At 41.5% G+C, this 57,671-nt stretch carries 53 protein-coding genes and 1 tRNA gene (2 of these 54 cut by a window edge); 37 read left to right on the forward strand and 17 right to left on the reverse strand.

The annotated features are described in order from the left end of the window. From JKG61_RS02515 to JKG61_RS02555, 9 genes are all read left to right on the forward strand, one after another. Nucleotides 1-226, forward strand: the 3' end of a protein-coding gene (locus tag JKG61_RS02515; RefSeq protein WP_202101408.1) for a hypothetical protein. The gene continues 314 nt to the left of window position 1, outside the view; the window shows 226 of its 540 coding nt (coding positions 315-540); its start codon lies beyond the left edge, outside the window; its stop codon occupies nt 224-226. A gap of 478 nt (nt 227-704) precedes the next feature. After that, nucleotides 705-1,736 (forward strand): LacI family DNA-binding transcriptional regulator, encoded by a 1,032-nt coding sequence (locus tag JKG61_RS02520; RefSeq protein WP_202101409.1) that lies wholly within the window; start codon nt 705-707, stop codon nt 1,734-1,736. Nucleotides 1,737-1,875: 139 nt separating this feature from the next. After that, complete coding sequence (gene rbsK, locus JKG61_RS02525) at nt 1,876-2,796, forward strand: ribokinase (protein WP_202101410.1); 921 nt, start codon at nt 1,876-1,878, stop codon at nt 2,794-2,796. 20 nt (nt 2,797-2,816) lie between these two features. Next, the gene (locus JKG61_RS02530; protein ID WP_202101411.1) at nt 2,817-3,824 is read left to right on the forward strand and encodes a GRP family sugar transporter; all 1,008 of its coding nucleotides are present in this window, start codon (nt 2,817-2,819) and stop codon (nt 3,822-3,824) included. Between the two features lie 25 nt (nt 3,825-3,849). After that, nucleotides 3,850-4,881, forward strand: a complete 1,032-nt coding sequence (locus tag JKG61_RS02535; protein ID WP_202101412.1) for a nucleoside hydrolase — start codon at nt 3,850-3,852, stop codon at nt 4,879-4,881. A gap of 115 nt (nt 4,882-4,996) precedes the next feature. Continuing rightward, entirely contained in the window at nt 4,997-8,284 is a 3,288-nt protein-coding gene (locus JKG61_RS02540) for a SusC/RagA family TonB-linked outer membrane protein (protein WP_202101413.1), read from the forward strand. Nucleotides 8,285-8,294: 10 nt separating this feature from the next. Then, nucleotides 8,295-10,088 (forward strand): RagB/SusD family nutrient uptake outer membrane protein, encoded by a 1,794-nt coding sequence (locus JKG61_RS02545; protein ID WP_202101414.1) that lies wholly within the window; start codon nt 8,295-8,297, stop codon nt 10,086-10,088. Nucleotides 10,089-10,179: 91 nt separating this feature from the next. Continuing rightward, entirely contained in the window at nt 10,180-11,955 is a 1,776-nt protein-coding gene (locus JKG61_RS02550) for a BACON domain-containing protein (RefSeq protein ID WP_202101415.1), read from the forward strand. Nucleotides 11,956-11,958: 3 nt separating this feature from the next. Beyond that, nucleotides 11,959-13,125, forward strand: a complete 1,167-nt coding sequence (locus JKG61_RS02555; RefSeq protein WP_202101416.1) for a hypothetical protein — start codon at nt 11,959-11,961, stop codon at nt 13,123-13,125. A 115-nt stretch (nt 13,126-13,240) separates the two neighbouring features. Here the strand turns inward: JKG61_RS02555 and bioB are convergent, their stop codons facing one another. Continuing rightward, complete coding sequence (gene bioB / locus JKG61_RS02560; protein ID WP_202101417.1) at nt 13,241-14,317, reverse strand: biotin synthase BioB; 1,077 nt, start codon at nt 14,315-14,317, stop codon at nt 13,241-13,243. A 334-nt stretch (nt 14,318-14,651) separates the two neighbouring features. On the opposite strand from bioB, the gene JKG61_RS02565 reads away from it, so the two are divergent. The 4 genes from JKG61_RS02565 (at nt 14,652) to arsB (ending at nt 17,166) form a co-directional block, all read left to right on the forward strand. Further along, nucleotides 14,652-14,978 carry an ArsR/SmtB family transcription factor gene (locus tag JKG61_RS02565; protein ID WP_202101418.1) on the forward strand — a complete coding sequence of 109 codons (327 nt, stop codon included), beginning with the start codon at nt 14,652-14,654 and terminating at the stop codon, nt 14,976-14,978. A 72-nt stretch (nt 14,979-15,050) separates the two neighbouring features. Then, nucleotides 15,051-15,506, forward strand: coding sequence for a DUF6428 family protein (locus JKG61_RS02570; protein ID WP_202101419.1), 456 nt, complete (start codon nt 15,051-15,053; stop codon nt 15,504-15,506). 12 nt (nt 15,507-15,518) lie between these two features. After that, complete coding sequence (locus tag JKG61_RS02575; RefSeq protein ID WP_202101420.1) at nt 15,519-16,127, forward strand: arsenate-mycothiol transferase ArsC; 609 nt, start codon at nt 15,519-15,521, stop codon at nt 16,125-16,127. A gap of 7 nt (nt 16,128-16,134) precedes the next feature. Beyond that, a complete protein-coding gene (gene arsB / locus JKG61_RS02580; protein WP_202101421.1) occupies nt 16,135-17,166 on the forward strand; it encodes an ACR3 family arsenite efflux transporter in 1,032 nt (343 codons plus the stop codon). Nucleotides 17,167-17,452: 286 nt separating this feature from the next. On the opposite strand, the gene JKG61_RS02585 is transcribed toward arsB, so the two are convergent. Both JKG61_RS02585 and JKG61_RS02590 read right to left on the reverse strand, forming a co-directional pair. Then, nucleotides 17,453-18,463 (reverse strand): PDDEXK nuclease domain-containing protein, encoded by a 1,011-nt coding sequence (locus JKG61_RS02585; RefSeq protein ID WP_202101422.1) that lies wholly within the window; start codon nt 18,461-18,463, stop codon nt 17,453-17,455. Between the two features lie 166 nt (nt 18,464-18,629). Then, entirely contained in the window at nt 18,630-18,980 is a 351-nt protein-coding gene (locus JKG61_RS02590; protein ID WP_202101423.1) for a hypothetical protein, read from the reverse strand. Between JKG61_RS02590 and JKG61_RS02595 the strand changes: the two genes are divergently transcribed. Then, nucleotides 18,955-19,113, forward strand: coding sequence for a hypothetical protein (locus JKG61_RS02595; protein ID WP_202101424.1), 159 nt, complete (start codon nt 18,955-18,957; stop codon nt 19,111-19,113). The genes JKG61_RS02590 and JKG61_RS02595 overlap by 26 nt on opposite strands. After that, entirely contained in the window at nt 19,106-19,357 is a 252-nt protein-coding gene (locus JKG61_RS23245) for a helix-turn-helix domain-containing protein (RefSeq protein WP_202101425.1), read from the forward strand. Before JKG61_RS02595 ends, JKG61_RS23245 begins: the two co-directional genes overlap by 8 nt. Before the next feature lie 20 nt (nt 19,358-19,377). Here the strand turns inward: JKG61_RS23245 and JKG61_RS02605 are convergent, their stop codons facing one another. The 5 genes from JKG61_RS02605 to JKG61_RS02625 form a co-directional block, all read right to left on the reverse strand. Further along, on the reverse strand, nt 19,378-19,944 hold the full coding sequence (locus JKG61_RS02605; protein WP_202101426.1) for a DUF6624 domain-containing protein: 567 nt from the start codon (nt 19,942-19,944) through the stop codon (nt 19,378-19,380). A 270-nt stretch (nt 19,945-20,214) separates the two neighbouring features. Beyond that, the gene (locus tag JKG61_RS02610; RefSeq protein ID WP_202101427.1) at nt 20,215-21,081 is read right to left on the reverse strand and encodes a transglutaminase-like domain-containing protein; all 867 of its coding nucleotides are present in this window, start codon (nt 21,079-21,081) and stop codon (nt 20,215-20,217) included. A gap of 21 nt (nt 21,082-21,102) precedes the next feature. Then, nucleotides 21,103-21,546: a GNAT family N-acetyltransferase gene (locus tag JKG61_RS02615; RefSeq protein ID WP_202101428.1), complete on the reverse strand. Its 444-nt coding sequence runs from the start codon at nt 21,544-21,546 to the stop codon at nt 21,103-21,105. 39 nt (nt 21,547-21,585) lie between these two features. After that, on the reverse strand, nt 21,586-22,173 hold the full coding sequence (locus JKG61_RS02620; protein WP_237249347.1) for an ORF6N domain-containing protein: 588 nt from the start codon (nt 22,171-22,173) through the stop codon (nt 21,586-21,588). A gap of 83 nt (nt 22,174-22,256) precedes the next feature. Beyond that, nucleotides 22,257-22,517 (reverse strand): helix-turn-helix domain-containing protein, encoded by a 261-nt coding sequence (locus JKG61_RS02625; protein ID WP_202101429.1) that lies wholly within the window; start codon nt 22,515-22,517, stop codon nt 22,257-22,259. A 1,022-nt stretch (nt 22,518-23,539) separates the two neighbouring features. Here JKG61_RS02625 and JKG61_RS02630 point away from each other — a divergent pair. Genes JKG61_RS02630 through JKG61_RS02640 form a run of 3 tightly spaced genes read left to right on the forward strand, consistent with a single transcriptional unit; the run spans nt 23,540 to nt 28,846 of the window. Beyond that, nucleotides 23,540-24,280, forward strand: coding sequence for a TlpA family protein disulfide reductase (locus tag JKG61_RS02630; protein WP_202101430.1), 741 nt, complete (start codon nt 23,540-23,542; stop codon nt 24,278-24,280). 8 nt (nt 24,281-24,288) lie between these two features. Further along, nucleotides 24,289-27,477 (forward strand): SusC/RagA family TonB-linked outer membrane protein, encoded by a 3,189-nt coding sequence (locus JKG61_RS02635; RefSeq protein ID WP_202101431.1) that lies wholly within the window; start codon nt 24,289-24,291, stop codon nt 27,475-27,477. A 10-nt stretch (nt 27,478-27,487) separates the two neighbouring features. Continuing rightward, nucleotides 27,488-28,846, forward strand: a complete 1,359-nt coding sequence (locus JKG61_RS02640; RefSeq protein WP_202101432.1) for a RagB/SusD family nutrient uptake outer membrane protein — start codon at nt 27,488-27,490, stop codon at nt 28,844-28,846. 34 nt (nt 28,847-28,880) lie between these two features. On the opposite strand, the gene JKG61_RS02645 is transcribed toward JKG61_RS02640, so the two are convergent. Further along, nucleotides 28,881-29,285, reverse strand: a complete 405-nt coding sequence (locus JKG61_RS02645; protein ID WP_202101433.1) for a hypothetical protein — start codon at nt 29,283-29,285, stop codon at nt 28,881-28,883. Nucleotides 29,286-29,554: 269 nt separating this feature from the next. Further along, nucleotides 29,555-30,556: a helix-turn-helix domain-containing protein gene (locus JKG61_RS02650; protein WP_202101434.1), complete on the reverse strand. Its 1,002-nt coding sequence runs from the start codon at nt 30,554-30,556 to the stop codon at nt 29,555-29,557. A 308-nt stretch (nt 30,557-30,864) separates the two neighbouring features. On the opposite strand from JKG61_RS02650, the gene JKG61_RS23045 reads away from it, so the two are divergent. The 5 genes from JKG61_RS23045 to JKG61_RS02670 all read left to right on the forward strand — a co-directional run bounded on the left by JKG61_RS23045 (nt 30,865) and on the right by JKG61_RS02670 (nt 34,287). After that, nucleotides 30,865-30,993 carry a hypothetical protein gene (locus JKG61_RS23045; protein WP_262896187.1) on the forward strand — a complete coding sequence of 43 codons (129 nt, stop codon included), beginning with the start codon at nt 30,865-30,867 and terminating at the stop codon, nt 30,991-30,993. 73 nt (nt 30,994-31,066) lie between these two features. After that, a complete protein-coding gene (locus tag JKG61_RS02655) occupies nt 31,067-32,026 on the forward strand; it encodes a hypothetical protein (RefSeq protein WP_202101435.1) in 960 nt (319 codons plus the stop codon). Nucleotides 32,027-32,067: 41 nt separating this feature from the next. Next, the gene (locus JKG61_RS02660) at nt 32,068-33,126 is read left to right on the forward strand and encodes a sensor histidine kinase (protein ID WP_202101436.1); all 1,059 of its coding nucleotides are present in this window, start codon (nt 32,068-32,070) and stop codon (nt 33,124-33,126) included. 15 nt (nt 33,127-33,141) lie between these two features. Continuing rightward, entirely contained in the window at nt 33,142-33,927 is a 786-nt protein-coding gene (locus tag JKG61_RS02665) for a LytR/AlgR family response regulator transcription factor (RefSeq protein ID WP_202101437.1), read from the forward strand. A gap of 42 nt (nt 33,928-33,969) precedes the next feature. Beyond that, complete coding sequence (locus JKG61_RS02670; protein ID WP_202101438.1) at nt 33,970-34,287, forward strand: MerR family transcriptional regulator; 318 nt, start codon at nt 33,970-33,972, stop codon at nt 34,285-34,287. A 170-nt stretch (nt 34,288-34,457) separates the two neighbouring features. On the opposite strand, the gene JKG61_RS02675 is transcribed toward JKG61_RS02670, so the two are convergent. Then, a complete protein-coding gene (locus JKG61_RS02675; RefSeq protein WP_202101439.1) occupies nt 34,458-34,661 on the reverse strand; it encodes a hypothetical protein in 204 nt (67 codons plus the stop codon). Between the two features lie 16 nt (nt 34,662-34,677). Here JKG61_RS02675 and JKG61_RS02680 point away from each other — a divergent pair, with 16 nt between their 5' ends. From JKG61_RS02680 to JKG61_RS02695, 4 genes are all read left to right on the forward strand, one after another. Next, the gene (locus JKG61_RS02680; protein WP_202101440.1) at nt 34,678-35,328 is read left to right on the forward strand and encodes a DUF6266 family protein; all 651 of its coding nucleotides are present in this window, start codon (nt 34,678-34,680) and stop codon (nt 35,326-35,328) included. A 74-nt stretch (nt 35,329-35,402) separates the two neighbouring features. Beyond that, a complete protein-coding gene (locus tag JKG61_RS02685; protein WP_202101441.1) occupies nt 35,403-35,948 on the forward strand; it encodes a DUF6266 family protein in 546 nt (181 codons plus the stop codon). 5 nt (nt 35,949-35,953) lie between these two features. Then, nucleotides 35,954-36,358, forward strand: coding sequence for a DUF5675 family protein (locus JKG61_RS02690; RefSeq protein WP_202101442.1), 405 nt, complete (start codon nt 35,954-35,956; stop codon nt 36,356-36,358). Between the two features lie 60 nt (nt 36,359-36,418). After that, nucleotides 36,419-36,607, forward strand: a complete 189-nt coding sequence (locus JKG61_RS02695; RefSeq protein WP_202101443.1) for a hypothetical protein — start codon at nt 36,419-36,421, stop codon at nt 36,605-36,607. A 236-nt stretch (nt 36,608-36,843) separates the two neighbouring features. Here JKG61_RS02695 and JKG61_RS02700 read toward each other — a convergent pair whose 3' ends face one another. Both JKG61_RS02700 and JKG61_RS02705 read right to left on the reverse strand, forming a co-directional pair. Then, a complete protein-coding gene (locus JKG61_RS02700) occupies nt 36,844-37,230 on the reverse strand; it encodes a hypothetical protein (RefSeq protein WP_202101444.1) in 387 nt (128 codons plus the stop codon). Nucleotides 37,231-37,313: 83 nt separating this feature from the next. Continuing rightward, nucleotides 37,314-38,456, reverse strand: coding sequence for a cytochrome-c peroxidase (locus JKG61_RS02705; RefSeq protein WP_202101445.1), 1,143 nt, complete (start codon nt 38,454-38,456; stop codon nt 37,314-37,316). A 131-nt stretch (nt 38,457-38,587) separates the two neighbouring features. On the opposite strand from JKG61_RS02705, the gene JKG61_RS02710 reads away from it, so the two are divergent. The 3 genes from JKG61_RS02710 to JKG61_RS02720 all read left to right on the forward strand — a co-directional run bounded on the left by JKG61_RS02710 (nt 38,588) and on the right by JKG61_RS02720 (nt 44,378). Beyond that, nucleotides 38,588-41,374, forward strand: a complete 2,787-nt coding sequence (locus JKG61_RS02710; protein ID WP_202101446.1) for a TonB-dependent receptor — start codon at nt 38,588-38,590, stop codon at nt 41,372-41,374. A gap of 104 nt (nt 41,375-41,478) precedes the next feature. Beyond that, nucleotides 41,479-42,792: a DUF4876 domain-containing protein gene (locus JKG61_RS02715; RefSeq protein ID WP_202101447.1), complete on the forward strand. Its 1,314-nt coding sequence runs from the start codon at nt 41,479-41,481 to the stop codon at nt 42,790-42,792. A gap of 17 nt (nt 42,793-42,809) precedes the next feature. Next, a complete protein-coding gene (locus JKG61_RS02720; protein WP_202101448.1) occupies nt 42,810-44,378 on the forward strand; it encodes a DUF6850 family outer membrane beta-barrel protein in 1,569 nt (522 codons plus the stop codon). A 19-nt stretch (nt 44,379-44,397) separates the two neighbouring features. Here JKG61_RS02720 and JKG61_RS02725 read toward each other — a convergent pair whose 3' ends face one another. Next, nucleotides 44,398-45,468: an endonuclease/exonuclease/phosphatase family protein gene (locus tag JKG61_RS02725; RefSeq protein WP_202101449.1), complete on the reverse strand. Its 1,071-nt coding sequence runs from the start codon at nt 45,466-45,468 to the stop codon at nt 44,398-44,400. Nucleotides 45,469-45,682: 214 nt separating this feature from the next. Between JKG61_RS02725 and JKG61_RS02730 the strand changes: the two genes are divergently transcribed. The 5 genes from JKG61_RS02730 (at nt 45,683) to JKG61_RS02750 (ending at nt 53,639) form a co-directional block, all read left to right on the forward strand. Next, nucleotides 45,683-46,270 carry a sigma-70 family RNA polymerase sigma factor gene (locus tag JKG61_RS02730; protein WP_202101450.1) on the forward strand — a complete coding sequence of 196 codons (588 nt, stop codon included), beginning with the start codon at nt 45,683-45,685 and terminating at the stop codon, nt 46,268-46,270. Between the two features lie 70 nt (nt 46,271-46,340). After that, the gene (locus JKG61_RS02735) at nt 46,341-47,348 is read left to right on the forward strand and encodes a FecR family protein (RefSeq protein WP_202101451.1); all 1,008 of its coding nucleotides are present in this window, start codon (nt 46,341-46,343) and stop codon (nt 47,346-47,348) included. A gap of 123 nt (nt 47,349-47,471) precedes the next feature. After that, nucleotides 47,472-50,876 (forward strand): TonB-dependent receptor, encoded by a 3,405-nt coding sequence (locus JKG61_RS02740; protein WP_202101452.1) that lies wholly within the window; start codon nt 47,472-47,474, stop codon nt 50,874-50,876. A 33-nt stretch (nt 50,877-50,909) separates the two neighbouring features. Next, entirely contained in the window at nt 50,910-52,769 is a 1,860-nt protein-coding gene (locus tag JKG61_RS02745; RefSeq protein ID WP_202101453.1) for a RagB/SusD family nutrient uptake outer membrane protein, read from the forward strand. A gap of 21 nt (nt 52,770-52,790) precedes the next feature. Continuing rightward, complete coding sequence (locus JKG61_RS02750) at nt 52,791-53,639, forward strand: endonuclease/exonuclease/phosphatase family protein (protein ID WP_202101454.1); 849 nt, start codon at nt 52,791-52,793, stop codon at nt 53,637-53,639. A 252-nt stretch (nt 53,640-53,891) separates the two neighbouring features. Here the strand turns inward: JKG61_RS02750 and JKG61_RS02755 are convergent. Both JKG61_RS02755 and prmC read right to left on the reverse strand, forming a co-directional pair. Further along, nucleotides 53,892-53,964: transfer RNA gene (locus JKG61_RS02755), tRNA-Lys, on the reverse strand. A 160-nt stretch (nt 53,965-54,124) separates the two neighbouring features. Further along, the gene (prmC, locus tag JKG61_RS02760) at nt 54,125-54,988 is read right to left on the reverse strand and encodes a peptide chain release factor N(5)-glutamine methyltransferase (RefSeq protein ID WP_202101455.1); all 864 of its coding nucleotides are present in this window, start codon (nt 54,986-54,988) and stop codon (nt 54,125-54,127) included. A gap of 60 nt (nt 54,989-55,048) precedes the next feature. Between prmC and ribD the strand changes: the two genes are divergently transcribed. Beyond that, the gene (gene ribD, locus JKG61_RS02765; RefSeq protein ID WP_202101456.1) at nt 55,049-56,101 is read left to right on the forward strand and encodes a bifunctional diaminohydroxyphosphoribosylaminopyrimidine deaminase/5-amino-6-(5-phosphoribosylamino)uracil reductase RibD; all 1,053 of its coding nucleotides are present in this window, start codon (nt 55,049-55,051) and stop codon (nt 56,099-56,101) included. A 50-nt stretch (nt 56,102-56,151) separates the two neighbouring features. Then, a complete protein-coding gene (locus JKG61_RS02770) occupies nt 56,152-57,441 on the forward strand; it encodes a DUF2851 family protein (RefSeq protein WP_202101457.1) in 1,290 nt (429 codons plus the stop codon). Here JKG61_RS02770 and JKG61_RS02775 read toward each other — a convergent pair. Further along, nucleotides 57,438-57,671, reverse strand: partial view of an ankyrin repeat domain-containing protein gene (locus JKG61_RS02775; RefSeq protein WP_202101458.1) — the final stretch only. The gene runs 417 nt beyond the window's last position; only the last 234 of its 651 coding nucleotides appear in the window; its start codon lies off the right edge, out of view; its stop codon occupies nt 57,438-57,440. The genes JKG61_RS02770 and JKG61_RS02775 overlap by 4 nt on opposite strands.

Here is a 57,671-nt window from a genome sequence, read left to right on the forward strand (position 1 = left end):
GTCTGTTCCCAAATTGGATGCGTATGGCGGAGCTATGCTCGGTTATAATATGGTCAGATACTCTTCTGATGGTGAAGATATCGCTCTAGCGGATAGTTACGGTAGCGGGATAGGCTTGTCAGGTTTTCTTGGCGGTAGATGGTTTTTTACACCGAAAACCGGAGCTTATGCAGAGTTGGGATACGGTGTTTCAGTACTCAATGTCGGTATTACGTTCAGATTCTGATCACACCGCTCTATTTTGTAAATGTTTAATGAAACTTAGAATTGCAATCTGTTTATATAGAAAGAAGTCCATGTAAACTATCTCGCTGTTTTAAGACGACTCTCTATATCTCAAAAAATTTCATGTGCTAAAACCCGCTGGTAACCGAAGTGGATTTTAGCACATTCGTTTTTTACATGTTTTTGCCATTATTACTAATTTTAGTGCATGAATGATTTGAGTATAACGCCCTCAGATTATTCCAAATTTGAAATAGATAAGTTCTTTTAACCTAGTAATATAATTCTTCGTTTCTTCTGAACAAGATTTTTTTCTCCGAGCTACGGCTACTATCGATCTCTGCGGGTAAGACTTAGTTTTGCCTATCGATTCATCAAAGGAACATTATTGAATTATGAAATTTTAAAGTATTCTACTATACTTGTATGAAAACTGCATAACGCTGAACGGCCAGCAATAAGTTTAAAATCTGGAACAAATGGATGGACATGTAACTATTAAGACGATTGCGAAGAATACCAATTTTTCTTTGACAACTGTGTCACGGGTTTTGAATGGAACTTCGGAAAAGCATAGGATATCCAAGACCACGCAAAAGATCATTTTAGAAGAGGCTAAGAAGTTAGGCTATATTCCGAATATGGCTGCAAAAACCCTGCGTTCTAATCGAAGTCATACCGTTGGATTAATCGTGCCCTCATTGAGTAATCCATTTTTCTCCATCGTAGCCAGTACGGTTAGCAAAATGCTTCACAATCAAGGTTATGTGGTTTTGATGAGTGATAGTGATAATAATGAAAAAGAGGAACGAAAGATGTTGCAGGCACTTCAGGCCCAAAATTTAGTAGGATTGATAGCGATTCCTTTGGGAAAGCGTCAAAATTATGAATTACTGAACCAAAGTACTATTCCTACAGTTTTTATTGATCGTTTCTTTTCGGATTTTAGTTTTTATTCTGTTTCTACAGACCATTATAAATCTTCGTTTCAGTTGGTAGAACATCTGATCGAGATGGGACATAGAAAGATCGCCTGTATACAGGGCGATGAACATGTTGTATCTAATACTTACCGTGTTGATGGATATAGAGAGGCTTTGAAGGTGCACGGTCTTACTTATCAATACCTAGGGGGGGTGAGCTTTACCGAAGAAGAAGGGTATCTGGAGACAAAATTGCTGTTGCAGAAAAAAGACAGACCTACGGCTATTCTTGCGCTAAGTGATACGATTCTTTTAGGTGTGCTAAAAGCGCTTAAAGAGGCAAAGATCTCGGTACCGGAAGAGGTTTCTGTAGTTTCCTTTGACAACTCTAGTTATCTTGATTTTTTGGAGGTGCCTGTGACCTCCATTGCCCAGCCAATAACACAGATTGCTCAGCTTGCTGTAAGACTCCTGTTAGAGCAAATAGACGATAGGGGTTTGTCTTACCGTGAAGAATCAGAGCGAATAATATTACTTGATTCTACACTTATATTTCGTTCCTCAGTTGCTGATTTGCGCAATCGTTAATCCTTTATTGTTTCTTTTTTTTAACACATATTGTTGATTTTTCAAATTTTATTTGGATGTTAGGATTTTTTTTGTCTAACTTGCATTAACGTTGTCGCTAAAAGAACAACGAGCCAATGTGAATTTTATAAATCTTATTATGCTAATCAAAAAGAGAATCGTTGTTGTCGGTAGTACGAATACAGATATGGTTGTAAAGACAGAGCGCTTTCCACATCCAGGAGAAACAGTATTAGGGGGCGAGTTTTTTATGAATTTAGGAGGCAAGGGAGCAAATCAGGCTGTAGCAGCCGCGCGTTTAGGTGCGGAGGTGCAGTTTATTACAAAGGTAGGTGATGATTTATTTGGGCAGGATGCGATTAAGCAATTACGAAATGAAAATATAGATGCCTCGGCCATTGCCATTGATCGTAAAAGGAGTTCAGGAGTAGCTCTGATCACTGTCGATAAGAATGGTGAGAACAACATCGTGGTAGCGTCCGGGGCAAATGCAGCATTAAATTTCGAGGATAATATGGTGTTGGAAAAAACAATTACTGCAGACACCATCGTTTTGGTTCAATTGGAGATTCCTCTTGCTACCATTGAGCAGGTGTGTGGGTTTGCCAAAAAAAGAGGAGCTACCGTGGTATTAAATCCTGCTCCCGCAACCACATTATCAGCAGGTATTATGCAAGCTGTAGATATAATTACACCAAATCAACAAGAAGCGGAAATGCTCTCAGGCATAGCGGTCATAGACGAGAAGACAGCAAAACTTGCGGCTATAAAAATTAGTAGTCTAGGGCCAAAGGCTGTACTGATCACTATGGGATCAAAAGGTGCATATTTATACGAAAACGGTGATGCTAAATTTATGGAGGCCTATAAGGTTGTAGCAGTAGATACGACGGCAGCTGGAGATGTCTTTAATGGCGCTTTGGTCGTTGGACTGTCTAGAGGAGAGTCCGTTTCTGAAGCGATGGATCTGGCCTGTAAGTCTGCAGCATTAGCCGTAACACGTATTGGCGCACAGGCATCTGCGCCGACACTTTCCGAGGTAGAGTTGTTCTTTAATTAACCATATATAAAATAAAAATTATGTTTATTGTAAAAGATTATGGAGTAGCGGTATTGCTTTGTATCATCACAATGTTATGCTGGGGATCTTGGGGTAATACGCAGAAGATGGCGTCCAAAAACTGGCGCTTTGAACTCTTTTATTGGGATTATGTGCTAGGAATGGTACTATTGTCGTTGCTTTCTGCTTTGACTTTAGGAAGTATGGGGAGCGAAGGGCGTTCGTTTGTTGAGGATTTAAAACAAGCTGATGGTACGAATATAATGTCAGCCTTAGTCGGTGGTGTGGTTTTTAACGCCGGTAATATTCTACTGTCGGCATCCATTGCGATAGCTGGAATGTCTGTCGCTTTTCCGGTTGGTGTAGGCATTGCATTGGTGTTAGGCGTAGTTATCAACTACATGGCTTCACAGAATGGAAATCCGCTGTTTCTTTTTTTCGGTGTAGGGTTGGTTGTATTAGCTATTATCTTAAATGCGTTGGCTTATCGTGCAAAGAAATCGGAAGGAGATATTAGCAGCGCAACTAAAGGATTGTGGCTAGCTATAGCAGCCGGTGTTCTTATGGCATTTTTCTATCGTTTTATAGCCGCTTCCATGGATCTAGAGAATTTTGTAAGTCCTGAAATTGGGAAAATGACGCCTTACACCGCCTTTTTCGTTTTTTCCATAGGTGTATTGTTAAGTAATTTTCTGTTTAACTCAATACTGATAAAAAGGCCGTTTGTTGGAACTCCGACAAGCTATAAGGCCTATTTCGCTGGCTCGTTGCGCAATCATATGACTGGAATATTAGGTGGTGCTATTTGGGGTGTAGGAAATGCATTAAATCTTATTGCAGCAGGAAAGGCTGGCGCTGCGATCTCTTATGGTCTTGGTCAAGGAGCCACTCTGGTGGCTGCTTTGTGGGGTGTATTTATATGGAAAGAGTTTAAAGATGCTCAACCAGGAGTCAATGGAAAGCTAATGCTGATGTTCCTGTTTTTTATTCTTGGAATAGCCAGTATCATATGGGCAGGAATGAATTAAAAGTAATCTACAAAATATAACTATTATGAGAACTCTATTTTTTACTATGCTATTGTTGTGTGTGCAGTTTCAGTCTGCGGTCAGCAATCCGCATCCATTTTATATGGGAGAGCCTATTTCTGTGATTTTTGATACAGATATGGGTAATGATATTGACGATGCGATGGCGTTGGATATGTTGTATAAGTATATGGACAAAAGAAAAGTGAATCTGCTGGCCATTATGAATAATAAACAGTCGGACTACTCAACGCGGTTTATTGATATGATGTCGACTTGGTATGGTTATCCTAAAATACCGATCGGTAGAATTCAAAACGGCGTGTTTATAAATGATTATGTGGATTATAGCAAGAATATGGTGGACTATAATGGAGATAAAAAGATATACCGTAGTTCGGTAAAGAATTATGATAAGCTATTGGAATCGCATGAGTTATACCGCAAGGTATTGGCTAAGCAGAAAGACAGTTCAGTAGTCATCATATCCGTTGGGTTTTCTACCAATTTAAAGCGTTTATTAGAATCTGGTCCAGACCGGTATTCTTCATTGTCGGGAAAAGAACTGGTGGCCAAAAAAGTTAAATATATTTCGATCATGGCGGGATCGTTTGGAGAACAGAAACGTGCAGAATTTAATGTGATAAATGATCGGCCGGCTGCACAATATGTAACAGCACATTGGCCAACAGGCATTGTATTGTCTCCTTTTGAAGTTGGAAAAAGCGTTGTGTATCCTAGTGCAACCATATCGACTGATTTTAACTGGACAGCCAACCATCCCTTAGTTGATGCCTATAAGCGTTATAGACCATTTCCATATGATAGACCCACTTGGGATCTGACTTCTGTGTATTATCCAGTTGAGCAAAGGGATAATTTGCTTGATGTTTCAAAACCCGGAGTGTTAACTGTAGATGACAAGGGCTTTACACATTTTGAAGAAAGGGGAAATGGTAAACACTATGTATTGTCAGTGTCTAGTGATAATGCAAAGCGTCTGAAAGATTATTTCGTTAATCTAATAAAGGAAAAGCCTAAGAAGTATAGTAAGTAGTAGAAGTATTACTCAAAATTAATTTAGAAATTAAGAAGTACGCCGAGATTGCAACACAGCTATCTATCCAGTCCGTCAACTGGCGCTTGACCATTAAAGAAAAAATAATACACATATGAAATTTATTAAGCCACTAATTTGGACTAGTGTCTTCGGATGCCTCATGCCCAAAATCTCGTCTGCAGTTCCTATAAATAATTCATATATGGAGCAGCAATTGAGGACTATTTCGGGTAAAATAACAGATCGGGAGAATAAGCCTGTTACTAATGTAACCATATCGGAAATCGGAGGAACAGCAGTCACTCAAACCGATATAAAAGGTGAATTCACATTAAAGCTGAGCAGCAACGCGAAGTACATTCGTGTGCACGGGCTTGGAATTGAAGAGCAACAGATCGTATTGACAGCTAGTGCATTTTATGAAATTAGAACAACTGGAAGCGTAAATTCCTTAGACGAAGTTGTGGTGGTTGGTTATGGAACGCAATTGAGAAAAAATATTGTTGGCGCTGTTTCGAATTTATCTGGTGAAGCACTAGAGAATAGACCTAACGCCTACTTGACGCGCTCTTTGCAAGGACAAGTACCAGGGGTAAATATTACAATGGTAGACGGGAAGCCGAGTAGGAGCGCTACGATTAATATCCGGGGCAATACCCAGTCAATCGGTGCTGGAGGATCAGCATTAACTTTGGTCGATGGGGTCGAGTCTGATCTTACAGCAATTAATCCTGAAGATGTTGAGAGTGTATCGGTGCTTAAAGACGCTTCTTCTACAGCTGTTTACGGTGCTAGGGGGGCTTTTGGCGTAGTATTGGTGACCACTAAAGGTGCTAAGCGGGATAGAATAAGTGTTAACTATAGTCCTAGTTTTAGTATTTTCTCTCAAACGGTAAAGCCAAAGTTCGAGACCAATCCAGAGGTATGGTACGACAATTATAAATTAGCCCATGTTTCTTATGCACATCGATTGCCGACGGGAATTAATAACTTTTTTCCGTGGTCTCAAGCATGGGAGGATGAATTTAAAAAACGTATAAATGATCCTGATAATGGTTATTTGGATTGGGACGTGAATAGTAATGGTGTGTACCAATACTATGGTTCTACAAATTGGTATGAAGAGTTTTACAAGGACTATACTTATGGACAGCAACATAACTTAAATGTCTCTGGAGGATCGAAAGTAGCTGACTTTGTAGTTTCATCACGCTATTTTGAGCAACAGGGAATCTATAAAATTGGCGATGAAAAGTTTGGACAGATGAACCTTCGTGCAAAAGGAGGAGTTAATATCACAAATCGGATCAGGCTTGAAAACAATACCGATTTTATTAGGAGAAATTATCATCAACCCAATGGCAATCCAAATGATTTAACTATACCTCGTTTGATAGAGCACCAGGGGTTTCCAGTGACCAAAATTCGCAATCCAGATGGATCATGGACTGCTGCTGCTGTATACACTGGATATGCACCCATGGCCGAGGGGAATAATTATAGAGATAATTTTAAGTTTGATTTAAAAAATAGTACTTTTTTATCCATTAACTTAATTGATAAAGTGCTTGATTTTAAGGCTGATTACTCTTACCTGTATAACCATTCGAAGCGTATAGATGTGGTGAATTCTATTGGTCATTCCAATATTTCGGGGGTCAATTTAATGTATCCACTTGTTAGCTCACTGGATCAACGAGAATATGAAACCGAGTATCAAGTCGCTAATGCTTCGATCAATTTTACGCCTAAGCTTTCCGAAAAGCATTACTTGAACTTTCTGGCAGGATGGAACGTAGAGGATAAAAAATACTATTCGACACAGCTGGCCAGAGATGGTTTTTTAAAAGCCGATAAACCGAACTTCTCTCTAATGGATGGTATTAATCTTACACTTCAAGATTTGGGGAGTTACTCTTGGGGTTTTAATGGAATCTTTTACAGAGCTAGTTATAATTATGAGGGTAAATATTTGTTAGAGGCGAGTGGTCGTTACGATGGAAGTTCAAAGTTTCCAGTCAATCAACAGTGGGGTTTTTTTCCTTCTGCATCTTTAGGATGGAGGATGTCTGAAGAAGCTTTTTTGAAAGAGGTCAATTGGATTGATAATTTAAAATGGAGGTTTTCCATAGGTTCCGCTGGCAATGGTAATGTAGCACCTTATCTCTACATGGCTATGATGAATATCAGCAAATCCACTGGAGTATTAACCAACGGTACCAAGGAAGCAAATACAGCTTCTCCAGCCCCTATTCCTGCATCATTGACTTGGGAAAAGGCTACCACAAAAGATCTAGGACTTGATGTTGATTTGTTTGGAGGTCGGTTGAATTTTGTTGGAGACCTATATGAAAAGAAAACCACCGATATGTTTGTTGTAGGAGCAGAAATACCTGCTGTAGCCGGTTATTCAGCACCTAAAGGTAACAATGCAGATATGGTGACAAAGGGGTTTGAGGTTTCGTTGGGCTATAAGGGACAGTTTAAATTAAAGGATGATGATTTTAGCTATAATCTAAGGTTTTCGTTGTGGGATAGTAAATCGAAAATTACGAAGTATACCAGCAAGACCAATACTTTACCCAGCTTGTATTCAACAGCATATTATGAAGGGATGACTTTAGGTGAAATCTGGGGATACACTGTAGATGGCCTTTTTGCAACGGATGAGGAAGCGCAAGACTGGGGAGTATCGGCTCAATCGAAGACTTTTTGGAGTGGGGATAATGTGAGCTGGAATGCAGGAGATCTAAGGTTTGCCGATTTGGATGGAAATGGCATAGTGGACAATGGTAATAATACGCTAAGTAATCATGGTGATTTAAGAATCATAGGTAACTCAGAGCCGCGTTATCATTTTGGCTTTAATGTGGGGGGGAGTTATAGGGGGATCGGTATATCTGCATTCTTTCAAGGGATTATGAAAAGAGATTGGTATCCAGCCGGAGAGTCAGGCTTTTTTTGGGGGCAATATAACCGTACATATGGATACAGCCTTCCTTGGCAAAATGCAGAGCGATGGACGGAAGAGAATCCTGATCCAAATGCCTATTGGCCTCGCTTGAGAGGTTCATTGGCAGCTTCAGGACGTGGTACATTGCGCGCTGCAAACGATAGATATCTTCAGGATGCCAGTTATACAAGATTGAAAAATCTAACTATAGATTATAATTTTTCTAACACATTAACTAAGAAAATGCGCGTACAATCATTGCGTGTATATTGTTCGGCAGAGAATTTATTTTTCTGGTCCCCTTTAAAGAAGCATGCTAAAAATTATGACCCAGAACAGATTACTGCCGGTGATGCAGATTATAATGCTAGAACAGGTACCGATGGAGAGGGATATGGATATCCGCAGACAAAGAGTATTTCCCTCGGTATAAATGTTTCATTTTAAAAACATGAATATGAAAACGAGAAATTATATTTCACTATTTATAGCACTTGTAGCTTTGAATTCTTGTAAAGGACTATTGGATCATGAGCCTATACGGTCCATCTCCGCTGACGAGTTTTTTGATTCAGAGAATGCTTTAAAAACATATGCAAATGGTTTTTTAGTTCGGAATCTACCGTCAGTAGAGTCTCTAACGAGGGGAGATCAGTTTAGCGATATTGTGGTGACAACGCAGACCGAGGCATTTTTACGACCTGGGTTTAATGCCTTGACCACAAACAACTGGACGACGGGAAATTGGTCGCAACTGTATAACATCAACTACTATTTAAACAATATTCATAAAGCTAAAGACAAAGTGTCTGAGCCTATCATAAAGCACTATGAAGGAGTAGGGAGGTTTTGGAGAGCGTGGTTCTATTGGGATAAAGTTAAGTTATTTGGTGATGTCCCTTGGTATGATAAGACGATTTCATCTGACGATGACACTGAACTTTACAAGAGTAGAGATAAGCGGGATTTTGTCATGGATAAAGTGCTAGAAGACTTAGACTTTGCAATCAATAATTGTACTGCAGAGAGCAAATATGTAAATAAAAATGTTATTAATAGATATGTTGCGCTCGCACTAAAATCTAGAATTTGTTTGTTCGAAGGTACTTTTAGAAAATACCACGGCATGGCAGACTACACTAGTTGGTTGAAAGCAAGTCTTGAGGCCAGCGAACAATTGATGAGTAATAGTCCGTATAGCTTGGTCAATGTAGTAGGAGAGGAAGAAAGGAACTATGGGAAGTTGTTTAAAAGCTTGTCGCCGCAGTATCAGGAGGTGATTCTATCAAATGAGATGAATCTTGAAGAATCCCGTGTACATGATGCCTCATGGTTTTTTGCTTCAGGTACCGCAGGACAGCGTAACTCTGTAACTAAAGATTTCGTAAATATGTATCTTAATTTGGACGGATCTCGCTACACTGACCAACCTAATTACAATAAAAAGGTGTTTTATGAAGAATTCAAAAATAGAGACTACCGACTAAAGCAATCTGTTATTACGCCTGACTACAGAAAGATAGTGGCGGGAAAAGAGACCAACGAGTTTGCTAAAGTATTTCCAGGGCTGGGTGCACAGTTGACGTACTACCGTATTGTAAAATGGAATATGGATGACGATGCTTATGAGAGCAATACCAGCAGTCTCAATTCTCTAAGTGTATTTCGTTTTGGAGAAGTATTGTTGAATTACGCTGAGGCTAAAGCCGAGCTCGGAGAAATGACAGGTGCTGAATGGAATAAGAGTATCAGGCTGCTCCGCGAAAGGTCGGGTGTCAATGGAAAAGAACCAGTTGACGCAGATCCGTTTTTGAAGAAATATTATGAGGGCGTGTCTGATAAGTGGGTTTTGGAAGTGCGTAGAGAGCGAGCTATAGAAATGTTGCTAGAGGATGTAAGGAGGGACGATCTAATACGATGGAAGATGGGGCATAAGCTTGTTGTGGATATGGCCGGTATTTATATTCCGGAATTAGGTAAGCCTTTTGATATGAATGGCGATGGGATAAATGATATTTGTTTCTATTCAACAACTTCACCCCGACCCGCCGCAACCGAAAGTACCGTTACATATGTGCAGATCACTGCTCGTGTAGGAGATGCTGCTACAACTTTCGGTATAAATGAGGACAATTGCTTGGTATACAGGTTGGAAAGGATATGGAATGACAAAATGTACCTTTACCCGATTCCTCAGGCAGCGCTGAATGTGAATCCAGAATTGGGACAAAATCCAGGATGGGAAAATTAACTGTAAATGATGTTGATGCGAAATACGCATGTTTAGTAAGTATAGGAATGTATCAGTATCAAGTTAATCATAGATAAAAAGTTGTACACGTATGAAAAATATAAAGAATAAAATAGGTTCCATTCTTTGCTGGATTGCTCTATTCGGATCAGTATCTTGCTCCAAGGATAGCTTGAGAGACGTATTTAAGCGACAGACAGATCAGATGTCTTTTGATTACATTAGTGAGTCTAAGGTAATGAATATAGCTTCCAGTGAAAAGTGGACAGTGGTTTCTTCCAATGAATGGATTAAAGTAACGCCCACTGCAGGGGAAGGCGGACAGCAAGAAAAAACAATAGAATTAACCGTTTTGCATAATCGAGGAGATCAGCGAAGTGGAGTGGTTACAATTTCTAATAGTAAAAAGAGTTATGATGTGAGTATCGTTCAGTCTCAAGGAAACTTAACTTTGGATAAGGCTTTTGTAGCATCCAGTTTTACGGTTAATCAAGATATAACTGGGGCAAAAGTGACTATCCCCTATTTGAAAGGCTCTGACGACGACTTTGTCAACGTTACGGCTACCCTCCAGGGACCTGGGGCAAGTGGAATAAGTATTGAGAATTTAGAGGATTATAAATTACAAGTTGGTGATGGATTTATACCGCTTGAGTTGTCTGGTGTAACAAAGGCTACAGGCGAAATACAGATTGATTTAGATGTAAGTATCCCCAGTAGAAATCTGACACAGAAATTCATTGTCAAGTCTAGGGTGAAGGTGGAGGGTGGTGTAGATCCACTAGAGAGTCCTACCGTGGAAGTTATAAAATTGCTTCCCAGACTAGCAGTTTTAGATTGGGGAAAGTATGTAAAAGGTTCTGGTATATCACGAAAGTTTGAACTTGAACTTGCTGCAACACAATATGGGGCGCCGATACGTCGATACGCTAGTCAGAGCGATTGGTTAAGTTCAACTAGTATAGGGACAGGAAGTTACTTTTTTGATCATAACAGGTTTGTATTTGGAGATTTGAAGCCGCAGACCACCTATTGGTTTAGGCTGGTACATAAGACAATCAATAGTACAAATGTTGATTCAGATATAACCTATTACATGTTTACTACGCCAGCAGAGGAAGTAAGGGGAGCCAATGTAATACTTTACAAAGATTTCGATGATTTTTGGTTCGGAGGAGGTGTTATCTATCAGGCATTTGGTGTTCAACCTACAGAGGCGCAGATAAGAGCGGCTTTGGATCCACGCACTGATATAGCAAAATCCACCGATTTTCGAACCATGTCTTGGAATAATAATCTAGGAAGTACATTCAGTGGGAATTTAGGTCCAAATAATGCACCGCTTTTGTATGAAGCTTATTGGGACGGGGCCAATTACGGGAGTAATTTTTCGAGTAGCAATTATGGAGGATGGTATGGAGAAAATGCTTTTCCTGCGACAGGAGCTATGCGTATGGGGGCAGCTACGAGTCCGGGATATCTGACGACACCTAAATTGACTGCATTGAAAGCTAGTTCTGATATTATGGTCACTATAAATTCTGCTCCTTATTTTGAGCCTTATCATAGTTGGGGAGAGGATGGATTACGCCATTACATCATTATAGAAGGAGATGGTGTGATTGTTGATGGTGGAGCAACAATGAGAGTGAAAGAAAGTGATCAAAAGGTCGTAGTAGAATGTACATCAAATGTCAATCCGATCAATAACGGACCGTTGTATACAACCACAAAAACAACAACACACAAGATTAAGGTGACCGGAGCGACTACAAATACTAGGATCCGAATCAGTTCTTTGCCATATAATGCTAGTGCCGCTAGAGTAAGATTTTGGTTGGATGATATTAAAGTTGAAAAATTATAAGTTATGAATAGAAAAGTATATTTAGGGTTGGTATTAGTGCCCTTATTAGTTTTTTGTAGCAAAGAGAAGGAGCCGGTAAGAGATGTCGGCGGGGGGCAGGCTTCAGATTTGAAATCTACAACCGGCATATCGGAGTTTAAGGCAGATATAAATTTATACAGTATCAATACTTACTTGCTGTCGAACAATGCTATGCAAGGATTCAATTTTGACTCAGATGGGTCAATTTGGTATACACAGTCTGCCGATGGGGGGCTTAAGCATCAAATAAACCTAGTTAAAAGTCCGGTTAATAAGGGACCAGACGTGTTGACATCCAATATGGATGTTATGAAGCTGCACTATTTTGGGCATGGTACGAACACAGCAATTGAAGAGGTCGGTGAGGATCGATATTTATGGGTTGGAGCATATGCGTCGGCAAGAGCGGATGGCACCTATTGGGGCGATCGAGTAATAGGTAGGGTTAAATATGTTAAAAATAGAACCGTCAAAACCAACGAGTGTGATGAGTATTATTATATGGGTACGAGTTACGACGAACTTCATCCTTCTATAGATGCAGAAAATGATTTGCTAACTATCAACTATAACGATCCTACAAATTCCAGTTTTAGGTGTTTTGTGATTTATAAATTAAGTGAAGCCAAAAAGGCTGCAATGATTAACGCGAATATTTCATGTACGAATGGATTTGAAGTCAATAATCCTAATTCATTAGTCAATAAGACATATACGGTCTATTGTCGGGATCTAACTACGTTAACCCCTGTAGCAAATGTTAAGTTTAGAAAAACAGGATACGGTGCAGCTGGAGCTAAATATTACGATTGGCAGGGATATGATGTACACAAGGATAAGCTTTATTATTTCGAGGGACAATCAAATTACAATCTGAATGGTTCTACAAACTGGTCTGGCGAATCGCAGTCTTTTGTTACGGTTTTTGATTTTAAAGGAAAGGTTGTTGAAGAGCGGACACGTGTTGATTTTGTAGCTAACCGTGACGTACTATCGCAAATAGGCGTCACTCAACTAGGAGCAATGGAAGCTGAAGGAATAAAAGTTTACAAGGGAAATCTTTACCTAGGATACACATCAAGGGGTATAACGCAGGAAGACACAAAGCACTATCAGAATATTTTTAAATTTAACACGTCTAATAAGTAAATCAAAAGGGGCAAAATCTCTAATAAACAATTTTGCCCCTTTTGTTAATGCAATGTTCGACTTTTTACAGTCAAACGAAGTTTTAACTACTGATGTATTAATACAACAAGAAATGCTACATTTTAGCATTTTTTTCTTTTTCTATATTTCTCGTAATAACGTGTCCCGGTCTTGTCCATTTTGGTTTTTCGCCCAATGTCTGGTAGCAAGAGTTTTCAGCTTCCGTTGTTTGTGGCTGTGGCAGTTTCTCAAAGGGTTTCTGTGGGACCAATCCCAGTTCCTGAAATATTTTCATGTCCTCATTCACGGCGGGATTAGGTGTGGTCAGTAACTTGTCTCCGGCAAAAATAGAATTAGCACCTGCAAAAAAACACAACGCTTGTCCTTCTCTGCTCATTTGCGTGCGGCCCGCCGAAAGTCTCACCTGAGTCTTAGGTAATAAAATACGTGCCGTGGCAACCATTCGTACCATTTCCCAGATCGATACAGGTTCCATTTCTTCCATTGGCGTACCTTCTACAGCAACCAGCGCATTGATAGGCACCGACTCAGGCTGAGGACAAAGGGAAGCCAAAGTGATTAACATGTCAGCACGGTTTTCAATGCTTTCCCCCATACCGATAATGCCTCCGCTACACACGGTTATATTCGTTTTTCTTACATTATCGATGGTCTGCAAGCGGTCATTATAGCTTCTTGTGGAAATGATTTCTTCATAGTATTCTTCTGAAGAGTCGATGTTATGGTTATAGGCATAGAGCCCAGCTTCTGAGAGGCGTCTTGCCTGGTTTTCGGTAATCATCCCCAACGTACAGCAGACCTCCATATCGAGCTTATTCAATGTTCTGACCATTTCCAGCACCTGGTCGAATTCCGGGCCATCTTTTACATTCCTCCATGCAGCACCCATACAGATCCTTGAACTTCCTCCTGCCTTTGCCCGGAGGGCTTTTGCTTTGACCTGTTCTACACTCATCAATCCTTCAGCCTTTACCTGTGTATGGTAGCGGGCAGCTTGAGGGCAATAAGCACAGTCTTCGGGACAGCCTCCCGTTTTGATGGATACTAAGGTTGAAATCTGTACCTTATTGGGATCATGAAATTCTCTGTGGACTGTCGCCGCCTCGTAGAGCAATTCCATCAGCGGTTTGTTGTACAGTTCAACGACCTCTTTTTGTGTTAATTTTTTCATCTCATCCGTGTTTTTAATGACTATTTGTTCTGTGATCCTTTTCAAATGCTCCGAGGGAAATGTTTTTAATTATCTAACAATGGATGCAAAGGTTATAGATTATATCTTGTCTGTGGTAGTCCGATTTAAATAAAATGAATAGTCCGGTAAATATTAACAATAAATAAAAAAGAGCTATTACCTCGGATTGCAGGTACATGGACTTGTTGGGGTTGCGTTCAGCTTTATTTCTTTTGATCGTCTTGAATTGTTGCCTGCTGTGAATAGAAAAGAATTATTTCTTTGTTTTTTAAAATATACATCGTAATATTGCGATGTATTAGATGGTGTAAAAATGGGAACTACTAAAACAAGTCACTTCACTGAGGATCAGAACCGAATTGCCAAGATTGCGAAAGCATTGGGACATCCAGCCCGTGTCGCCATAATAGAATACCTATTAAAGGTTAATACCTGTATCTGCAGTGACATCGTGGACGAGCTGCCGTTAGCTCAATCGACTATTTCGCAACATCTCAAAGAGTTAAAGAGTGCAGGACTTATTAAAGGTGAAATAGAAGGCGCATCTATATGTTATTGCATTGATGAGAAAACATTCCAAATACTCAAAAGCTATTTTTCAAATGTCGTGCTAACAGTTAATAATCAAAAATGCTGTTAGACCAATAAATTACATATTTTTTTACGTTCAATTCCATCGTTATATTACGATTGATTAAAAGTTGTAAGTACCATGAAACTATCAGAAATCAAACAAATCCTGCCAACATTAGACAATGTTGAATTCCAGTTAGAAGATGGAACATTTGTGCCAGCACACTTCCACATTACCGAAGTAGGGCAGGTCAATAAGCACTTCATCGATTGTGGGGGTGTAACGCGGACGGAAAATACTGTCAATTTCCAACTATGGAATGCTGATGACTATGAGCACAGGCTAAAGCCAGGCAAATTATTGCATATCATCGAACTTTCCGAAAAGAAACTTAATATCGGAGATTTCGAGATAGAGGTTGAATACCAGAGCAGCACCATAGGTAAGTATGGTTTAGACTTCAATGGCAAAACATTTGTTCTGACCAGCAAGACCACTGCCTGTTTAGCAGAAGATGCCTGCGGCATTCCTAGTCGGTTGAATGTCGTCGAGTCTCCTTCCAATAGTTGTACACTAGGTTCCGGCTGCTGCTAATCCAATATTACGATGTATTCAAAGTTAGCCGATACAGTTTCATTCATTCAGGCATCGGGTATCAATCAAGGGCGTAAACCCATCTTACAGCCCTTGGTTGAATACATACAGCAAAAAGTAGATGCCAACGTCGATATCAACATCAACTTTATCTGCACACACAATTCCAGACGCAGCCACCTATCCCAAGTTTGGGCACAGATTGCAGCAGCACATTACAAGATACAGCGCGTCAGATGCTATTCCGGTGGTACCGAAGAAACAGCAATGTTTCCTAAAATAGCAGAAACATTCCAGGATGCGGGAATTCAGGTCGATATCATTTCTACCGGAGCAAACCCAATCTATGCGTTAAAATATGATAAGAATGCACATCCGATAATAGGATTCTCTAAGAAATACGATGCCCCATTCAATCCAGAGTCCGGGTTTGCGGCTGTAATGACCTGTTCACAGGCCGATGGTGCGTGTCCTTTCATCACTGGAGCCGAAAAGCGGATACCTATTACGTACGAGGATCCTAAAATCTCCGATGGAACTGATCAACAGGATGAAGTATATGAAAGTAGGAGCCAAGAGATTGCTGCGGAAATGTTTTACGTATTCTCACAGATCAAATAAAATAGCTATGCAAGTAAAAATGAAGTTTCTAGATAGATATCTCACCCTTTGGATTTTCATAGCCATGGGTATAGGGATATTGATCGGTAATGTTTTTCCAGGTATTTCGGAAGTAATGGACAGAATGTCTATTGGATCCACAAACCTCCCTCTTGCCATTGGCCTGATAATAATGATGTATCCACCATTGGCCAAGGTCGATTACAACCTATTACCTCTGGCCTTTAAGGATCAAAAAGTACTCAGTCTATCGCTCATCCTCAATTGGCTTGTCGGTCCTGTACTCATGTTCATACTTGCTATAGTCTTTTTAAGAAATGAGCCAGATTATATGGTCGGCCTCATACTTATAGGGCTAGCTAGATGTATTGCCATGGTTATCGTATGGAATGACCTAGCTAAGGGGAATAGAGAATACGCAGCACTTTTGATAGCGCTCAACAGTGTTTTCCAAGTATTATTTTATAGTCTGTTTGTTTGGTTTTTCATCAATGTGCTGCCTGCTTATTTAGGCTTTGCAGAATACTCCATTTCGATAGAAATGAGCGAAGTCATTAAAAGCGTATTGATATACTTAGGTATACCGTTTTTAGCAGGCTTCTTGAGCCATAAATACCTATCTAGGTTAAAAGGCGAAAATTGGTACAATAGAAAGTTTATCCCCTTTATATCACCATTCACCTTATATGCCTTACTGTTTACCATTGTGTTGATGTTTAGCCTGAAGGGCGAGCAGATCGTACAGCTCCCTATGCAGGTTGTCAAAGTCGCCATACCCTTAATTATCTACTTCGTACTCATGTTCTTTGTCAGCTTTTTTATTAACAAATCTATGGGGGTAGACTATGATAAAAACGCAGCCATATCATTTACTGCCACCGGCAACAATTTTGAGTTGGCCATTGCGGTAGCTATAGCCGTTTTTGGGATACATTCACCGCAGGCATTCGTTGGTGTCATAGGCCCATTGATAGAAGTACCTGTACTGATCCTGTTAGTAAGGGCGAGTTTATGGCTCCATAAGAAATACTACCGTTAAAATTGGTAGTACATTATCACTCCTTTTACCCAGTTATCTGAAAACATGGATTGGACACTTTTTAAGTATTTTACGTTACTTTAGCTAATCAAAACTAATAGTTCCACATAAACTCGTTTTAAGAGAGAGAGTTGACTTGGAGATATCCGAAGAATATTTAGATTACCTCATTATAGTAAGCTATTTGACGAATACGTCGATAATAGTATTAAAGCACACGGGCATAAAGGCATAGTCAATTTAACTATCATCGGACATTTATCAGCAACAGCTTTTTTTATTCCTCCTAGCCATAAGCTACCCCCTGCTCTCTGAGTACATTTTTCTCCCGTTCTATTTCAACTTCGAGTTCTTCCTCCGTTGGGAGGTAAGGTAAATATTTGCTTGCAAATAGTTGCTTATTCTCGTTCAATACAGAATATTTAGCAATAGTACGATCTGTTTCCGTACAGAGCAGTAGTCCTATGGTGGGGTTGTCATCTTCTTTTCTTTCCAGATCGTCAAACATACGGACATACATATCCAATTGCCCGATATCCTGATGTGTGATTTTCTCTGTTTTTAACTCAACGATCACAAAACACTTCAATATATAATTGTAGAATACCAGGTCGATAAAAAAGTCTGATGTCTCGGTACGGATGTGTTTTTGACGTGCTATAAAAGCAAACCGCTTACCTAGTTCTAATAGAAACTGCTGGAGATTGTCTATTAGTGATTGTTCAAGTTGTCTCTCCGTATAGGCACGATTACTAGGAATGTTCAGGAACTCCAGTACTGTGGGATTACGTATAAAGTCACGGTTATCCGGCTTTATGTCCTTTGTATTTTCAGCCATTTCATCAACGACAGGCTGTTTATTTGTTGAAGACACCAAACGTTGGTAGTAGAGCGTATTTATATTACGTTCCAATTGCCGTACACCCCAGTTTTGTTCAGCAGCTTCTTTCAGATAATACTTTCGTGCATTAGTATCAGTGACCCTTGTAATAGTCCGAATATGAGACCATTCCAATTTGGCACACGCGTGTGCCAAATCTTCCCAAATAGGAAAAGTCAGATAACATTTACGGATATCTCTCAATGTCCGGGTACTGAATCCACTTCCTAGGGCATTTGATAGATTCTGCAGTATTTCTGTACCATAAGTAGCTCGATCCTGTCCCCGCTGTTCTTTTTCTACGATACGTTTCCCTATCTCCCAATAGCATTCTATCATTGTGTAGGAAGTCGTGGCATAGACTTTTTCTCTTGCCTTATCCAGTAGGAGCTTTATTTCTTGAGCAAATTCTTTCATAGCTTTCATCAATTAAAAATTGACCTTGTTTTTTATTTCACTACCTCGAATTCTTTTTCTTGCAGATAAGCATCAAATATAATAAAGAATTCTGTTAGAGATATTTTCTTATTTCTATGATGGGTGTTTTTCTTTGCTTCGAGTTAGAATACAGGGTAAAATTGTTCTATTTGTCATTACCACGGATCATTTTGGGGATTATTTTTATGTACAGCAATTCGAATAGGATTTCTACTACTGTCTGTGTGACTATAACGACAGCCACCAATTGATTGTCCGGTGCAGGTAGAGCAAGTGCCAATGGAAGGACTACCAATGAATTTCTAGTGCTCGAAGAAAAGGCCACGGCTCTAGATTGAGTGGTCGACAATTTAAATATCTTCGAAGAAAGGAGACCGGCCAAGGGAGAGACTATCGCGAATAGGATATAAATAGGTAATACATCATAGATAGGCTGCGGGTTGGTGCTCAGTGTTCTGATCTGTGATGCTATGACTACGAAAAAGGTTATCGCCATAAAAGGAACTGGGAGCCAGCTGGACAGGTCCATCATCTTACCACCTATACGCGTAGCTTTTGAAGCCCACTGCGTGATCAGCGCTGAAGCGAAAGGTATTACGTCGGGGCCTGTCCCAGCAGCGGGTGGCTGATGATCTCATCATCACCCGGTCGAGGTACGCCAAGTACGAAGAGGGGGCTTCAGAGCCACCGATAGAGTTGCTGCGTATATCGCGACACTTTCACGTGTCAATCGGCCTACTAGTGAGCGCCGATCTTCAATGGTTTCGGATAGAGGAGCTGTTGAAGCTACGGGATTATCGGATAGTGCTGCCTGTTAAGGACGGGGTAATAGGTGATTGGATTAAAGTGTTATCTGACAGGTTGTTAGTTTAGCTTGTGCATGTATAGTTATGTTATTTAATCCAGCCTGTTTTTTTTCTCCATTCATTATAAGTAGGGTTGTCGTTATCTATCGATTCAATGTCGTGGATAGGTGGTATATTTTTAATTTGAGCTTCACTTAGTGGTGGTAAACCTATTTCTATGCGATATTTATTTAAATTGGCAATATTTTCAACAGGGTAAGGTGTATCTATACTGATCAGTTGGGTTCCGTATTTTTGAGGCTTACTTTGATACATTAAGATCCGGTCATGTAGATAAGCAATGTTTTCATTAGAAATATCTTCCTTATTTTTTAACATTACGGTATAACAATGGATCATAAAATCAGGATCTCCGATAGAATGTTGTATAATAAGCCATGCCGCTCCACTTGCTTCATGCCCGACTTTACTTATTGTAGGATAACCTATTTTTTTAATAATCGTCTTTAATGCTTGACTATTACTTTTGTGAACTGCTTCCATTTCTGGATTATATCCCTCAGAGAGTTTACCTTGACTAAGCAGCTGTTCTCTTACGGCTAAATCATTTTCAGCTAATTGAATTAATTGTGTAGCTATCTCCTTGTATAACATAGAATGGAAAATTGAAATGTTGTATAAAGGTATTTAATACGCAATAACTATCCCAAATGTATTTAGTTAAATATAGCCGTTGTGTCAGCAAAGGTTATCTTGTATGTTATTTACTAGTTGCTTTTGGGGAGTATCTCATGTCAAGGGCTTCATTGTGAATATACTGCTCCATGCTTAATTATAAGGACTGTATAGACAATAGCTATAGGGGCGCGCTATCTTGGGGGGCAAAACATTCGAAATGTGTTATCACGATAATATTCTTCCATTTTAATCAACAACTTTAGTTTTGATTGATTCAAGGACCTCTATAGGATCACCCCAATATTTGTAAGCATAATAATGAAAATTTTGGATCGCGGGGTTTGTTCTGTTGGACGTTAATTTAACGTATGCGTTTTCTAGTCTATTAAACGAAGTCGAGGTAGGGTCTACTACCCTCCAACCCAATTCAGGTATATATACCTCTGCCCAGTTATGTTTAGACATAGCGACGTTATAACCGATCATGTAACCTTCTATAACCTTTGCCGGGATATCGCTTGCTCTACACAGTGCCACAAATAAATCAGCAAATTCTGTACAGTCGCCATGCCCTGCTTCTAAGGCTTGTAATGCACCAACATCCTTAGGATTATATCCGCTATATTTCAATGATTTCCGTACGAAATTATATATGCTCTGTACCGTTTTGAGCTCAGAATTCTTTTTTAACAAAGCCGCCTGTTGAATTATAGCATCTTGATCCGATTCTAAATATTTTTCTGCTACCAAATACACACTTTGATTTTTGCTGATTGCCTGTGGTTTTTTATTCGAAGAATCATTAGATATTACTTTCAGATTCGCATAAATCTCAAGTACAAAATTCCCTTCAATAGAGTCAATAACAAACTCGACCATACGATCACCATTCTGCTTGTATACTCTGTTGGGAGGTATGTTATATATCAAAGTGTCCACGTGCTGAATGTTGTCTATATGCTGTGGGATAAGACAGCTCATGTTTATTTTCTTAGTACCTGGCTTTACATTGAAAGTATACTCCGCTAAGTACTGAACGTTTTTAGTCTTTTGCGCAACAACATAAAGTGAAAATGTACAGCTAATCAAAAGTGTTAGAATAAGGTTTTTCATATATTGTTTTTTTTTCGCTAATCATAACGTATAATTATAAAATTTCGAAGTGCTTTCCTTGAAGCCTATTTCTTCATATAACAATTGCGCTGGATTATCATTAGCTGTACTTAAAGAGACTCGAGCACAGTTTTCTTTCTTAGCTAGTTCGAGAACTTTGTTTATTAGCATTGTAGCAACTCCTTGCTTCCTTTCTGAATTCAATACATAAAGATCATTTAATATGTAGGTTTTCTTTAACGATGCTGATGAGAAAGAAGGAAAGAGTTGGGTAAACCCAATTATTGTTTTATTTCTTTTCGCAAAAATAATTACGGATTCGTTGTTTTCAATCCTTTCTTTCAAAAAACTGATCGCTTTTTGGGTATCACGTTCCATCCCGTAAAACTCTCTGTAAAGTGTGAAAATGGGTTCTAGTTCTGCTACGTTATCTACTGTCGCGAAATGCAATATGGCTTCTTTCATAATTTTCCTGTTATTATAATAAGTCAGGAGTTCAGTGCTTTATTTTCCTCCGACCTTAAATCCTATTTCACCTTTTGAGTTTGGCTTGGTCACCGTTCTTTCTTCTTTCTCCTGTAGTCTGTCAATATACTCAAATAGCAATTCGATATTCTGGTCGTGGCCTTTTTGTTTTTTTGAAAGCTTTTCTATGGCGAGTCGCATTTCTGTTAGTTCATGCTGTATCCTTGAGTTATCGGTAAGGAATTGACGCAGTTTAGTGAATACTCGCATGATCTGTATATTAACTTGTATAGCTTGTGCGCTTTTTAGTACACTTGACAGCATGGCTACACCTTGTTCAGTAAATACGTTGGCTAAGTACTTGCTATGACCTCCTCTTTTGTTTAAGGTCACAGTTTGTGACCTTAAAGAACTATATTCTTCCTGTGTTAGTTCAAACATAAAGTCCGGAGGGAATCTAGCTATGTTTCTCTTTACAGCTTGGTTTAATGCTTTAGTTTCTACTCCATAAAGCTCTGCCAAATCCCGATCCAACATCACTTTTTGATCTCTGAAAAGATAAATTCTGCTCATCAGAACATCTTCCGGATGCAAGTTTTTTATTTCTGAATGGTTGCTTTTACTCATAATTCCCCGAGGTTATAATTGGTTTTAGTAAGTGAATCCTACTTCATTGTTTCAGCTTCTTTTTCTTGCAGATAGGCTTAATTTTAATATTCAATTGCCAATTCAGGCATAAAGTCTTTAGGACTACAACTCAATAAAACTGCTACTTTATTTAGCTGGTCATAGGTATACATACTGGGTGATTTTTCTGTCTCAATTTGGCCGATATAACCAGGAGTTACCCCTAAATGTTTAGCAATCTTAGCCTGGCTAACTTTATTCTTTTTCAATTCCCTTATATTTCTGACTAGTTTAACTATTTCCCACTCAAATTTTGTTTTAGGATTATTATTTTTTTCTGTCATTTTGATTAAAAATTTGCTTAGTTATAACTAAGTGTGTATATTTGCTTAGTGATTGCTTAGTGATTGCTAAGTTTTGTTAGCGCAATGTTTAATTTATACGTCTTAAAATTAGACGTAGAGTTAACTTTAAATATCTAGGTGTTTTATAACACTTTAAATATTGACGAGTCTCCAACTTTCCACTTGGTACCTGGGAAGGAGGCGGTAAGGTTAGCTCATTTCCTGCGATTATTATATCTTTGTATAATAATGTGGGGGTGAGCCTTGCTGAGTAGCCGCTTCCAGGTACCAAATTCTGACGCAAAACATTTGTCTAGCGTAAAAGAGTGGCGAAACGCAAGGTCTCATCCTTTACGTTATGTAAGTAGGGTCTCGTTCACATAAACTTTAAAAATTATGAGAACGAAAACAAGAACCAACAAAAAACATTCGACACCGATATCACATCGGTCATCATGGTATTCCCAATTTTTACACATAAAGAACGTTCCGCCCTCGCCGGAGTAACGTAAAGCAATAGTTAACAGAAAAGGGATAGGAGAGGTGGTAAAATATGTCGTCATGCCGAGCGTAGTCGAGGTATCTAAAAGCTATATATTTAAACCTATATAGTTAATAGACCTCTCCACAAGGTCGAGGTGACGTTTACTGTCACTAGGTCTCCGATGTGTTTGTTAAAAAAACTTACCTTTCGCAATGACGGTTTTAAAAAAACGTCAAAGCCCTTTTCTGTAATCCGACCTCTTACATATGGAAACACTATTGTTTGCACAGGTTAGAAATCGGTTACTATCTATTTAAATTCGTACCTTAAAGATAGTATAGATTTTAAGTACAAGCAAATGTTGTGTGTTTTAATTTTATTGCTTTGCGATAATTTGGAGGTCGGTACTTTTATTTATTTCTAGAATGGATGGTATAAAACCGATTATAAACCAATACTAACCGCAAGATCCATTCAGAAATCACACTGGATTTTTGAATCTGCAATGGTGTCTTACCATTGCATAGTATCCTAAAAAATGAAGAATTTTAATAGGGCTGGGAGAGAACTGCCCTTTGGACAGAGGTGTGTCCGACCACTGGCGGATGAACGAGTTAACATATTATCCCGAAGTAAATTCGGGACCGAGGCAAGTTATCAAGACAGTTCTGATTGCCCAAAAGAAAGAAATAATATATATAGACTGCTTCTCCCGCTTGGGCGGTATCGCAGTGACGTGGTGTTTATGATATTCTGTGTGTTGTTTAGTGGCTTTTTGGGTTCTCCTGCCTATGGGCAGGAGGCCGAAGGCCTAAACAAAGTAGAACCGATTATTATAGGAAATAAAGTGCCTGATGAATTCTGGACGAAGGAGCATCTTTTTTATGTGAATGGAGATACTATTCGTAAGACACTAGAAGAGCATAAAGGTAAAATATTAGTGCTCGATTTTTATATGACTGGATGTGGAGTTTGTTTAATTCACCAAAAAGAAATCGAATTTTTTAAAGCAAAATATCCTACTGATTTAGCTGTTGTAATGGTGAATAGTAAAAAGGCGAAAGAGGATTACAATAAGATAAATAATCTTTTTAATGCAGGGTATTTTATAAGATTTGGTATAAATTCTTTCAAAACAATTATTGAAGATAGTTATCTAGAACAACTTTTTCCTTACGGTGGGTTTCCAGGTTATTTTTGGATAAACCAACAAGGTTATTTGCAAACCTATACTTATAGAAATCTTTTAGACAGAAACTATTCGGCACCATTTCTATAAAATAAATTATGAAAAATATTTTAACACTCACCTTAATAGTGTTTGCAACGTCATTGCAGGCGCAGATAAAATTGATAGGTCAGGTTGTAGACAGTACGGGGCATTCTGTGCACAATGCTTCTATTGAAGTACTTGGTACAACGATTAAAGCGGTTTCAGATATAAATGGAGGATTTTCTTTATCGCTAAGTAAAAACCAAGGTAGATTATTAATCAAGCATCTACAATATGACAATAAGGAATTAAGCTTTGACAATACTGATCGCCCGATCTTAGTAGTATTGAAGCAGCATATGCGGAAGATTGACGAAGTGCAGGTGTCGACTGGGTATCAAACGTTATCGAAAGAAAGAAGTACGGGTAGTTTCGAATTTGTCGATCAGAAGACATTAGAAGCAAGATCTACATACGGTATTATTGAAAAATTGGAAGGCCTCGTTCCTGGATTGCAATTTGATAATCGCACAGGTAAATCTATTCTTAATATAAGGGGGATTGCTACGCTTAACAGTTTGCAGATACAGCCCTTAATTGTATTGGATAATTTTCCTTATCAAGGAGATCTATCAAATATTAACCCGAATGATATTGAATCCGTGACCATACTCAAAGACGCTGCTGCATCAAGTATTTGGGGAGCTCGGGCTGGTAACGGCGTAATCGTGTTGACGAGTAAAAAAGCTCAAGAGTCAGAAAAATGGGCCTTGTCCTATTCGGGAAATATAAATACTGCTGCACGTCCTAATCTGTATGGGCGTAACCGTATTTCAACGAATGATTTTATTGATGTTGAATTGTTCCTTTTCAATAATAAATTCTATGACGCGACTTATAACAATACAAGACGTAATCGCTATGTGTTTTCTCCGGTAGTGGATATGCTGTATAAGAATAAAAACAACACATTGAGTGATGAGAACCTTGAGCGTGCTATAGCAGAATTGAGGGGAGTCAATTACTTGGACGAATTGAGTAAAGAAATCTACCGACCAAGTTTACGTCAACAGCACCATATCTCCTTGACATCTGGAACTCCAAAGTTGTCAAATTTGATAGCAATTGGGTATGATTATAATAAGGGACAGCGAATCGGCTCGAATGATAGTCGATTTACGGCTAAAATATCTAATAGGTATAAGATTAATGAAAAAATAGAGACAACAGTTGGATTTAATTATTCGAATCAATCAGATGACGCTTATCTAGAGGTTATTAATGAGACTTACCAAACGGGTGGAGGTAAGGGGTTTATCTATCCTTATGCACGATTGCGTGACGAGTATGGGAATGCTTTGGCGGTACCGAGAGGATACAATCTAGAGTATATTGAAAGTTTAGCATCTACACCATTGTTAGATTGGCGATATGTCCCTTTAGATGATCTTGGCTTATCCTACTCTAATGGTCGTCAGAATTATGTTCAGGGGCAGGTAGGTATTGAACTTAAGCCACTCAAGGGTTTCAACATGTCAGGTACATATAATTTTGAAAGGCAGTTGCTGAATAGTACGGCTATTAATGGAGAGGAATCCTATTATGTCCGTGATATGGTTAATAAGTTCAGTCAGGTCAATGGGAATCAGATAATATATATATTACCCCAAGGGGCCATTCGTTATTCTGAATCTGCTGAAATGCAGTCACATAATTTAAGAGGGCAGGCAAATTATTCTAATATGTGGAAGGAACATCAGATCACTCTATTGGTTGGGAGCGAGCTCTCGCATCGGGAGACATTTGCCAACGGATTTAGATCCTATGGCTATGATGTGAAGAGAAAGACAAGTATACCAGTTGATTATGTGAATTCTTATCCGATTTATGGTGGTTTAGGTAGTTATTCACGTATACCTAGTGGAGATTTATTTAATAGTTCTATACAGCGGTTTGTTTCTTTTTATGGCAATATAGGATACAACTATAAGAGTCGCTATGGGTTGAGCTTTTCAACAAGAAAGGATGCTTCGAATATTTTTGGCGTGAAAACAAATGACAGATGGAATCCTTTATGGTCCGCAGGAGCAAGTTGGACGTTAAGTGAGGAACCATGGCTGACAAATGAAAAATGGATTGATAGATTAGTCCTTAGGGCTACTTATGGACATAGCGGAAACTCTGGTGGGGGAGCTAATCCACTACCTACCATTTATTATGTGCCACCATCCTCAAATAATATATCTTTACTCCAACAGGCTGATGTAGCCCGGCTTTCTAATCCTAACCTTAAATGGGAGGACGTAGCAACGAAAAATTTAGGCTTAGATTTTTCATTGTTTGATCGTGCTGTTTCTGGACAGGTACAGTTTTATCATAAACGATCTACAGATCTTATCTCGGAGGACTTTGTAGATATTACAACAGGACTCTCAACGATTATCAAAAATGTAGCATCAATAGATGGTAAAGGGTTTGAGATCAGTCTTGCAACAACATATAGTTTTGGAGGATTTAGTGGAAAGACTACTCTACACGGTACAAAAAGTCGATCTGTAGTAAAAGTATTTAACGGTAATATCGGATTGGGCAGCACTTATGCAAATGGTAATAGTACAGCGTTGACTCCTTTGCCTGATAAGGAATTATACCCCGTGTTTTCATATCGTTTTGCAGGACTTAATCCTGATAATGGAAACCCTAGAGGTATTTACAATGGGGAAGTTTCTGAAGACTATGCCAAGTTATTATACGATTCGTTGCAGAATTTGAACTATCATGGTACAGCTTTGCCACCTTATTATGGCTCGTTGATTCAAGAACTAAATTGGGGAGACATTAATTTAAGATTTCTGATAACCTATAAATTTGGACATTATTTTAAGAAAAGCACCATCAATTATAATGCATTGTTCACTAGTTGGTCAGGGCATACTGACTTTGAGCAAAGATGGAAGCAGCCCGGTGATGAATTATTTACAGATATACCATCGATGATTTATCCTGCAATAGCAAATCGAGACAATTTCTTTGGATCTTCAGATGCAAACATTTTAGAAGGGGGAGTAATCAGGATTAAAGACATTCGACTGTCATACAGACTCCAGTTTAAATATGGCAAAAATACATTACGAGGTCAGGTATTTGCTTCTACTAATGGCGGGAAACCGCTATGGGTCCAGAACAAGTATGGTATAGATCCTGAATATATCAATAGACCTCCGCAAAAAGTTTATAGTCTTGGTATTAGCCTGAATTTTTAAAAATAGCATAATGAAAACAATATATTTAGTTACAGGGCTTTTAATAGCTTTTAGCCTTATCTCATGTGAAAAGTTTCTGAGTGAGAACGCATCAAATGTTGATGGTATACCCAATAGTTTAAAAGACCTTCGTTATCTTTTGGACTATGAACGAGATGTCAATCTGTTTTATCCGGCAACTTTAGAAGCGGGTACAGATGATTATTGCCTTAATGAACAGGGTTTTAATGGTCTTCAGGAACGTTTTAAGGGGATCTACATTTGGCAAGACAAGGGATTAAGCCAAAGTAATTGGCTTGTTCCATATCGTTTAATTACTCGCGCCAATATTGTACTAGAAACATTAGAAAGATTGGACGATAAAAATCCAGTTTTACGAAAACAATTGGAAGGGGAAGCTTTGTTTCTACGTGGTACCGCATTTTTCTATCTAGCTCAATCATTCTGCCACCCCTATAGATGGGGAAAAGACAATCGAGGCTTAGGATTGGTGTTACGACTTGATTCTGATGTCGAAATCGTAATTCCACGAGCATCATTGGAGGATACCTATGTACAGATGTTAACCGACTTAAAAAACGCATTGGATCTCCTTCCTGAATATTCCGAATATATTACAAGGCCAAATAAGTCTACAGCTGCTGCTATGCTCGCGAGGTTATACCTTGCTATAGAAAACTATGAAGATGCAGAAAAAATGGTAGATATAGCACTTTCATTTAATGATAAGTTATTGGATTATAATTCGGTTGATAGTTTAGCAGCTTATCCATTTACTGTGAATGGCAATCCCGAGCTGATGTATATAGCTGGATCGTCAGATGCAGGTAATTATACAATGGGGCGGAATGCCTTTGTTGCACCAAAAGCATATGAATTATATGAACCAAATGACTTAAGGAAAGTAGTGTGTTTTGAGAAATCACTAGAAGGCGTGAAATTTAAAGGAAGTTATTATGGTACGGATGTTGGTTATTTTTCGGGAATTGCTGTGAATGAATTATATCTTATAAAAGCAGAATGTTTGGCTCGAGGTAAAGAGCTTGCTAATTCTACAGATTATTTAAACCAGCTCCTTCAGAAACGTTATAAAGTCAATGGTTTTATAAAATTAAGTTTTAATAATTCAGACGATTTATTAAAAAGAATACTATTGGAAAGGAGGAAGGAGTTAATATTCAGAGGAATCCGATGGATGGATCTGAGGCGATTGAATGCATATCCCGAGCATGCAATTACATTGGAAAGAGAAATAACTAGGAATAGCATCGCTGAAACTATCAGGCTTGAACCCAATAGTTTAGAATATACTTATTTGATACCTATAGAGGCTGTGAAATTCGGTCATTATGAACAGAATCAGAGATAATGAAAAAAGGAGGAACGCTGCTCCTCCTTTTTTGTTAAAGGTTTTTGAAAGCTAATACCGCTACATTTGTAGTTGGTGTTGAGCTCAATGATGTTTGTGCTCTATCAATCAGGTGCTCGATAGTTTGATCATTGTTTGTAACCGGGTCAAACATTTGCTCTTGCAGATCTGGTAGCCCGTTGCCATCATCAGGGGCCGTAATCGTACAGATTTTTTTCTCAATTGTACCACAAGGTGGATCTGAAAGTTGTTGTAGGACATAGTTTTCTGGATTTGTAGGGTCACTATCCACTGTTTCAACAAATCGCCATGTTTGAAAGCTAAGTGTCTTTCTAGATGTTTTTTCAACAACGCTGGCTTTAAATGACATAAATGTCAAGCTTAATGCAATCGCCAAGCCTCCCAAGGCCATTGCATAATTTTTAATGTTTTTAAGCATGATGCTATAATTTAAATGTTTATAATTTTTTGTTCCCTTCACCTCAGAGAGGAAATGGGTGTTTGCTATCCTGTTGCTATCTTATTTTTCTGTACGTTGCCTAAGCGCTATCTAGGGATAGTCGTAAGTGTCTTTTGGCCGATCCGCCCTTCGCTCTCAAGCCTTGCCTTAGAGTTCCGATGTTAGTTGGTTTTGATAACGCTAAGGTACATCGGTGTAGGGAGTTTGATTTCGGGAATCCGAGCTTTAGGATTTCGGATTTTTGAAAATCATTGTCTTTTTCTTTTTTCAGATAGTATTTTTTGATAATGGGCCGGCCGTTGATCGGTATACTTTAAGAAGTAGTCCGAAAAGCTGCTCAATTGATGGAAGCCACAAAAATTACTGACCTCACTCACACTGTACTCTACCAGAAGCAACTTGGCCTTGGCCAGCAGCAGCTCATCCCGATATTGCAATAGCGTCTGTTGATAGTATTTCTGATGTACACGGCGTAGATACGGAGCGCCGACCCCGAGCTGCTTGTGGAGCTGTCCGATGCTAAGGGTGCTAAAGGTTTGGTGGATCTGATCGGCTATCGCCAGTCGGGCCTTCTTGGCCAGCTCTTTGCCTTCATGGAGTTTTTCATATACCTCAAATTGTTTGTACTCCGCGATGTCAAAAAATGCATATACAAGTTTGATCACCTCACCCTCATTGTTTTTCTGAAAATTGAAGAAAACAGTCTCTATACGGGAGATCTGGAATAGGGTACGATCTTTAATCGGCCAAGAGTCACTCTGGTACAGGAGTTTCTTATTATGGTCACGATGTTTTCTGAACAGCATCAGGAAATGATCCTCCCGGTAGATGATCTCGCGTACGATACCAATATTGATCAGTAGACCGTATACAAGGTAACATCCCGCACGTAATTCTATATGTACGGTCGCTTTGGGGATATAGATATAGCTGGCCTGTCCCTGGACAAAGCAGGCCTGCGATGGATGTGGTGCTGTGCGATGGATAAGCACTTTGGCAGTGGCCTTTACAGGATATACGAGGTGGTAGTCGGCCTTGTCGCAGGCTAATGGTAGGCTGTAAGATGAGGTCAGTATAGCCTGGATACGATAGAGCATGACCTGGTGATAGTCTATGTATTCTTCGATGAGCTGTATGCCATCGTCTGCATAGCGTTGGAGGGTGGAATCTGCCAGCTTGGGCAAGAATCCGGAAGCGTCTCCTTCAAAATGGTCGACAGGGGGTAGCTCAAAGTGAAATGTTTTCTTCATCCGTGGAGGCTCCTTTCTTGAGTATCTGTGTCTATGATTTGTCTCTGCAAAGCTCTCGACTTTATACGGCATCTGTTCATATTACCCGCATTATGCCATTTGCCTCCCTTCAGACTTCATTTGCCTCAGGTTTGTGGCTTAGAAGGTATAAAGGAAGTGGGCAAATAGTGTTATGGTGATGCTGGATAGGAATACTTAGTCTTTTAAATAATCTTTGTTACTGGATCGATCGCTAGCCTTCAGCGCCTGAAGCCGTAAACCCCGTGCGAGACTGGGATATGGTTGGATATTAATCAATATATGTGACTATGGAAGTACAATCTTTTATAGAACTATGTGGGCTCTCGGATACTTCTCCACTGTCGTTGGACGAGTTACTTCTTCTTGCAGAAGATAGAGAACCTGTTTTGAAATGCGATATCGTATTTCCGTTCTAAAAAATAAGACCAATGGTATACGGGAAGCGCTGGCTTCCTGTATACCCATTTATAGACCTTTAATAAAATTGATATGTTTGATTGTAATGCTATTGCGCAGCAGTATGGTGAAGCCTATTGGCGCGAGTTTGCTTTCTTCTCGGCCAATGTACAGCAGGTACTGGGCGTATGCGACACCGCTGTACAGTTTGAGCTGTATACGGCGACCAAAGAATTTGGCAAGCGACAGGCGATGCTCGATCTACGGGAGGTACTGGATCATCCAATTCTGGATCTGGGTGATCTGCTACCTATAGCGCCATGCTTTTTGGCGACTTTTCACTATGGCTATTATAGGCTGCTGCCCTTATTGTTGCTGCAACAGGGACGCAGGATCGCAGTCATTGTATCTGATGATGCGCTGGCGGACCAACAGCTTTATTATGCTACGGTGATGGAACAATGCTGGGCCGACACATTGGTATTTGTCAGAGCAGAGGATACCCACTTGTTTTTTAAGATACGGAAACTGGTAGCTCGGGGCTATGATATACTCTGCTATATGGATGGGGGCACTGGAGTGGGACGGGATCATGCTCCCGATACAAAATATACCAGGATCAAGCTGGCAGGTGCTGCAGTGCGCGCACGCAAAGGTGCACTGGATATGGCTTATCTATTGGCACTCCCCGTGTATATGCTCCGATCCGAAGTGGATCCAAGGACCGATATCGTGGCCCTGTCTATAGAAGCTATAGGCACAAGGGATAGGGCCATATCGCGGGAGACGTTTGTGGTGCATACCTTGCAGAAGCTGTACGATGCATTAGGACGGGCTATACAGTGGGATTCACGGCAATGGGAGGGTTGGTTGTATATGCATCGGGATATGAAGCCGCAGTCCCAATTGGATTGCTTCGAGGATCAGTGTCGTTTTATTCCCTTTCAGCTCTATGGAGGATATTTTTTGTTGGACAAGATGTGCTATGGCATATATCCGCTGGATGGGAGACAATATGCTATAGCATGGCAAAAGTTTGGGTACTGTGCCTAAAACTTTGTATTTTAATGTTTTATACCAAATCTAAACGCTGTATGAAATACTTGATCTTGACCTCTTGGCGGAGACATCTCAGCTATTGGGCTATATATGGGGCCTATTTTTACCTGATCAATTCGCTTACCAATACCAGTTTTTCGTTGATCAGTCTAGCGTTGATGTTGCCTTATTTTGCATTCGTTTTTTATACCGTGGTGTATCTGTTACGGCGGTATTTCGCCCCTAGGCGATACGTGCAGGGCGGACTGCTGCTGTTGCTGTTTTACGGAATATCGGGCTTTTTGGTGTACAGCGTCTTATACGGACAGCTCGGGATCAACCTTATTCACGGTCGGTATATCCTTCGGGACTATGCGTTTGAGTGGAGGCAGTTTGTGCAATCGCTACTGGTGATGCATGGCCATTTCAGTATGCTGGCATTTCTCTATTTTCATTATCAGGGCAAGTTGAAGGCTCTGGAGGATCAACTGGCAGAAAAGGAGATGCGTATGGAGGCCGAGGAGGAGAAGCAAGAGTATGAGTACACCGCATTGGCAGCGCAGGTCAATCCACATATGATGGTTAATGTTTTTCAATCTTGGGAAGTACAGATACGGGAAGTCGATCCGCTGATGGCGTCCCAGTTTGGAGGGATGTACCAGCTTATGAAATTCTATATGAAGGCTCACGAGCCGGGTGGCTCTAAGATGATCCTGTTATATGATGAGCTCGAGGCTGTAAAAAATTACCTCCAGCTGCAGCCCCGTCGTATGGGGGTCGATGCACATGTCGCTATCGAGGTCATAGGCAATCTGTACCGATTTGCAATACCGCCTACGACTGTACTCACGCTGGTCGAAAATGCTTTTAAGCACGGAGATATCGGGAGGAAGGAACAGCCGCTGAGGATTTCGGTCTGCTGTGACCAGCAGGGCTACCTGGTGCAGGTAGAAAATCAGAAAAGACATGGACTGTCTGCGATGATAAGCCACGGTCAAGGGCTACATAACCTAAAGCGACGGTTGGAAATAGCATTCGGAAGCCGTTCGGATTTTAAGGTCAACGATACTGCGGAGACGTATGAGGCAGTGATTAGAGTCAATTATACCGCTTAACTTAATTATAATGCTATGAGAATATGGAGCGCGGTCATCGTGGATGACCAACGGGCAGCTATCGACAATCTGCTCGAATTATTATCGGATATCGCTTATATCGAAGTGGTGGCAACATTTGTCAACGAACGCGATGCGCAGCGTTATCTTCATGTCAATCAGGTGGATTTTTTGATACTGGATGTTGAATTGCTCAATACCGATGCCTTTAGTTTTTTACAGGGACTTGCTAATCCGAGGATCCCGACGATCCTGTACACTGGATTTGAAAAATATGAAGACCAGGGGTATACGATGGATCTGGTCGATGTCCTGCTGAAGCCGGTCTCCAAGTCTCGATTGATGGGAGCATTGCGGCGTGTCAATAACGAGCTTCAGAAGAACTTGTCGGCAGATGAAGACGATCTGTATGGAGGGTATGAGTTCTTTCAGGTCAAAGGTCCCCTGCGCTATGAAAGGAAGATGGTGTGGTTCCGGGACATCGTCTATATAGATACAGCCGCCTCAAAAGTGCGGATACACTTGGTCTGCGGCAAGATACTGGAGAGCAATGCGACATTCAAGCAGATCGTGGAAAGGCTGCCGCAAAAGTGGTTCAAACAGTGTATACAGAATGTGGCGTTCAATATTAATTTTTACCAGAAATACGCAGGACGTAAAGTGGTACTCAATCTGTTGCGTAAGAAAAAAAAGAGAGAGGGGGATAACGTGACTATGGTTGAACAATATGTAACAGTGCCCGTAGGGGCAAAGGATATTTATCTGGACTTTTATAAATTCCTGGATAATAACGCTGTTTGACAGCGATAGGTTGTTTTTACTAACGCTTAATTATAATGAATTATGAATCCTAACAGAAAATTTAAAAAGTACCCTAGACATGATGGACAGGTACTGCACGCGTTGCATCTCCTTTACAAGCGCCTTCAGCGCATCGAAAAGAATATGGAAAAGTCTGCAGACATCCCGCCGAAAGAACAGATGACCTATCGCGATCGAGATTATGTCTTGGATAGGGTAGGCATCAGCGATCGTACGTTGTTGCGTTTCCAGCGCTTGGGATTGATCCCCGTGGCCAAGCGTATCAAAGGCAAGTGCTATTATTATGAAGCCGATATCGAACGGTTCCGACGGTATTACTGGGACGGATCGGCACGATGAATAGCCAATGAAGAGCTGGTCAATAGCGATCTTACTTTGACCAGTCTCTTACCTCGGCCTTACTGATGTCTTACTGTGGCCTTACCATTTCCTTACCTCAGGTAAGGAAATGGTAAGGCGGTGGTAGGGCGAAGGTAAGGTGGAGATAACAGTCACTCCGAATACATTTCCTAGAAATTGGCCTGTTGGTCTACTGTTATTTCGGTGGCAATGGCAATGGCTGTACGCCACGTTCCGCCAATAGGTAGGGGGCCTCCCGCCATCCTCCCGTCAACCGTTGTACTGGTATAGGTATCTCTTTTTGTGGTGTTTATGTTTGTCCTGTCAAGCAACAATACCGGTATGCAAATCTTGGCAAACAAATATTTAATCATTAAAAAAGAAAACAAAATGGGAAGAATTCTCCATGGAGCCAACGGTGGCTTCAAAGGTAAGGCTGGGTCGGTGATCGGTAGCAGCTGGAAAAGTATCCACTACATCAAAGGGCTGTATAAAAAGAGCAGTAAGCCGGCGACCGAGGCGCAGCTGATCGTACAGGAACAGTTTAAGCTGTTGATGCGGTTTTTGCTGCCGATCAAAAATTTCTTAAAGGTGGGCTATGGTCAGAAGAAGGTGGATAAACTGACGCCGGTCAATGTGGCTTTTCAGTTCAACAAGCCCAATGTGATAACAGGCACGTATCCTGCCTTCGAACTCGATTATAGCAAGATCCGGATTGCGGACGGCAGTTATTATGCGGGAGGTACCAAGACGGCATCCTTTGATGCTGCGACAGAGGAACTGACGCTGACCTGGTCACCCGACAATAATGAGGTCTATGAGTCCAAGGACGATGATCTGGTGTATATCCTTGCTTATCACCCTGTAGCAGATGAGTTCTTGTCTGCTCCGACACTGCCAAAGCGAGTAGATGGTACGATCTCATTTGGGGTTCCGGAGCATCTGCTGGGCGAATCAGTACATGTATGGTTCTTCTTTTCGGATCGGACTAAAGTCAAGGTGTCGCGAAGCTCTTACCTGGGCGAAGTGACGCTGTCTTAAACAGTAGGGAGTGTGTCCGGAAAATAGGGTGTTCGGACCACTCCTTTTTTGAAATACTTATTATTTGTTGGAAAATGAATACAAAAAAAGCATCGGCCGAAGTGCATCGTATACGTACTAAGTTCGTGTTGGGCAACCGATTCTTAGCTCCTTTAGGACCGATTGTCAGTAAAGGATTCGGAATGAAAGCACAGCAGGGAAAAAGAAAGGGATGGACGCCACGCAATTTTGCATTGTCCCATCTGCTGCGGTTTGCTGTCATTGGATCCTATCCTGATCTACGGATAGACCCTGCCAAAGTGCTCTTGAGTGATGGTAATATTGAGGTGCCACAGGATGTCGGTCTAGAGAGCGCAGATCAACGGCTGATAGTATCTTTTGATACCTCTAGATTGACGGACTTCAATCACGATGACCGTGTGATATTGGTGGCTTATCAGATCGAAGATGGTGTAGCGATAGCTAATACAGAGCAGGCGCTAAGACGGGACGGACGCGTTGAACTGGATGTGCCCGAATACCTGTGGCAGCGTGAATTGCACCTTTATCTTTTGCTGTGTGACCGCGCAGGAACAGATTATTCCAGAAGTATGTATCTGGGAGAGAGAACGATCGGTTAAAAAAAATGAAAAATCAACACACCTTACATCTCCGGCGGATATACGGAGAGCGGGGAACAAATGGGACGATCTCGTATCAGGGCGAGGAGATCTGTCATACCATCGAATTGCCCTGGCGTAATAATATGCAGCGCATGAGCTGTATCCCTACGGGACGATACAAGCTCGTCAAGCGCACCTATACCAAGCACGGGGAGCAGATCGGTATCCCGAATGTACTGGGACGAGAAGCGATCCTGATCCATGCGGCCAATGACGCGCAGCGTGAGTTACTGGGCTGTATAGCTCCCGTGACCAGCCTCACAGGTGAAGGTACCGGCACGGAAAGCGGCAAAGCACTCGGCCAACTGAAAGCGCTAGTGTATGGACTGTGGGATATGGGTGGGGAGGTGTTTATAGTTATTAAGTGAGGGAGTTAACAAGTTATCTAGTCAACACGATCACACGGTAACAGGATAACAGTAAAAAAAATGCACAAAATCATCAAGAAAATAAGCCAGGCGGTACAGGTGTTGCTGCTGGCTCCGATAAAGCTACCGGGCAAGGCGCTGAATATTATCAAATACGTAGCTGTGGGATTGGGGGTGTTGGAGGCGGTTATGGAAAAGGAAGTTAACGAGTTATCGAGTGATGAAGTTAACGAGGATGAAGGAGATTAGAGGGGGACGAGTAAGCAGTTATAGAGGTTTCGTCTATGGCAGCGCTCGGCACATTGGTCAGTTATGTGATGTCGCGCTTGCTGGAGGGGAGGAGAGAGTAGTTGTTAAGAGTTAATGATAAGCAAAATGTAAATGTTATCATGGTGAAGAGTGATGATAGTTAATAGGAAGTAATCGGTACACGGATACCTAGCTTTTGGAACAGCCCTCGAGATGACGAATGGGGGCTGTTTTTTTTAAGCTTCATCATAAGGTAAATCGTCTGGATTTACGTCGATATAATCAGGTTGCGGAAGAATAGCTAGTCGAAAAGCTTGTACAGACGATAATCCTTCCAAATATGCTTTTACAACGCGATGCATGCCATCCATCAATTTGCCTTCTGGACAAATTAGAATAGGATAAGCAAGATCCGCTTCTTTTATTAACTTCATGTGTTCGGCAATGGATCGGCATGTAGGCGAATCGCCCTCATCGCTATACCAGTAGGTTTCGTTGAATTCGTTTATTTCATTTAAATGAATTGTTTCGGGGTGGAGACCTTGCGTTAACTGAATCAGTCTTTCGACATCCCATGCATAAAGTTGCTGATTAATCTGACGAAAATGATATTGCTTCCTCATCGCTATAACTATTTTAGTACAAATGTATGATTTGAATTTCGTAAAAAATGATAGAGGTCAGAAAGTAAGTGTCTTAAGAAGATTTAGCGCGGCAACTTCTCCGGCCTGTGCATACGGTATTTAGTAGCGGTAATCGATTCTAAAAATGCCTTGATGTCTTGGATCTCCGCTTTGCTGAGGTCTAGTTTTTTCATCAAGGGATCCGTGACAGGATACATTGGGTCATTTTCTTTTTGACCGGGCTTCGGCGAATTCATCTGCATGCCGCTGTTGTACATGTTCAGCAGACCGGTCATATCCCAGAATAAACCATTGTGCATCCAAGGATCGGTGTTCATTACATCCCGAAGCGAGGGGGTTCGGAACTTGCCTACATCGTCGGGGTTTTGAGTAACCTCATAACGTCCGAGATCCTGATACTTACGGTTGTAATACGTCAGTCCGATGTTATGAAAGGATTCGTCGGTGAAGAATTTGCCACTGTGACAGTTCATGCACCGTGCTTTGTTGCGGAATAAATGGAGGCCTCGGATCTCCTGATCATTTAGGGCTTTAAAATTTCCGTCGATAAACTCATCAAAGCGGCTACGGCGGCTCGCCAATGTACGCTGAAATGCGGCGAGTGCCTTAAGCACCTCAGGCATAGAATAGTCTTCGTCATCATAAGCGGCCATGAAGAGGTCGTTGTAGGCCGGAATGGCTTTAAGTTTGGGAATCAGCTTCGTGAGATCCATGTTCATCTCGTGATGGGCTTCGATGGGCCCTAGAGCCTGCGACTCAAGAGAACGGGCACGGCCGTCCCAAAAAAAGGTTTTACGGGCGTATACATTGAGGAGCGATGGTGTATTGCGCATACCTTCGCGGTGATCGTGTCCTATCGGAACGGTCAGCTTATCGGCCCAGGAGGTCTGCGGATTGTGACAGGAGCTGCACGAGATCTGATTGGAACCGGAAAGTATAGGGTCGAAGAAAAGGTATTTGCCAAGTACGACATCGGGCTGCTCCATCAGGGTAAAATAGCTACTGTCTACCTTGGGAAGCGAGCTGAATTCTTCCCATTGTACACCACTATCGATACTCGGTGCCGGCCATAATGCAACGGGGCGTCTATATAATGCAGTAATACTGCTATCCAAAAGAAAGATGCTTCGTGTTTCGATGTGCTCCGTGAAGGATGCAAAAACAATCACTGCCGCTAATACTGATAGAATTAATATTTTTTTCATTTCTGACCGATACTCTTGCAAAAATAGTATTATTATTTAGATTGCTTAAAAATTGTTGTGATTAAAGCAGTATGTTTGTTACATTTGTATCGTTATTTAGACTTGATTAAAATTATTAACGCCATATAGGGATGCATTTTTCTGCCTGTTTTATTAAGTTTTCCGTACTAGCGGTGATGCAACTGTTACTCGTTAACGTGCTGCTGGCGCAAGACAAGTCGATAAAAGGGACGGTGCTGGATGCGGAACACAAACCCCTGGTGGGTGCCAGCGTAACGGTGATCGAGTTGGAGCAGACGGTCTCTACCGATAAAAATGGTACGTATAGACTAGATATTCCAGATCGAGGCCTCCATAATCAATATACCCTAAAAATTGCCTTTGTAGGTAAAAAAAGCAAGCGTATAGCATTGGTATTTGATACACAAGGCCTAGTGCCTCCTGTTACGCTTCTGGACAATAGTCTGGCGCTGGAAGAGATACCTGTGCAGGCCTCTCAGGGCCAACGGAGTAACTCATCGCTGGTATTCGATCGCGAAATGATCGAGCGCTTTCCGGCATTGAGTCTCAATGACCTTCTGAACCGGCTACCCAATCGTCTGAATACAGGTCCTTCGGTACAGGATATGCAGAATCTGACACTGCGTGGAGCTTTTGCAGGGACTATCGGCAGAGCCAGGAATGTACATGAGCTGAGCAATGCCTTTGGGGTAGCTATTATAGTAGATGATATTGCCATGAGTAACAACGGCAACATGGGCGGCCGTAATCCAGGGGCAACAGGAATGGCCAACGCTTTCAATAGTATCCGTCCATCGGATTATATGGTCGGAGGGAGACCGATTCCTAATACCTCTTATTCGGGAGAAAATGTGTTTGGCGGGATTGATCTGCGGCAGATTCCGGTCGAGAATATTGAAAGCGTGGAGGTGATATCGGGAGTAGCACCTGTACGTTACGGTGATATCTCAAACGGTGCAGTGATCGTGGAGCGGCAGGCTGGACGCACGCCGGCTTTCTTTAGGGTACAATTACGTAGCAATGCAACCTCATACGGCTTTTCGAAAGGTTTTAAGCTGCGCGAAAAATGGGGAATGATGAATCTGGATGCAGGATATGTCAACTCGTATGCGGATAATAGGGATAAGCTCAAGCAATATCGGAGAATCAATGGTACGGTGATATGGACGAATACCTATGGCCGCGAGGGGCAGGTCAAGCAGACGCTGTCTGCTACCTACAATAAAGTATTGGATGCGGTTAATAAAGATCCGGATGACGCGCTTTCTACAGCGGTGTCCTTTGGAGGGTGGAACTGGAATACGTCCAGCCGTACATCGATAAAAGTAAAGAACAGCATTGTGGACCGTATTGGATTCAACCTGGGAGCGAGCTCTTCCCTGCAAGAAACTTATCGCGAATACTATTATAACGGGGATCCTGTGTTCTATACGGATACGCTGTACTCGGGGGTCGTGGAGGCTGCATATGCCCCCGGACAGTATGATGCACTGGATCATGTCGAAAATAGGCCGCTCAACCTGAACGGACGGCTGGAGATGAACGGGCTTTACTATACCGGAAGTGTACAGCACCGGTTTAATATAGGGGCAAGCTACAGCTTTGATACAAATTTGGGAAAGGGGCGTATTGTAGACCCATCCCGTCCTAAAAAGGATTTGTCGGGCAGTACATCGGATAGATATTATGATTTTTCACTGGCGCATAATCTGCAGAATATAGGGGTGTATCTGGATGATGCTATGCGTATGCAACTTATGGGAAGGGAGCTCGATATCCGTGCCGGTGTACGCTGGGACATGATGAACGGGCACTCGTCGATTTCGCCCAGAACGAATATCAACTACAGGCTCTCTGAACATACCCGGCTAGGGGTGGCTTATGGCTTATCGTTCAAGTCGCCGGGTATAGCGCACCTTTACCCTGGACCTTCATTCCATGATATCCTATTGCTGAATGCATATAATGGTAAGGTGGCAGAGAGTATGGTGCTATTTTATGTGCATCGCTATGATCCGGATAGCAAGGGTATTAAAAGTAGCGTAGGCCAGACACTCGAAACGTCCTTGGCGTGGAGTAGAGCTGGACATTCCTTGCGTACCAATCTTTTCTATAAACGCAACGACCGTGTGATATCCACACTGTCGCAGCGCGAAATATTGACTCTGCCCCAGTACAATGCTACGCCAGTGCCGGGACAGAAGCCAAGAGTCGAGATGGTAGGCTATCGACGATTGTTGATCGATAACCGACAGTTCAACAATGACCGGTCCAACGATAATATGGGGGTGGAGATGATGTACAGTACACCGCGGTTTAATGCGATCATGACATCATTCTCGGCAACAGCTGCGCTGACCTCGTCGGCCAATAGAGATCCGAACCTGGAATCTGTAACATTTAATGATGGTAAAGTAGAGGATGATCTGCTGCATATCGGATTATTTCCATCGGCAAGTACCCGCAATTACCTGAGTCGCGGATCAATACGGAGTTCGACACACTTTCCAAAACTACGGCTGATCATTGAACTGAGTGCCGATGTCGAACTGTTGAATTATACTTCGACGAAGTGGGAAGATTTTTACCCTAAAGAATATTATACCAAAGATCTCACACACCATGTGGTGGACCAGTTTGATCCCAATAATCCGGATCATGTACAGCTCTTTGAAAAACGGCGCGATGACATGATGAAAGTAAGGGCAACCGATAACCTGACGTATTGGAACTTTAGTCTAAGCATGGCCAAGGAGATTGGGAAAAATCTGTACCTATCATTTAATGTGTATAACTTTTTGGACTATCAGCCTAGATTCTATATAGAGGGAGCGGGGACAGTAAAGGCACCGAACAGTAGACCTAATTATGGAGCACAGATGACTTATAAATTTTAAAATGTATCGATAGTAAAAAATATCAAATACTCAGTTTGGCGAAGCACAAACATCCCTGATTCCGCCAATGGGCGGATGACCATTAAAGCAAAAATAATACACATATGAAAACACGTTATTTAATTCCATTCTTACTGTTACCTTTTACGGCTTGTAAGAAAGACGGCCCTACCATTAAGCCGATAGATGTACAGGTTAATCTGAATTATGCCGAAGCACAACTGAATACACCGCTGGACCGAAGTAAGGTGGAACTTAAACTTACCAATCTTTCTACGGGAAACAGTGCCGTATTCAAAGCCTCCGAGGGCGTGGTAAACATGGACGGACTGGCGCCAGGGAAGTATGATATCGATGCTTCAGTGACTATCACCAAAGAGCACTATAAAAACTTGACAGGCATTGAGAAAGCTGCAGATCTGGTATTCAATGCCTCGCTGAAAAACTACAGTCTGAACTTTTCAACAACTATCGATCTGGAACTGGTAACAGGATTGATCGGTGATTTTGTGATTAAACAGATCTACTATGCCGGATCGGATAATAAAGAAGGTGCTATATTCAGAGATCAGTTTGTAGAGATTCATAATAATACGGACCGTGTCTTGTATGCGGATAGTCTATATATCGCACGTGCCTGGGGCAGACAGAGCCCGAATAAGCAGTCGTACCACTATCAGTCGAATGAACAGCTGGACTGGTCTAAATCAATCAGTAATAGTGTGGGGGAAGCCGCAAATACAGATTATGTATATCTCAGCGACTTATTGATGATACCTGGCAATGGAAAGACCTATCCGGTACAGCCAGGGAAAAGTATAGTGATCGCCCAGAATGCGCTGAATCATAAGGTTCCTTTTGTGGATAATAACGGAAAAGAAACGGGAGTACGTAATCCCGATCTGACCGTAGATCTGAGTAAGGCGGATTTTGAAGTGCACTACGGAGGTATACCTGGGAAAAAGCTTTTGGGGTCGGATATAGACAATCTGGATGTGCCTAACCTGGAGATTCTGGCCTATGAGGGAAGCGATTGGGTATTGGACGCCAACGGGCGTGATAGCTATGTGATATTCCGGCGGAGTAGCAGAGCAGAGGTGACGGCGCTCAAAGAATATTATGCGCCCCTTTTGACGACTCCCGGAAGTACTGCAAACATGTATAGGCAGTTGCCTATCCGTTGGATTATGGATGGTGTGGAGATACAGCCGACACTGAACGACGAACGGATACCAAAGAAGCTGCCGGCTTCTGTCGATGCGGGGTTCAGCTTTGTACCTGGTGCAAGGTATTCCTCGCAGGCAGTAATTCGGAAGACCGAAACAACGGAGAATGGTCGTGTGAAACTGAAGGATTCTAATAATTCGACAGAGGATTTTGTAACGATAAAAGCCAGCCCTTGGGGATTTGCTAATTAATTTTTAACGCGATTTCGATGGCTTTTTTTAAACAGCTGGCATATAGTGTTATATGTAGTGTTTTTACGCTATGCGTGAAGGCACAGGATAGTAGCGATGCGCTGTTGGACTCGGTCGCGCCAATAGTCTATTGGCACGACCGGGCTTATAGTCCGATGCATGAAATGACCATGAAAAACAGGGTATGGATAAGGGACGGGTTTAAGAACGGTACATCGGTATTGGCTATATCTCAAGCCTGGGGGCAGGGACATCTGCAACCTTCGCAAGGCGCGGACAGAATAAAAAATTTTCGCTTTGATACAGAAGGCAAAACAAGATGGAACAACACCGATTTCTGGGGTAAATTTGCATATGAACGCACGAGCGAAGATAGCACTGCGCTACGGCACCAGACAAGATGGAACGAAGACGCTCCATTTTATTACGCGTCCATGCGTAAGAATAAATATAGCAGAGAAACCTATAAACTGGATGCGGCGGTACAGCAACAGTTTATGGATGGACGTATCCCTGTTACATTGGGGATAGATTATAGGATCGGTTCTCATTATTCGAACAATGATCCTAGAGGTGATATCGCAGATATGAATCTGGAGTTGGATCTGGCGGTGGGTTACCGGAGTGATAAATGGAGCTATCACTTACGGGGAATCATGGGCTACGGATCGGAACGGGTGGGCGTAGGTTATAAAAATGATAAGCATGGTGTCGGAACAGAAAACCCTGAATATACCAACTGGGTGATGAAGGGGTATGGCACGATGGATGCTAAAGTTTCTAATATCCGGTATGAAGATTTTATAAATAGAAAGGGCGTGGGGGCTAATGCCCGCTATGAAATCGGACCTAAACATTATATTTACTTTAATACGAGGTATGTGTTAGAAAATCAGTCTTTTAAGGAGACTAATACTTCGGTAGATGGTTATCAGATTCTAATGGATTATGATAAGGATATCGTGGAGGGCGAGTTATTATGGTCTAAGCCGCTTGCTGATGGGAATACGATGATACTCTCACTCGACGGAAAAATGGAACGCGGAGCAGATGGATTGTATATGCTGGGAGTAAGTACCGGTCAGAACAATTATGTATATCAGCGCGATAGGATATTCGGTAGGGGACAGTATGGCATCGGTAAGAGTGTATTGATGGTCAGCCTTGGGATGATTGATCTGAACCGCGAGGATGGTACAAAAGGTAATAAACTAACGTATACACAATTGAATTCTGGCGCTGGCTATGGCTATAATTTTACCCTGACTGGGGTGCTGGACCTGCGGGCTGAGATCAACTATGCGACTCGGTATGCATTGGAGCATAACCTGATCATGCCCGTGATAAACGAAGGGGAGGTGGCGAGGCGGATTATACACCACGACTATTGGTACCAGTCTGCTACATTGCATGAATGGAGTACCAAGTGGGTGTTGTCTAACAATAGACCGCATAGAAACTGGTCTGTCAGCGTGCAGGCAGACTATCAGCGACGAGGTGACTTGCCCACGGCAGAGCTGTCGTCCTCTTATCGCCCCGGAAGGGATTGGTTTCAGGGTAGAGTGAGCTTGTCATATGTGTTTTAACAGTGGATTTGCTATTTTCTCATTCGCTGGATCTATTGTCACTATTTTCCTCTTTGCCCTCTTGAATAAGCTCGTTTACTTCTTGCATTTCATCATTTTCAAGTTCTTCGATACGTTCCTCCTGTTCGTCCGACTGGCGATCGATATGGAAGGTGCAGGAGACTGGAAAATGATCTGAACCGATGCTGGACAGGATGTTTAACTGATCGATAAATAGCTGTGGGCTGTGAAAAAGCAGGTCTAATGGTACCCGAAAGAACCAGTACTTGGCATGAAAGGTTGAAAGTACGCCCCGTCCAATGCGGGCGTCGATAAGCTCACTGGTCTTTCGGAATAAGATGGAGCTTTTGGCCCAGGCTACATTGTTAAAATCGCCGGCGACAAGTACAGGTAGGTTATAGCCGCGTACACGCTTGGCTACGCTGAGCAGATCGCCGTCGCGCTCTTTGGAAGTTTCTTCTTCGGTGGGACTAGGTGGTGGAGGGTGTACACCAAAGAACACAAATCGATGCCCATCCTTACTTTCTAACTCTGCCTCGATACTAGGTATATCATCAGCGACAAAGTAGTGGGTTTGAATGTTAATTATTTTAAGCCGAGTATAGAAGTGCATGCCATAAGTGTTGTCCAAGGTCACTTTTTGGACATAGGGATAGATGCTTTCAAGTTCGCGTAGAGCCTGCTCCCAGTGGGTATCACTTTCCATCGTAAGCACGATGTCAGGGCGTTCTCTTTGAATCAGTTCTACAAAACGATGATGTTGCCTGTTGTCCTGATAGACGTTACACGCAATAATTTTGATCGGCTCTGAAGCAGATTTTGATTTTTGAATGTAGGGGGTACGCCAGAATTTGGTATATCTCGACAGTATATACAAATGGTAACCGATCAATAGCAGTTGCAGAAGCTGTACTGTCCAGAAAACGGTGTCTTTGTCACTGAAAAAAAACAGCAGAGCAAAGGCTATTGTCTGCAGAATCAGTATCTGTAGTTTGAGAAACTCGGGAACGCGAAAAATCCAATGCTGATGCTGGACAAAGGGGAGGATACTAAAGAGGATGAGTATACAGGAGATCAGTGTTACGAGCATATATAATGTCTGTTTTAAATAAATACACTTGGGCGAAATACTTTGTTTTTAAATAGCAGTTTTTTTATTTGAAATATTGAAATATAAAGCTTTTTCCATAAGTTCGTGTTGACCTAGATATGGATTCAGCGCAGCAACATGATAAAAATGGCTCTGGAAAGGAATTTAATATGGAGTTAATATAGCTTTAGTAGCTTTGGGCTAATATTTCGGTATGAAAGTATTGTTTGATTTTAATTTCTATTTCCAATCGTGGATACATGGTGATCAAAAGAGTTTTAAGATTCTTTTTGATTACCTGATGCCGAAATTTATGGCATTGGCATTTAATGTGACCCGAAGCAAGGAAACTGCGGAAGAAATCACCATGAATACCTTCTTACAGATATGGCAGATGCGTGATCGTTATACCCACGTGGAAGCGCCTGATCATTATTTTTTCGGGATACTCCGGCAACAGATAGCTGCTTACCTGCGGAAAAAGAAAATCCATACCGAGGAGTTGATGGAAGTACATTATCGAGATGTATCAGATCACGACAATGTCATCTCGGTAAAGGAGGTAAAAGAGTGTTATCAGGTGGCGCTTGATACACTGACCGAACAGCAGCGAAAAGTCTTTCAGATGAGTCGTGAGCAATACCTGACGAATAAGGAAATCGCTGAGATCCTAAATATCTCCGTGCATACTGTCAATAACCATATTAAAGCAGCAATCAAAGTTATGAAGGCTCATTTTTATAATTATCCCGATATCGCTATGTGCTTAGCCATTTTTTATATGTTGGGCTCCCTGCTTTAAAAAAAATATATTTCTTATAGCCATTCCGCATACTTTGTACATTCTTTATAGTAGATAGACTATGAAAGGTATGAAGACAGATCCAGATAAAGCATTATTGAAAAGGTATTTTCTAGGTCATTGTGACTCAGAAGAGATTAAATACGTTGAAGATTTTATACAAGAGGGACGCGGAAATGCTTTGGTGGATGAGGTTTTGAAGGAATTACTTCTGGATCCGCAAATGAAGTATGAGAATTGGTCAAAACAAGAGATAGAGGCCAATTGGAAACAATTTGAGAGGGCAATAGGGGCTGATGAGGAAAGTGTACAGGAGAGACCTAAGAAAAAGTATCGTAGGATGGTTATATGGCTATCAGGGATTGCTGCTGCCTGTCTATTGATTTTTTGTTTTGTGGGAGTAGAAGATGGGTGGACTCTACTAAAAGGAGGGGATAAGACGATGTCTTATCAATCGGAAATAGGTGTGCCTCTTTCCAGATATATGTTGCCTGATGGCTCTATGATGTGGCTTACAGCGGGATCCAGCGTTTCGCTCGGAACGGGTTTTGGCGATGATAACCGCGAAGTGGTACTTCAGAACGGTGAAGCTTACTTTGATGTCAAAAAAAATGAAAGGCTGGCTTTTGTCGTGCATTCTAAACATATGACGACGAGGGTGTTGGGGACTGCTTTTTTAGTGTCTGATCAGTCCCATCTGGATGAAGCCAGTGTGCAGGTGACCCGGGGACGTGTAGAGGTGGAGTCGGGGGGCAATATTTTTGAAAATCTGACCGTAGGAAAGGTTGTGACGTATAATAAGGCTTCGCAGAAGGCTGACTCGGCACATTATGAGAAAATGCTCTTTGATCCCGAAATGAGAAGCTTATTCATAGATGATGTTTCTTTCGAAGAGCTTGCTTTTCGGGTGAAGCAGGTATATGGATATGACCTGCGAAGCCATTCGCAGAAGGTAATGTCGGGAAGATTTACCCTGGAACTGGATTTTGATAAGGGAATAAAGGATATTATGGAAAATCTGTCGTGGGTATATAATTGTAATTATCAGCTGCAAGGAAAGGAGGTCTGGATGAAATAGTTTCTTTGTTAGCTACAAAGGCTATACTTCTGAAGTAGAAATATAGCCTCTTAAAGAAGGATACAGTTGCGCCGTCATCCTTCTGTCCTAAAAACCTTTGAAAAGATATTAGACCATTCAAATATGAACAAAAAAAATGCATTTCTTTCCATTTGGAGAAAGAAATATTACCCTCTTATTTTCCTAATGGGACTATTGACCTTACTATCGGTATCGACGTCCTATGCGCAGGAGACTAAAAAGAAGATCACTGTAACGCTGAAAGGTGGTGATCTACCTGCTGCAATAGAGCAGCTTCGTAAACAGACCGATGTCAATTTTTATTATGCTAAAGATGAATTAAAAAATCACAGAATTAAGGCCGTCAAGTTTACCGCTATACCCTTGGTGGATATCGTGCGGGAACTACTTAAGGGAACGAACCTGGAAATCATGGAACGGGATAATAGTATTTCGATCCGAGCCAAACAGACGAAAGTGGAGTCTGCCAGACTCAACGGTACGTCTACAGGAGGCCAGGTGAAAACCGTCAATGCGACTGTAGTGGATGAAGATGGCCTTAAATTAGAAAGGGTCACCGTGTCTGCGAAACCGCAGGCCAATCTCAGCACGTCTACAGATCAGAACGGTATGTTTATTTTGAAACTGCCTGAGGCTGTTACCGAACTGAGCTTTTCCTTGGTGGGCTATAAGCCGATCTCTCTTAGCATAGCCTCGATCCGTGCGTCGGAGTATGTCTATCTGAAAAAAGAGCAGAGTGATCTGGAAGAAGTGGTGGTAGTCGGTTACGGGGCACAAAAAAAGCAAAGCCTGGTAGGGGCAGTAGAGACTATAAAGCCTTCGGCACTGAAGACCACTTCGAGTTCATTTACATCATCCTTTGCGGGAAAGATAGCGGGGGTAGTGGCCGTACAGAAATCGGGCGAACCGGGAGCTGACGGAGCGAATTTCTGGATAAGAGGGGTGTCTTCTTTTGCAGGAAATATCAATCCCTTGATTATTTTGGATGGTGTAGAGATCAATATGCAGATTCTGAATTCTATTCCACCTGAGGTTATCGACCAGTTTTCGGTACTGAAGGATGCTACGGCTACAGCTTTATTCGGTACAAGAGGTGCAAATGGGGTATTGGTGATCACGACCAAAAATGGTAAGAACCTAGAACGGATGAGCATCAATGTGAGACTCGAAGGTGGTACGTCTTCGCATACCCAAAAAATGAAGATGGTAGATGGTGTGACGTATATGAATATGTTTAATGAGGCTATCAAGGCCCGAGAGATCAATAATAACTATAAGCCGCGATTCACACAGGATAAGATCGAGGGGACCTCGCAGGGATTGAACGATGCCATATTTCCAAATGTAAACTGGTATGAGACGTTATTTAAACCGTATACGCATAATGAGAATGTCAATGTGAATGTAACGGGGGGAGCTAGTAAGCTGAACTATTTTGTCAATGGCTCGTTTTTTAATGAAAATGGTCTTTTCAATACGATAGAGAAAAGATACAAGAATAACATTAATCATCGACGCTATAATCTACAGAGTAACGTCTCTGCAAATCTGACGTCAACGACAACGCTGGGAGTTAAGGTCAATGCCATATTCAGAGAGTTGTATGGTCCAGGTGTAAGCAGTAGCAACCTGTATTATAGTACCCTGACAGCATCACCTATTGCTTTTCCGCTTACATTTCCGGCTTTGAATGGAGAAGACTATACCCTGTTTGGAACTGCATCGGGACCTTATGCACAGGGATACTATCCCAATCCCTATGCCGATCTGGTAAAGGGGTACCAAGAGACTTTTAATACAACGACACTAGGGATCGTGGATCTGAACCAAAAGCTGGATTTTATTCTTGATGGCTTAAAGTTTAAAGCGCTGGCCTCGTTTAATAATTATTCAAACACGCAGGTGTCCCGATCATTTAAACCTCACTATTTTGCTATTGATAAGTGGTCGGTCAATAAAGATGGTGTATATGATTATACCTTGGCCTCTATGGGCGAGCCGGGGCAGACTGCGCTCAGCACAAGCTCTGGTGCAGGTGGCGAACGCAAGTTTACTTATCAATTGTCGTTAGATTATGGCGTGAGTTTGCAAAATAGGCATAATATTAATGCTATGGTGCTGTATCATCAGAATCAATACAATAATAATATGCCCGGAAGCTCGCTTTTGGCGGTGTTGCCACAACGGGAACAGGGACTGGCAGGCCGTCTGACATACAATTATCGGGATACGTATTTCTCAGAGTTTAATTTTGGATATAACGGCTCTGAGAACTTTAAGAAAGGAAATAGGTTTGGTTTCTTTCCTTCTATAGCGGCGGGTTATGTGATTTCTAATGAGCCTTTTTTTGAAAATTGGGCGGAGACGGTTTCTCTCTTAAAGGTAAGAGGCTCTTATGGCCTGGTGGGGAATGATAAGATCAATGCTCGCTTCCCTTATATCACTAATGTGGATTTAAATTCAAAAGGATATACATTTGGATATGACTTCAATAATACGCTGTCTGGGCCTAATGTAACCTTATTGGGCAATGAGGATGCACAGTGGGAAATAGGGAAGAAGGCCAATCTGGGTTTTGAACTGGGAATCAAGAATGAGTTTACGTTGGTAGCGGATGTATTCCGGGAAGACCGTTCTAATATTTTTATGCAGCGACGTATTATCCCATCGCATCTAGGTCTCGGTGCTATATTACCTTATGCCAATATTGGGCAGGTTCGGAATCAAGGTGTAGATTTTACATTAGATTACCATACCACAATTTCTGATGATCTAAGTATTTCGACAAGGGGTACATTTACCTATGTGGTCAATAAATTATTGGATCGGGATGAACCTCAGCAGAAGGAACCTTATTTATCTGAAATTGGACATCCTCTGAATAGTATCCGCGGACTGGTGGCAGAGGGATTGTTCGCTTCGGAGGAGGAGATAAAAGGATGGGCTAAATCTACTTATGAACCTGATGTAAGACCCGGAGATATCAAATATAGGGATCTCAATGGTGATAATGTTATTGATGATAACGATAAAATGGTGATCGGGAATCCTACTATTCCACAAATGATCTATGGTTTTGGAATGTCTGTGGCTTATCGTAAACTGGGCGTTTCTTTCAATTTTCAAGGAACGGGAAAAAGCTCGCTGATGATGGCGGATATTCATCCCTTTGATAAGAATGAACATAATGTGATGCAGTTTATAGGTGATAATTATTGGCAGGAAAGCAATCCCGATGTAAATGCCCTTTATCCAAGATTAGATAATGAAGCGAACGCTCATAATAGACAGAACTCGACGTTCTGGTTGCGCAATGCCAGTTTTATTCGCTTGAAGGATGTGGAGCTATCTTATGATTTTAAGCTGTTTAGGATTTATCTTGCGGCAACTAATCTGTTTCGGATTTCGTCTTTCAAAAATTGGGATCCAGAGTTAGGTGGAGGATCCGGATTAAGTTATCCCCTGCAACGCACGGCCCGATTTGGTGTGCAGTTCAATTTTAATTAAGTCAATATACAGTAACAAGTAGCATTTATTCTGATGAAGATATTTAATACAATAACAAAGATAGGACTGTTGACTGCTGCTTTGACGGTAACATCCTGCAGTTATCTGGACGTAGTGCCAGATGACAAGCCTACGCTCGAAGATGCTTTTAAAAATGAAAATGAAGCGCAAAAGGCGCTATATGGTCTGTACAATGGTATTCCTGATCTTTTCTTTTTTCAGGACTCGCCTATATTTGTAGGTACAAACGAGTTGGTTACCTCCAAGCTGGGGGCTACACATTGGTATCCTTATAAAGCTATCGTTTATGAAGAGTATAGTATAAACAATCCTTGGTTTAATTTTTGGTCCAATAAGTCGTCACGGATTACTTATGATCTATATGCCCGGATCCGTAAATGCTATGAATTTAAGAACCGATTGAAACTGGTACACAATCTTGCAGAGGATAATCGTAAAAGATGGACGGGAGAGGCTGATTATCTGATCGCATACTATCATCAGATCTTATTACAGTTTTACGGTCCGATTATTCTGGTGGAGGAAGAAATACCGGTAAATCTTCCGGAAGACCAACTTTTGGTAACTAGAGCTCCTTATGACAGATGTGTCGAATTCGTATGTAATAAACTTGATGATGCGGCTTCTAATCTTCCTCCATCGGTAGAACAGAATGAACTGGGACGGGTGACAAGTATTGTTGCCAAAGCTTTAAAGGCAAGGGTTTTATTGACAGCGGCCAGTCCATTGTTTAATGGTAATAGCGAGTTTTATTCGGATTTTAAGAATCCGGATGGTGAACAGCTCGTGAACCTACAATACGATGCTCAGAAATGGAATAAGGCCATGCAGGCGGCTAAAGAAGCAATCCAATTGGCCGAAAGTAATCAAATGAAGCTATACTATGAAACCAAAACAACCTCCGCAATAGCAGCGGAACAGGCGGTGTTGAACTATACGTATGCTTTTGTCGAAAAATTCAATAGTGAAGTGATCTGGGGACTGACACATACTTCGGGAGTAACGAATAATCAACGGTATCTGATCCCTAAGGTGACTAATTCCGGAAATGCGAGGCCTTTGGGTAATATTGCTCCTACAATGACGCTGGTCGGAGAATATTATACAAAGAATGGCTTGCCATTAGACGTGGATCCTATGACGAAAGGAAAAGACTTATGGGTGTATTCGGCGGGAGATAATACGGCTTTAGTCAATCTGGAACGTGAGCCACGGTTTTATGCTTCCATAGGTTATGACGGTGGTAAATATGCTTTCGGTAGTACGAATATTACTATCAATGCATTGGCGGGAGCGCAACAGGGGTACCAGGCTGGGGTAGAATACTACTCGTCATCAGGCTATTTTGGTAAGAAATGGGTGCATCCTAAATCCAGCTACACGGCATCTACGAATCAGTTCAATGCTGTACGCTATGCTTTTCCGGAAATAAGGTTGGCCGAATTGTATCTGGCATATGCGGAGGCTGATTTTGAATCGGATGGACAGTTGAGCAACGAAGGGATGGAGTATTTAAACAAAATCCGTATCCGTGCCGGAATTCCTACAGTGCAAGCAGCATGGGACCCGGTAGGAGGTGTTCCTACAGGTGAGAAAATGCGGGAACTCATACGCCGTGAAAGATCAATTGAGATGGCTATGGAGAATAAACGGTATTTTGATCTGAGAAGATGGAAAGTAGCTCATATAGAGCTCAATAAGCCAGAATACGCCTGGAACGTGTATGGGACTACCAAAAATGCATTCTATCAACGTGTAATCATGGATGAAAGCGGTAAGCGTGGGTTTACATCACCGAGAAATTATTTATTGCCCATTCATATCCAGGATATCAATACGAATAAAAATCTAGTTCAAAATCCAGGTTGGTAACTTATATACAATAGACATATTATGAAATCATTAAGAAAATTTATATTTATAATTCCCTTATTACTAGTATGTACGGTTGTGTGGGGATGTCAATCAGGCTCAGATGGAGATGACGGAGGGGTACAACCCTCTAAAAAAGGCACATTGCGAATCGGTAGTTACAATGTCTATTACTGTAAAAGTAATACTGGGACCCCGGCATATACGGATCAGAATACACAAAATGTGGCAACGGTGATCGATGCCTTGGATTATGATATTCTATCTGTACAGGAGCTGGATAGTGGATTTGTAGATCGACAGAATAAACGCTATCTATTAGCTGATATTGCTTCAAAAACTAAGAAAAAGTACCGTTATATATATGGTCCGGCACATGAATTTGGTACGGCTTCGGTAGGTGTGGGGGTGCTTGTGAATGCTGATCTGAAGGTGTTGAGTACCAAAAAGGTGGCCTTGCCCGGAGAAGAAAAACGTGCTTTGTTAATGGTCGAGTTTGAGGACTTTTGGTTTATTGCTACTCACTATGATCTGATTGATGCCAATCGTGTGGAATCTTCTAAGATAGTGATGCAGGAAATCAAGAAAATCAATAAACCTGTATATCTAGCCGGTGACTTGAATATCAACAATACGACGAATGAAGCCTATAATATATTGGCTCAATCGTTTGTACCGGTGACTCCGTTGACGTACAATGATGGAAAAGTCAAAAATACCATCGATTATGTTTTATATAGTGATAATGGAACAGGTAATAAGCCTGTTTTTAAAGGGAGTAAGATTGAGACGGAAATGAAGCTGGGAGGGAAGTTGGTTTTGTCTCAGGTTTCGGATCATCCACCGATTTGGGTGAATATAGAAAAATAATACAATGTGTTGAATTGATATGGAAGAGGCTCTAATTTATATTGGAGCCTTTTTCGTTTATGACCTGCTCTTCGTATTTGAGAATGGTAAGTTTAAAGAGAAGACGGTTTATAATCTCGTTTTGATGAAGAGGCTGGGGTTGGATCAGCCCCGCAAGACCCCAGCTTATCCCTGATCCTTCTATGATTCGAACCCTCTGGTTCGACCCTAAGGGGCACAAAAAAAGCCTCACTTTGCAGTGAAGCTTTTTTGTGATCCCGCTGGGATTCGAACCCAGGACCCATACATTAAAAGTGTATTGCTCTACCAGCTGAGCTACGGAATCTTAATTCTTTATTTTGAATTATCCTTCGTTGTTTGAAGTGATGCAAAGGTAGAAAAAACCTTGATATGTGCCAACTCTTTGCTGTGTTATTTTCTAGCTATGGCTTTAACCAATTGTTCCTCAGTGAAAAAAAATGAAATAAATAGCTGGATAAAATGCGCTACAAGAGGCTGGCGCGTATTATTCGGTCAGCGCCATTGATATCTTTGTACAATTGTATCTGTCGAAAGCCTTTTTTGGAAAGGAGTTCCACTGTTTCGGCTCCCAGATATTGATTGATTTCGAAATAAAGTCGTCCGTTTGGACGTAGGTGGGATTTGGCGAAATCAGCAATATAGTCGTAAAATAAAAGGGGGGCACTGTCTTCGACAAACAGCGCGCTGTGCGGTTCGAAGGCTAAGACGTTTTGATGCATTTCTTTTTTTTCTGCTTGTGTAATATAAGGAGGGTTGCTAACGATGACGTCATAGGTCTGCTCTTGCTGAAAAACAAGATCCCACTCCAGTATATCGGCCTGGATGAATTGGACGTTAGTACTGTGTTTTTGAGCATTTCGTTTGGCAACGTTTAGGGCATTGGGGGATATGTCTAATGCCCAATACTTATGTTGGGGCATACGTATTGCTAGAGAAATAGGGATGCAACCTGTCCCTGTACCTATGTCGATAAAATCCATCGCATAGTGGTCCCGATGGTCCTGCTGGATGAGATGTACGAGTTCTTCGGTCTCAGGTCTAGGAATAAGGGTATCTTCGCTAACCTCGAATATATGACCATAGAAATGCGCATACCCTAATATCTGCTGTATAGGTCTACCGGTCTGGAGCTGCGAAAGGATCTCTTGCAGTCGGTTGGTTTGTTCTACTGACGGTATCTCATTTCGAATGCGATGATATTGGCTTGGGGCCGTGGCTGTAATGTCTTCTACGGCGAGCAAGTATATCTGTTCTACTTCTGATGCGGGATAGAGTTCCTGCAATACTTCCTGAAATGATCGGCTTATAGCATGCCATGTGTTGTTCATGAGACAAATTTAGCTATTATCGAAGATAATTATTCAGCTATGAAATTGTAAATTTGCAGTATGGCTGAAAATCACAAATTCATGAGTCGCTGTATAGCGTTGGCAGAGTTGGGGGCAGGGACGACCAGTCCAAACCCTATGGTAGGCGCTGTAATCGTATATGAAGGTAAGATCATAGGGGAAGGTTACACCTCGCCCTATGGAGGAGCACATGCTGAAGTGAATGCGGTCAATGCTGTTAGGCTGGCTTATGGAGAGGAGACAGCCTTGGATATGCTGAAGGGGAGTACGGTATACGTGTCGCTGGAGCCTTGTGCACATTACGGTAAGACACCTCCATGTGCGGATATGCTGATCCGTCTAGGGGTACAGAAGGTCGTTATAGGATGCGGTGATCCTTTTGCTAAGGTGAATGGATTGGGGATACAGAAGCTACGTGATGCAGGTATAGCTGTAGAAGTAGGTGTAATGGAGGATGAGTGTCGTTTTGTGAACAGAAGATTCTTTACACGGATACAAGAGCATAGGCCTTATGTGATACTGAAATGGGCTGAAACCAGAGACAGATATTTTGCTCCAGAGGATGGTAGCCAACGTTGGATAAGTAATAAAGCGAGCAAACAATTGACCCATAAATGGCGTTCGGAAGAAGATGCGATCTTGATCGGCACAGCTACGGCGTTGGTGGATGATCCGATGTTGGATAATAGGCTCTGGTCAGGCAGGTCACCCAAGCGTGTCCTGATCGACAAAAAGCTCGCCGTGCCTACCAGTAATCGCCTTTTTGGAAACCATGAGACGGATCTGATTATATTTAATGCAGAAAAGACAGCATGGAATGACTATTTGAAATATATAGCGATAGAAAATTTTGATCTATACCTGCCTCAAAATATATTATATCAGCTCTATCTGATGGATGTTCAATCGCTCATTATTGAAGGAGGGGTAAAAACACTAGACTTGTTTATCAAAGCTGGATTGTGGGATGAAGCTCGGGTATTTGTGGGGGATGTTGACTGGGGAAGCGGTATACCTGCTCCGACATTGGGACAGCTGCCGCAAGAGGAAAAGCAAGTGGCTACGGATACTTTGAGAATATACTATCGTTAATATTTGGTTGTAAATATTTGTTGTTCAGCTTATTGTTTCTATCTTTAAGGATGGACTATCCAGAGGAGTTACTTCATTTTATCTGGCGCTATAGACTGTATGACCAAGTTAACTTAAAGACCAAGGAAGGGGAAGCGCTTAAGGTTATCGACGTGGGACTGTATAATCAGAATGCAGGTCCTGATTTTGAGTACGCGTTGATCGAACTGGATCATGTGCGATGGAAGGGGCATGTCGAGATACATCTTAATGAGGTGGATTGGAAGCAGCACGGTCATCATTTGGATCCGGCTTATAATGCTACCATATTACATGTGGTATGGAAGGGCGGGGCGGGAGATATAGAGCGGTCCGATGGAACTTTGATGCCCACACTGCTATTGAGCGATTATGTGAAGCCACAACTATTACAGCGTTACAATGATCTAAGCAAGCAACACCTTAAAATTCCTTGTGAAGGACGCATGGAGCAGGTCTTGACATTGTTAAAGCCCGGTTGGCTGACACGTCTAGCGATTGAAAGGCTGGAGGCGAAATGTAAACGGAACTCCGGGTGGCTAAATGCTACGAAGCAAGATTGGGAAAGAGTATTCCTGATCGGGGTAGCGCGAGCATTTGGGACCAATGTAAATGCTATCGCTTTTGAAGAGTTATTGTATAGAATTGCACCTAATCTGCTGTATAAATATCTTGATGCACCCGAAAAAATAACGGCGTTGCTATTTGGCGTAGCAGGTTTTTTGGAAGAGGAATGTAATGATGATTATTTTGTAGAGCTGAAGACTATGTATTCGGTGCTGAAAAAGTTACATGGTCTTCAGAATATGTCCCCGACCTATTGGAAATTTATGCGGACACGGCCCTATAATTTTCCAACTTACCGGTTGGCGCAGTTGGCCGCACAGCTACCGGTATTGGTATATGGATTGGAAAGGATGCGTACGACAGACTGTTTGCAACAGTTGCTTGGTAGAATGCGTAGCACGGAGCTCGATGCTTATTGGATCACTCATTATCGATTTGGTAAAGCAACAAAAAAGCATAGTACACGTTGGAGTGATGCTTATCTTCATCTTGTGGCTATAAACTGCTTTATTCCCGTATTGTTTTCCTATGGGAAATTCTTGGGGCAGGACCATTTGACAGAACGGGCACTGGCCTGGATGGAACAGTTACCTACCGAAAAAAATGCTGTAATAGCATATTATAAAACCCAGGGCATATCCTGTCAGAGTGCGGCAGACTCTCAAGCCTTATTGCACCTGAAGACCGCTTATTGCGATCGTAAAAAATGTTTGGACTGCGCTATAGGTGTGGTTATCCTAAGGCCCTCGAATTAAATCTTTAGAATATCTGCAAGCTCTGTAAAGCCTTTGTCTACAGCAAGATCAGAAGCTGATTGTCCGGTGTTGGTAAGCTGTGTTATATCTGCTCCTTGTTCGAGAAGATTGATAATCAGATCGATATTACCATGCTGTGCCGCTAAATGTAGGGGCGCGATACCTCCATATTGAAGAACATTCACTTCTGCACCACTTTCGATCAGCATCTTGGTAATGCCGACGTGATT

Source organism: Sphingobacterium faecale (genome assembly GCF_016746095.1).
Taxonomy (GTDB): domain Bacteria; phylum Bacteroidota; class Bacteroidia; order Sphingobacteriales; family Sphingobacteriaceae; genus Sphingobacterium; species Sphingobacterium faecale.

Coding starts and splice junctions, on each gene's coding strand:
- JKG61_RS02585 (WP_202101422.1), bottom strand. CDS start 18,463: ATGAAAGAATTTGCTCAAGAAATAAAGCTCCTACTGGATAAGGCAAGA.
- JKG61_RS02635 (WP_202101431.1), top strand. CDS start 24,289: ATGAAAAATATTTTAACACTCACCTTAATAGTGTTTGCAACGTCATTG.
- JKG61_RS02555 (WP_202101416.1), top strand. CDS start 11,959: ATGAATAGAAAAGTATATTTAGGGTTGGTATTAGTGCCCTTATTAGTT.
- JKG61_RS02670 (WP_202101438.1), top strand. CDS start 33,970: ATGAATCCTAACAGAAAATTTAAAAAGTACCCTAGACATGATGGACAG.
- ribD (WP_202101456.1), top strand. CDS start 55,049: ATGGCTGAAAATCACAAATTCATGAGTCGCTGTATAGCGTTGGCAGAG.
- JKG61_RS02665 (WP_202101437.1), top strand. CDS start 33,142: ATGAGAATATGGAGCGCGGTCATCGTGGATGACCAACGGGCAGCTATC.
- JKG61_RS02615 (WP_202101428.1), bottom strand. CDS start 21,546: ATGAAAGAAGCCATATTGCATTTCGCGACAGTAGATAACGTAGCAGAA.
- JKG61_RS02655 (WP_202101435.1), top strand. CDS start 31,067: ATGTTTGATTGTAATGCTATTGCGCAGCAGTATGGTGAAGCCTATTGG.
- JKG61_RS02675 (WP_202101439.1), bottom strand. CDS start 34,661: ATGATTAAATATTTGTTTGCCAAGATTTGCATACCGGTATTGTTGCTT.
- JKG61_RS02685 (WP_202101441.1), top strand. CDS start 35,403: ATGAATACAAAAAAAGCATCGGCCGAAGTGCATCGTATACGTACTAAG.
- JKG61_RS02650 (WP_202101434.1), bottom strand. CDS start 30,556: ATGAAGAAAACATTTCACTTTGAGCTACCCCCTGTCGACCATTTTGAA.
- JKG61_RS02575 (WP_202101420.1), top strand. CDS start 15,519: ATGTATTCAAAGTTAGCCGATACAGTTTCATTCATTCAGGCATCGGGT.
- JKG61_RS02640 (WP_202101432.1), top strand. CDS start 27,488: ATGAAAACAATATATTTAGTTACAGGGCTTTTAATAGCTTTTAGCCTT.
- JKG61_RS23045 (WP_262896187.1), top strand. CDS start 30,865: ATGGAAGTACAATCTTTTATAGAACTATGTGGGCTCTCGGATACTTCT.
- JKG61_RS02630 (WP_202101430.1), top strand. CDS start 23,540: ATGAAGAATTTTAATAGGGCTGGGAGAGAACTGCCCTTTGGACAGAGG.
- JKG61_RS02690 (WP_202101442.1), top strand. CDS start 35,954: ATGAAAAATCAACACACCTTACATCTCCGGCGGATATACGGAGAGCGG.
- JKG61_RS02645 (WP_202101433.1), bottom strand. CDS start 29,285: ATGCTTAAAAACATTAAAAATTATGCAATGGCCTTGGGAGGCTTGGCG.
- JKG61_RS02520 (WP_202101409.1), top strand. CDS start 705: ATGGATGGACATGTAACTATTAAGACGATTGCGAAGAATACCAATTTT.
- JKG61_RS02540 (WP_202101413.1), top strand. CDS start 4,997: ATGAAATTTATTAAGCCACTAATTTGGACTAGTGTCTTCGGATGCCTC.
- JKG61_RS02620 (WP_237249347.1), bottom strand. CDS start 22,173: ATGAGTAAAAGCAACCATTCAGAAATAAAAAACTTGCATCCGGAAGAT.
- JKG61_RS02565 (WP_202101418.1), top strand. CDS start 14,652: ATGGGAACTACTAAAACAAGTCACTTCACTGAGGATCAGAACCGAATT.
- arsB (WP_202101421.1), top strand. CDS start 16,135: ATGCAAGTAAAAATGAAGTTTCTAGATAGATATCTCACCCTTTGGATT.
- JKG61_RS02660 (WP_202101436.1), top strand. CDS start 32,068: ATGAAATACTTGATCTTGACCTCTTGGCGGAGACATCTCAGCTATTGG.
- JKG61_RS02720 (WP_202101448.1), top strand. CDS start 42,810: ATGGCTTTTTTTAAACAGCTGGCATATAGTGTTATATGTAGTGTTTTT.
- JKG61_RS02745 (WP_202101453.1), top strand. CDS start 50,910: ATGAAGATATTTAATACAATAACAAAGATAGGACTGTTGACTGCTGCT.
- JKG61_RS02590 (WP_202101423.1), bottom strand. CDS start 18,980: ATGGCGATAACCTTTTTCGTAGTCATAGCATCACAGATCAGAACACTG.
- rbsK (WP_202101410.1), top strand. CDS start 1,876: ATGCTAATCAAAAAGAGAATCGTTGTTGTCGGTAGTACGAATACAGAT.
- JKG61_RS02770 (WP_202101457.1), top strand. CDS start 56,152: ATGGACTATCCAGAGGAGTTACTTCATTTTATCTGGCGCTATAGACTG.
- JKG61_RS02740 (WP_202101452.1), top strand. CDS start 47,472: ATGAACAAAAAAAATGCATTTCTTTCCATTTGGAGAAAGAAATATTAC.
- JKG61_RS02535 (WP_202101412.1), top strand. CDS start 3,850: ATGAGAACTCTATTTTTTACTATGCTATTGTTGTGTGTGCAGTTTCAG.
- JKG61_RS02725 (WP_202101449.1), bottom strand. CDS start 45,468: ATGCTCGTAACACTGATCTCCTGTATACTCATCCTCTTTAGTATCCTC.
- JKG61_RS02695 (WP_202101443.1), top strand. CDS start 36,419: ATGCACAAAATCATCAAGAAAATAAGCCAGGCGGTACAGGTGTTGCTG.
- JKG61_RS02625 (WP_202101429.1), bottom strand. CDS start 22,517: ATGACAGAAAAAAATAATAATCCTAAAACAAAATTTGAGTGGGAAATA.
- JKG61_RS02715 (WP_202101447.1), top strand. CDS start 41,479: ATGAAAACACGTTATTTAATTCCATTCTTACTGTTACCTTTTACGGCT.
- JKG61_RS02605 (WP_202101426.1), bottom strand. CDS start 19,944: ATGTTATACAAGGAGATAGCTACACAATTAATTCAATTAGCTGAAAAT.
- JKG61_RS02595 (WP_202101424.1), top strand. CDS start 18,955: ATGACTACGAAAAAGGTTATCGCCATAAAAGGAACTGGGAGCCAGCTG.
- JKG61_RS02750 (WP_202101454.1), top strand. CDS start 52,791: ATGAAATCATTAAGAAAATTTATATTTATAATTCCCTTATTACTAGTA.
- bioB (WP_202101417.1), bottom strand. CDS start 14,317: ATGAAAAAATTAACACAAAAAGAGGTCGTTGAACTGTACAACAAACCG.
- JKG61_RS02730 (WP_202101450.1), top strand. CDS start 45,683: ATGAAAGTATTGTTTGATTTTAATTTCTATTTCCAATCGTGGATACAT.
- JKG61_RS02570 (WP_202101419.1), top strand. CDS start 15,051: ATGAAACTATCAGAAATCAAACAAATCCTGCCAACATTAGACAATGTT.
- JKG61_RS02700 (WP_202101444.1), bottom strand. CDS start 37,230: ATGAGGAAGCAATATCATTTTCGTCAGATTAATCAGCAACTTTATGCA.
- JKG61_RS02545 (WP_202101414.1), top strand. CDS start 8,295: ATGAAAACGAGAAATTATATTTCACTATTTATAGCACTTGTAGCTTTG.
- JKG61_RS02610 (WP_202101427.1), bottom strand. CDS start 21,081: ATGAAAAACCTTATTCTAACACTTTTGATTAGCTGTACATTTTCACTT.
- JKG61_RS02530 (WP_202101411.1), top strand. CDS start 2,817: ATGTTTATTGTAAAAGATTATGGAGTAGCGGTATTGCTTTGTATCATC.
- JKG61_RS02550 (WP_202101415.1), top strand. CDS start 10,180: ATGAAAAATATAAAGAATAAAATAGGTTCCATTCTTTGCTGGATTGCT.
- JKG61_RS02705 (WP_202101445.1), bottom strand. CDS start 38,456: ATGAAAAAAATATTAATTCTATCAGTATTAGCGGCAGTGATTGTTTTT.
- prmC (WP_202101455.1), bottom strand. CDS start 54,988: ATGAACAACACATGGCATGCTATAAGCCGATCATTTCAGGAAGTATTG.
- JKG61_RS02710 (WP_202101446.1), top strand. CDS start 38,588: ATGCATTTTTCTGCCTGTTTTATTAAGTTTTCCGTACTAGCGGTGATG.
- JKG61_RS02735 (WP_202101451.1), top strand. CDS start 46,341: ATGAAGACAGATCCAGATAAAGCATTATTGAAAAGGTATTTTCTAGGT.
- JKG61_RS02680 (WP_202101440.1), top strand. CDS start 34,678: ATGGGAAGAATTCTCCATGGAGCCAACGGTGGCTTCAAAGGTAAGGCT.